Genomic DNA, 56,446 nt, shown 5'->3' on the forward strand with positions numbered 1-56,446 from the left:
TGTCTAGGGGTTGTTGCAGATTTGCAAGATGATAGTAGTATGTTTTCTACCAAGACAATAATCAATCTTATAGATTGTAATGATAACGTTGTTTTTAGTACCATGAAAGGTATTAGCAAGAAAAAACAATATAAAGAAGCGTATAGCGAAGCAATTAGAGAATCTATGCGCTCGTTTAATGGTATGAACTATACCTATAGTGCTAAAAATGAAAAAGAGGGGCCTGTGACCGTAAATTTTAGAAATGATGTCAAAAAATTAGACGAATCTAAAACAGCCGCTATTTTAAAAACAGAAAAAGCAAAGGAAGAAGAAACAGCGACTAAAAGGACAGCCGTAATTTCTGAACAAACCGAGCAAACTCAATATTTTAACGATCGTACACCCGTAACATCTAATATTAAGAAAGCTGCACCGGTGACACCTGTTTTAAAAAACGTAGAGGTTAATAAGCCGGTGGTGCAAGATATTTGGTATGCGCAAGCAACTGAAACAGGGTATCAATTGGTAGATAGCTCTCCAAAAATTAGAATGACCTTAATGAAAAGTTCTGCGGATAATGTTTTTATGGCTAAGACAGATACAAAAAATGGTATGGTCTACCAAAATGAGGGTAAATGGGTGTTTGAATATTATGAGAACGATAAACTGGTTCAAGAGGAACTGAATATCAAATTCTAAAAATCATATTTCGATTTCCATCTATTTTTTATAAAATCACTAAGCGCTTTTTCCCGGGCATTGTTTCCTGGTTTGTAAAATGTGGTCCCTTTAATTTCATCGGGTAAAAACTCGGCATCTACAAAGTTATTTTGGTAGTCGTGGGCATATTTATATTCTTGTCCGTAACCCAGGTCTTTCATTAATTTGGTAGGTGCATTTCTTAATGGAAGCGGTACCGTCAAATTCCCTGTTTGTTTTACTGCCTGCTGTGCTTTTCCTATCGCCATATAACTTGCATTGCTCTTTGCTGAGGTTGCTAGGTAAATTGCACATTGACTAAGTACAATTCGCGCTTCAGGATATCCTATTGAAGTTACTGCTTGAAATGTGGTGTTTGCCATTACCAATGCAGTAGGGTTTGCCAATCCAATATCCTCGGACGCAGAAATTAGCATTCTACGTGCAATGAATTTTACATCTTCACCACCTTCGATCATTCTTGCCAACCAATACACCGCTCCGTTAGGATCACTACCTCTTATTGATTTAATAAAGGCAGAAACAATGTCATAATGCTGTTCACCGGTTTTATCATAGAGAACTGTATTTTTTTGAACTTTAGAAAGCACTAACTCGTCTGTAATAACTATAGTATCACTCTCCTCAGAATTAACGACCAATTCAAAAACGTTCAATAATTTTCTGCCATCTCCTCCAGATATCCGTAATAATGCTTCGGTTTCTTTAAGTTCTATTGTTTTTGATCTTAGCAATGAGTCCTTTTCTATTGCCCTTTTAATCAAGTTTTCTAAATCTGCTTTTCCAAAGGCATTTAATATATAGACTTGACAACGGGATAGAAGTGCGGGGATTACTTCAAAGCTTGGGTTTTCCGTAGTTGCCCCAATTAAGGTTACCCACCCTTTTTCAACAGCGGCCAAAAGTGAATCTTGTTGAGATTTACTAAAGCGGTGTATTTCATCAATAAATAGTATAGGGTTTTTAGCCGTGAACAATCCGCCTGCTTGTTTTGCCTTATCTATTACTTCTCTAATATCTTTAACCCCACTATTAATTGCACTGAGCACGTAGAATGGTCTTTTACTTTGTTCTGCTATAATATTTGCCAAAGTTGTTTTTCCCGTTCCCGGTGGTCCCCAAAGAATTAATGAAGGAATAATGCCTTTTTTGATTTGATTTGTTAGCGAGCCCTTTTCACCCACTAAATGATGTTGACTAATATACTCGTCTAATGTTTTAGGACGTACACGTTCTGCTAAAGGTTCGTTCATAATACAAAAATATGATAATCTTAAATGAGAAGAGAAAAGTATGTTGCCAATTGAATGTTAAGTAAGTTTAGTAGTGACAATATGACCAATTTGTAAACGTTGGTAATATAATTGTTAGCTAGATATAAAAGTAAGTTCATGTCAGAAATTGGACATTTTAAGTTTTCTAATAAAGTGCTGGCTATTCCTCTATTTGCCATGATTACCATATGGTGCGTGTATTGGGTGGAATTGATTTTGGGCGTGAACTTTAATGAAATGGGGGTAATGCCAAGAACATTATTGGGATTGCGCGGCGTAGTGTTTAGCCCGTTTATTCACGGTTCTTTAAAACATTTATATAACAATACAATTCCTTTAGGCGTATTGCTTACGGCACTTTGGTACTTTTATAAGGATGTTGCCTGGAAAGTAGTTTTGTATGGTATACTATTATCAGGGTTAATGACTTGGCTAATTGGTAGAACATCTTACCATATTGGTGCAAGCGGACTCATTTATGTCTTGGCAAGTTTTATTTTTTTTAAAGGAATATTTAGTTCCCATTTTAGGCTAGTAGCACTTTCTTTAATTGTCGTCTTTATATATGGAAGCATGCTTTGGTATATATTTCCAGTTAAGGAAGGAATGTCTTGGGAGGGACATTTAGCTGGTTTTATTACGGGATTGTTACTTGCCAAAATGATTAAAGCTAGAATTCCGCCTGCCAAAAAATACGATTGGGAAAAGGAAGATTTTAGAGAAGAAGATGATTTATTCTTACGGCATTTTGATGAAAACGGAAATTTCAGGGAACTACCCATGGAAGAAGAATTTGAAGATGATGAAGGTTTTAAATACAACTATATCTTCAAGAAGAGCCCTAAAACTGATTCAGATAAATGATCTGTAGTTACATACGTTGGCGGACAGCTTCGTATAAGAATACGGCACAAGCAACGGAAACGTTTAACGATTGAATTTCTCCAAGTAAAGGAAGTTTAGCCCTATAATCAGATGCTTTTAAAATTGAAGGAGTAATACCACGATCCTCTGCGCCCATAACAATAGCTATGGAATCAGTGAAAGGAACATCATAAACTGAATCATCTGTTTTTTCAGTAGCGGATACAACTTTAATTCCTGAAGCCTGTAAATAGAAAACGGCATCTTTTAAATGGTCTACCTTTGCAATGGGAACTCTATAAGCGGCACCTGCGGAGGTTTTGATCGTATCTGCGGTTACAGGAGCGGCACCTTTCTTTTGAACAATAATACCATTCACGCCTGTACATTCGGCAGTTCTAATAATAGCACCAAAATTACGTACGTCGGATAGTTGGTCCAATAATAAAAATAAAGCAGGCCCTTCTTTTTCGTTAACCCTTTCTACCAAATCTTCAAGGGTATGAAATGCGATAGGGGAGATGTTGGCAACAGCGCCCTGGTGGTTGTTTTTTGTAAGTCTGTTCAACTTTTCAATAGGCACATAGACCATATTGATCTCATTACGGCGCAACAAACCTTCAAGTTCTTTCATAAGGTCGCCTTTAAGACCTTTTTGTAGAAATACCTTGTCTATCTCTTCATTTGAATTGACAGCTTCTATAATGGCTCTCAAGCCATAAATTTGAGTGGTTTTTTGCATGGGGCAAAGGTAAATAAAAACCGCCCAACTTTTGTTGGGCGGTTTTAAATAATAAGGTTAATTGTCTTAGTTGGTTGGTAGGTCTAGGTTTATTATGGCACTATCGGTATAGTCAAAGTGATAGCCTCTCCAGAAAAAACCGAGTGTATTGTAACGCCACAGTATTTCGCCATTGTTTGAAACTTCCCAAAAACCAAAATCTCCTTCAGTTATAAGTACGTTGCCGTTCGGTAAAATATCTGCACCAGATACCCTGCCGGCAAAAAGATCGGGATCCGTGAAGCTCCATACTACCTCCGGTTCATTATTTTGGTTTGATTCTAAATTAAGATTTTCTGGAATTTTAAGTTCATATACGGTAGATTGGTCTGTATTTATTCCATTAGAATAGATTAAAATATTTCCTTTTTTTTCTCCCTCTAATAAATTCGGATGGTGATTGCGGTTAAATAATCTTGTTCCATTTTGATTTTTATACGCACTAGGATTTCCAAATCTATAAATTAAGTCTCCGCCTAAATTATAGTTTCCTCCTCTGCTAGTTTTAGCTTGTGCCGTGGTTGTACTGTGGTCAATAATCCAAATTTCGCTATAGTAATTTACACTTAAAAATATTAGGTCTTTGTCGGCGTCGTAGTCTATGCCATTTGCATGACTTACATCGCCAAATTCATTTTTAACTTCTAAATAATTTATGTCAATTTTGTTTGGATTTGATTGTACGTCGCCAAAATTTAGTCTGGTTTCGTCAAAATCCTGAATAATATGGTCCCACATATGCCATTCCCAAACTATTTCATTCGTTTTGGGGTCAATCTCCAAAATAGCATCATATATAATTTCTGTTTCTTGTGAGAAACCAATTTCGTTTGCATCTTCAATAGATTTTTTTTCCCAAGATAAAAATAGAATGTTCCCATTTGGTAAAACTTCTGTATCATGATGTGCTATATGATTTTCATTGGAATATTCATAACTCCAGTCAACGTTACCATTTTTATCCAACATAGATATTAAGCCTCCAAATCCCCCTAGGGTAATTTCTGGATTAAGAGATTCAAACATACTTAATAGTCTTCCGTCATCCAATAATTTGGCATCGTTACCTAAACGTTTTCCGTTTAAGTTCCATTCGTGTTTAATATCGGTTCTTTTATCCATTAAATAAACCCTGTTGGCAGATGCATCGTTTACCAATACAAGACCGTCATATACCCCAGCGGCGTTGAATACTTCTAAGCCTTCCTTGGTTGGAAAATCAATGGTGCTTACAGGTACGTTATCATCACTATTGCATGAAATTAATGTTATGCTTATAAATGCTAAAAATAACTTGAGCTTAGAATAGTTTTTCATATCAGCTAAATTAATTTAATTAATCTTTAATATAAAAAAAAGGCTGTCTAAAAGACAGCCTTTAAAAAATATGTTTTTATAAATATTTAATCACATGTATTAAATTGTTCTCCTTCGGCAGGTCCATCGGCTCTATTACCGTCACCAATACCATCTTCAAGAAGTATTACACCGTTTGGATCAGCAAAAGTGTAAAGATTTTCACCTTCCCAATCACCAGCGGTATATGTGAATAAAAACCTTGAGGTACCTGCAGGTACTGTAATAGTTTCTACTTTTAAAGGACCAGATGTAGCATGTGTTGTTTCTACACCATCTATTGAAATAGTTATGAAACCACCGTTCCAACCATCACCGTAAACATCTTCCATTGTCAAAGTGTAATCACCAGGTTCCGGTGTTTTAAAACATACAACAACTGAGGAGTATCTAAATGGTGTTGAATGAGATGTAGTTCTAACATTTACACCTGTATCGGCAGCAGAAAATGATCTACCATCCGTAAGGTTTAAAACATATCTCAATATAAAAAGATCTCCACCGTCAATATCATCAGCTGTCAATCCAACTAAATCTAGCATTGTATCCCCAGATAAAGAATAGGTATGTTCTGGAAAACCAGAATCTCCTATGGCAAACGCTGAACCTGGTACGTTCTCTATGAATGCTTCGTCTACTGTTATAACTTCATTATTTACAGGGGTTGTATCTGCAAATAGAAGATATAAATCTATAGATTCTACAGTGTCATTTTCATCAAAATCGTTGAATAAAACTGTATTCTCCAAAGTCGATTGAGCTGGATCTAATTTGTTTATTGTACCGCCAACTGTGGATACGGTAGTAAGAACAGCACCTTCGTTGGCAGCCACGATATCCTCATCTAAAGGAGTTTCATTGTACTCACAAGAAGTGGTGAATACTAGTAGGCTCAATGAGCCGTAAAGTAATTTTCTTAAGTTTTTCATTTTTATTTTTTTTAGTTAATGAAACCTGTAGCTGGGTTAGTATCCCAAAATACTTGTTCCGTTACGTTATCTTTTTGATCAGAATTTGAGTTGTTAGAAACACTAACTGTTGGGTAGAAAAATGATCTAATAAAATTATCTACTGCACCAGCTCTAATTGGCTGTAAGTCATTTGGCGTACCTGTTCTTCTATACGTGTTGTAAGCCTCTACACCGTTACCATAAAGAGCAATATGATATTCTGTACCTATAATATTCATTCTTTCGGCATCTGACGTTGCGTTCATGTAGTTGGTAGTTATTTGATCAATATAGTCTGAAATTTCAGTCTCTGTTGGTTCAAAACCTGATCCAGCTGCTTGGTCGGCACCAAAGGCAATTACTTTATTGATTGACTGTGTAATACCTTGGGTCAAGTAGGTTAAAGCGTCTCCTGTAGTATTTAAAGTCAAAGCAGATTCTGCTAGCATGAAATTTACGTATGACGAAAGCATTATTGGAGAGATACCTTGTCCTTGTGTACCAATACTTCTACTTACTATTGGTTCAAATGAACTGTCATCAAATACTCCACCAACTGGGTAAACCCCAAAAGTAGCCCTTGATCCAGTATCTGGTGGTATACCAGAATTATCTCCATGATCTCTACCCCAGTAGCCAGGAAAATCTGTAGTACAAAATGGTATTGAAAATCCGTAGTGTGCAGGAGGTAGTGCACCAAAGCAATCCTGTTCTACCGTATTTTCTGCATTTCTATCTAGCTGTCTGTAAAAATAGTAGCGTAATCTTGGATCAACAACAGTTTTATCATTGACACCTGCATTTAATTCGTTCATTAAATGATTGGACATGTAATCTCCAATAATACCGGGAGAGTCAAACTCACCTGCAAAACTAGGATGTCTACTGTCTGGATTATTATCCGTAGATGACCAATTAAATTGAAAGTCATCTGCTGGAGAAGAAATATAATCTCCTGAAGCAATAATAGCATTTATACCACTTGTTGAAATAGTGCTATTTACAAATTCAGAATCGCCAGATGATAATAATCTAGATTGTAGATATAACTTTAATTTTAAAGTATTTGCAAGTTTTATCCATTTATCGCTATCACCTCCATAAAATAAGTCTGATGTGTAAGTTACAGCAGATGTTGCATTTAAATTTGCTATAGCTTCATCTAACAAGTCTAACATTGCCCCGTAGGTTTGATCTCCTGGGTCTCTGCTCGGATTTGAAACACCGGCAACAGCTTCAGAGTAAGGAATGTCTCCCATAAAGTCTACAAGCGTAGTTACGGCATAAGCTTCAATAATCTGAGCTATTCCTAAATGTTGAAAAGCTTCCTGTTCTATTGCTAAAGGTTCAAGGGCTCTGTTGTTTGAGATTATGGTTGAGTAAACCTGTTCCCACTCAAAATTAAATTCGTTCGCAGTATAGGAGTTTTGATAAACAAGACCGTTCATATGTCCAAGTCTTGTTACTTCCATACCTGGGTTAGACATTCCACCATTACCGCCACTGGCGCTAGTACCCTCAAAGAATTCTGCTAAGGTTACTTGGTTTGAATTAAGGAAAAAATTCAAATCGGCCTGTGATAAGGAAATTGCATTGGGATCATCTAATAGATCTAACTCTATAGTCTCGCATGCTGTGCCCAACAATAGTAGGCCAGTAGCGAATATTTTTAATAATGATTTATGATTTATTTTTTTCATTTTTATTTTTTTTAAAATTCAACCTTCAGACTAAAGCCATATCTAGCAGCACTTGGACCAGAAAAGAAATCTAGACCTTGGTTGTTACCAACACCAGTACTGTTAACATTAACATCAAAGTTAGCATCCTTAGGTGTATTGAATGATCTATACCATAGGTTAGACCCAAGTAGTGTAACATTGATTTTTGAGAAAGGTGTATTTTTCAACATTTTTTCAGTAAAATCATATGATAGGCTTACCTCATTTAAACGAAGCATACTACCATCATAAACCTTAAAATTAGAAGGTCCAAAAAGCCAGTTGCTAAAAGCAATATCAGTTGCATTGATTTGAACATTGTTTGGTTCACCTGTTGTTTGATTTACTCCTGGTAAGATATAAGTTCCTTCTCTAGAGAAAGGGAATTCAATCACACCTCTATTTTGTAATGTAGATATTGTTCTTGAATAAACATCACCGCCATGTCTGTAAGCCAAATCAACTCCTAATCTCAACGTTTTATAGCCAATATTAGTTCTAAAGTTAGCAGTGTAATCAGCATTTGGATCACCAATAACATTATCTATATCAGCTGTAGCAACATAGTTACCATCGTCACCAACTAAGAAGTTGCCGTCGTCATCGGTATCTACTGTTGAGCCTAAGAATACACCGTAAGGTTGCCCAACTACTGCAGCGTTTCTTGCATCAGCAGTTGTTGCTGAACCACCAATGGTAATATTGTCTACTCCGTCAGGTAGTTTTGTAATAACTGGCTCATCAGCATAAAAAGTAAGACCGAAATCTAAATTAAGACCTTCAGGGTTTCTTAATAAGTCTAATGTTAAACCAACTTCAATACCTTCGTTTTCTAAATCACCTGCATTAATATACGTTTCCGTGAAACCTTCACTAGGAGGTAAATCTCTAAACGTAATCAAATCTGTAGTTTTTCTTTTGAAAACACTGGCATTAAGACCAATTCTATTATCCCAAAGTTTTGAATCGATACCAAATTCAATTTCATTGATAAGTTCAGGTGTTAAATCTGCATTACCTAATAAACCATCTGTGTCATTACCAGAAAGGTTGGTTCCGTCTTGATTTACGAACAAGTTACCGTTCAAAGCCAATGTAGTTCTTGTAGTGTATACAGGAGGGAAACCAGCTGATGAACCATATCCGAATCTTAACTTTAAATAGTTGAGCGCTTTACCTTGTAAACCTTCAATAGCTGCAGTAGGTATAAAGGATAAACTTGCAGATGGATAGAATATAGTGTTATTACCCGTTTCTAATGTCGATGTCCAGTCATTACGACCCTGCGCGTTCAGGTATAAATAATCTTCATAGCTTAACGTTAAATCTGCAAAAGCACCAAATGTATTCTGTCTTGTTTGCCTTTGAATTGAATTTCCGCTGAATGAATTAATTGTAGACTGGTTTGTAAAGTTAAAGTGTCTTAATACACCAAATACTACTTGGTTTGTGCTCTCAACACCATCTCTGTCAAATTCTTGACGGTTAGAATTAAAACCTAAAATACCTTTAAAGTTTACCTTGTCTGAAATATCTTTATCATAATTTATAGAGAAGTTATGATCAAAATTTGAGCTTACAATACTTGTAGTCCTCAAAAGACCTAATGGATTACCGTCTATACCACCTTTGTTTTGTGCATAAAATCCGTTTTCAGTATATGTATTAAAACCAAATCTGTATGCTGCGGACAAATTATCGTTAAACTGGTATACCGAACTGAAACTTGTAAAAATGTTTGTAGTCTTTTGACCTGTTCTATTGTTTTTAACTGTCCAAAAAGGGTGTTGTATACCATTTGTTTCTCTGTAGTAAAGAGATCCTCCGTCTAATCTTTCAAAAGGAATATTTACTAAATCAACGTTTCTAGGCGTGTAAAATAAATCACTAAAGATAGATGCACCACCACCGATAACACCACTACCTCTTGAGGCTGCAATTGGAGGGGATTTGTAGTCGGTTACCGCTACGTTCATAGAGGCATTAACTCTTAATTTTCCTAAAGTACCGTTACCGCCTAAAGTATAACTGTTACGCGATAATTCATTACCAGGTGTAAACCCTTCATCGTCTAGTTTTGTATATCCTACATTGTATCCAAAATCACTATTTCCACCAGATAAATTAATATTGGTAGTTGTATTGAATCCTGTTCTGAAAAAATTCTTAACACTATCATATGGTTTCAACTCATATTCCGATGCTGCTAAATCTTCATAACCTTCAATGAACGCTTGGTTTACATTTGTTGCGAACGGGTGAGTTACAAATACTGTTCCGTCTTCTCCTGATCTTATGAAATAATCACCATAAGATGCTGTAGGGTCTTTGAATCTTGGTCCCCAGTTACTAAAAAACCATCCAAAACCATTGTTGAAACCTCCAGCATACTCATCTTGGTAGGTTGGTAAGTGTGGTGTACTTTGAAATACAGATTGGGTGATAGATAGTTTAGAGCTTCCTTGTTTGTTAGAGCCTGAACCAGATTTTGTTGTAATTAAGATTACACCATTTCTACCTCTGTTACCATATAGAGCTGTTGCACTTAAACCTTTAAGTATACTGATATCTTCAATATTGTTTGGGTCAATGTCTAACGAACGGTTAGACTCTGTAACGTTATCAAAGAAATCACTTTGTTGATTTGCACCACTATCAAAAGGTATACCGTCAATTACAAAAAGAGCTTGGTTGTTACCTGTAATAGAAGTATTACCTCTAATAACAATATTTGAAGAAGATCCGCTTAAACCATTAGATGCAGTAATGTTAACACCTGGTGCTTTACCTTGTAAAAGACGACCTAAATCACCTTCGGATTTTTGCTCCAATTCCTCTTTTCCAACTTTACTAACCGCATAACCAAGAGATTTTTGTTCTCTTTTAATACCAAGGGCCGTTACAACCACCTCATCAAGTGCTTGAGCGTCTTCTTCCATTGAAATGCTAATGGTTGAGCTTGAACCAACAGTGGCTCTTTGTGCTTTCTGCCCTATATAGGTAAAAAGTAATGTTTCCCCTTCTGAGGCCATAATTGAATAGTTACCATCGAAATCTGTTTGGGTACCTGTTGTGGTGCCCTCAACTACGATGTTAACCCCGGGCAAAGGAAGCCCTCCTTGATCGGTAACCGTACCGGATACCGTTTTTTGCTGTGCAAAAGAAATATGCACAACTAACGCCAATAGTAGCGTTAACAATCCATTTAGTTTTGTTCTCATTTTTAAATTATTTGAATTAGCTAGCGACAAACTTCACAATAATGTGTTAATAATGCAAGATAATTTTAATAAAACTTTAAGATTGTTATATAAAATCAGAAGTTACAGATAAAACACGATCCATATTTAAAGTTAAATAATTCGACACCCTTTATTTTATCATATTCGCAATTCTTCACAAAAACTCAAAATTTTCTGCATTTTATTCAAATCAAAATTTGTATGTGTTTAGATGCGTTTTGTTTTAATTTTTAAGATGGTTTTTGCAAGTATTTTTAGGTGCGAAAATCCAGACTTTGAAAAAAAATAAAAATAAATTCATAATGATTTGAATTTTACTGAAATATGACTACATTTGCCGACCCTTAAAGTAGGGGTAATTTTTATATATTATATAGTATGCCAACAATATCACAATTAGTACGAATAGGAAGAGAGACGATTACTAAGAAGAGTAAATCGGCTGCTTTGGATTCGTGTCCTCAGAGAAGGGGTGTTTGTACACGTGTTTATACTACCACGCCTAAGAAGCCAAATTCAGCTATGAGAAAAGTAGCTAGGGTTAGGTTGACGAATGGTAAGGAAGTGAATGCTTACATTCCGGGAGAGGGTCACAATCTTCAAGAGCACTCGATAGTATTAGTAAGAGGCGGAAGAGTTAAAGATTTACCAGGGGTAAGGTATCATATTGTACGTGGTGCATTGGACACAGCAGGTGTGGCCGGTAGAACACAACGTAGATCTAAGTATGGTGCAAAGCGACCTAAGAAGTAATTAAACTTGTTTAAAAAGAAGTAATGAGAAAAAGACAGGCAAAGAAAAGACCACTTTTACCGGATCCAAGATTTAATGATCAGTTGGTGACACGTTTCGTCAATATGATGATGTGGGATGGTAAAAAATCAGTTGCTTTTGGTGTTTTTTACGATGCAATTGATATCGTAGATGCTAAAAAGACCGATGATGAGAAGACAGCTTTAGAGCTTTGGAAAGATGCGTTAAGTAATGTAATGCCTCACGTAGAGGTTAGAAGTAGAAGAGTTGGTGGTGCAACATTTCAGATTCCAATGCAAATTAGACCAGACCGTAAGATATCAACAGCTATGAAGTGGTTGATTAGTTATGCTAGAAAGCGTAATGAAAAAGGTATGGCCCAAAAATTGGCTGGTGAAATTTTAGCTGCTGCAAAAGAAGAAGGTGCGGCGGTTAAGAAAAGAGTCGATACGCACAAGATGGCTGAGGCAAACAAAGCATTTTCGCACTTTAGATTCTAAATAGACATGGCAAGAGATTTAAAATATACAAGAAACATAGGTATTGCTGCGCATATTGATGCTGGTAAAACTACTACGACTGAACGTATACTTTTTTATACGGGTGTAAGTCATAAAATAGGTGAGGTTCATGATGGTGCTGCTACTATGGACTGGATGGAGCAAGAGCAGGAAAGAGGTATTACAATTACGTCTGCTGCAACTACTTGTACCTGGAAATTTCCTTTGGAGAATGCAAAAGAATTGCCTGACACCAAGGATTATCACTTTAATATAATAGATACTCCTGGTCACGTTGATTTTACCGTAGAGGTAAATCGTTCTTTACGTGTATTGGATGGTTTGGTCTTTTTGTTTAGTGCTGTTGATGGTGTTGAGCCTCAATCAGAGACTAACTGGAGATTGGCTGATAACTATAAGGTTCCTAGGATAGGTTTCGTGAACAAAATGGATCGTCAAGGTTCTAATTTCCTTATGGTTTGTAAGCAAGTTAAGGAGATGTTAGGTTCAAATGCTGTGCCAATTGTACTTCCTATCGGTGATGAAGCTGATTTTAGAGGTATTGTTGATTTGGCAAAGAATAGAGCAATTGTTTGGCATGATGAAGGATTCGGTTCTACATTTGATGTAATTGATATTCCTGAAGAAATGAAAGCTGAAGTTAAGGAGTACAGAGCTGCCTTGATTGAAGCTGTTGCTGAATATGATGAAGAGTTGATGGAGAAGTTCTTTGAGGACGAGGATTCTATCACAGAAGAAGAGGTGCATGCTGCATTAAGAGCTGCGGTTATGGATCGTGCAATCATTCCTATGATTTGTGGTTCTTCATTTAAGAATAAAGGTGTTCAGTTTTTATTGGATGCTGTTTGTAGATATTTGCCTTCTCCTGTGGATAAGGATGATATTGAAGGAACAAACCCTGATACAGGTGCTGTTGAAAAACGTAAGCCAAATGTGAAAGAGCCTTTTTCGGCTTTAGCATTTAAGATTGCTACCGATCCTTTTGTAGGTAGATTGGCATTTTTTAGAACATATTCTGGTCGTTTAGATGCCGGGTCTTATATATTGAATAACCGTTCAGGTAAAAAGGAGCGTATTTCACGTATTTATCAGATGCATTCAAATAAACAAAATGCTATCGATTTTATCGAAGCAGGTGATATTGGTGCTGCTGTAGGTTTCAAGGATATTAAGACTGGTGATACGATGTCTGATGAAAAGCATCCGATAGTATTGGAGAGTATGGACTTCCCAGAGCCGGTAATTGGTATTGCTGTGGAGCCAAAGACCAAAGCTGATGTTGATAAATTAGGTATGGCTTTAGGTAAGTTAGCTGAAGAAGATCCTACGTTTACCGTAAGAACTGATGAAGCTTCTGGACAAACGATTATATCTGGTATGGGTGAGCTTCACTTGGATATTATTGTTGACCGTTTAAAAAGAGAATTTAAAGTAGAGGTAAGTCAAGGTGAGCCTCAGGTAGAATACAAAGAGGCTTTAACTAAAACAGCTTCACACAGAGAGACTTATAAGAAACAATCTGGTGGACGTGGTAAATTTGGTGACATTGTATTTGAAATGGGTCCTGCGGATGAGGATTTTGATGGTGAAGGATTGCAATTCGTTGATGAAATCAAGGGTGGTCGTATTCCAAAAGAATTTATTCCATCTGTAGAAAAAGGATTTACTGTTGCTATGCAAAATGGTCCTTTGGCCGGTTATGAAATGGATTCAATGAAAGTTGTGCTTAAGGATGGTTCTTTTCACCCTGTAGATTCTGATGCGCTTTCTTTTGAACTGGCTGCAAAGATGGGTTACAAAGCTGCCGGTAAAGCAGCAGGTGCCGTTATTATGGAGCCAATCATGAAGTTAGAAGTTATTACCCCTGAAGAAAACATGGGTGATATCGTTGGAGATTTAAATAGACGTAGAGGTACCATTGGTGATATGAGTGATAGAGCTGGGGCAAAAGTGGTTAAAGGTACAGTTCCATTATCTGAAATGTTCGGATATGTAACTTCTTTGAGAACATTGTCTTCTGGTCGTGCAACTTCAACAATGGAATTTTCGCACTATGCAGAAACTCCTTCTAATATTTCGGAAGAAGTTATTAAAGCAGCAAAAGGTATAACAGCATAAATTTAGGACATGAGTCAGAAAATTAGAATAAAACTAAAATCTTACGATCACAATTTGGTAGATAAGTCTGCTGAAAAGATTGTAAAAACGGTAAAGACTACCGGTGCTGTTGTAACAGGACCAATTCCTTTGCCAACACACAAGAAGATATTTACAGTTTTGCGTTCACCGCACGTAAATAAAAAGTCTAGAGAGCAGTTCCAATTGAGTTCTTATAAGAGATTATTGGATATTTATAGTTCTTCGTCTAAAACTATTGATGCACTTATGAAGTTAGAGCTTCCTAGTGGTGTTGAAGTAGAGATTAAGGTGTAATGCAATACCTGACCTTGTAAAGGGTTGGGTGACATGTCCTAAGCTGCGTGCGAGGGAAAAACGGATAAAAATAATTTAGGGTTAAATTATTTTGACCCTATTTTTTTGAGTTGAATTTAATAAGTAATAATTAATATAAATAAGTATGTCTGGGTTAATAGGAAAGAAAGTAGGCATGACCAGTATTTTTGACGAGAATGGAAAAAACATTCCATGTACCGTTATTCAAGCTGGACCATGTGTAGTTACCCAAGTCAGAACCGAAGAGGTCGACGGGTATAGTGCCCTTCAACTTGGTTTCGATGACAAGGCAGAAAGTCGTGCTATTAAGGCTGAATTAGGCCATTTTAAAAAAGCAGGTGCTTCTCCTAAGAAAAAAGTCGTTGAGTTCCGAGATTTTGAAGGTGAATTTAAATTAGGTGACACCGTAGGTGTTGATGTTTTTGCTGAAGGACAGTTTGTAGATGTTATTGGTACGTCTAAAGGTAAAGGTTTTCAGGGTGTTGTAAAACGTCATGGATTCGGTGGTGTTGGTCAAGCAACACATGGTCAGCATAATAGACTTAGAGCTCCTGGTTCTATTGGTGCGGCATCATATCCGGCAAGAGTATTTAAAGGTATGAAAATGGCCGGTAGAATGGGTACTGATCGTGTAACAGTTCAGAACCTTAGAGTTTTAAAAGTAGTTCCTGAAAAAAATCTTTTAGTAGTAAAAGGTTGTGTTCCGGGCCATAAGAATGCTTATGTAACCATACAAAGGTAGATGTAATGAAGATAGCAGTTTTAGATATTAAAGGAAAAGACACAGGTAGAAAGGCAGACCTTTCTGATGATGTTTTTGCTATAGAGCCTAATGATCACGCGGTTTACCTAGATGTAAAGCAGTATTTAGCTCATCAAAGACAAGGTACTCACAAAGCAAAGGAAAGAGCTGAGATCGCTGGTAGTACAAGAAAAATTAAGAAACAAAAAGGTACAGGTACTGCAAGAGCAGGTAGTATTAAATCACCAGTTTTTAGAGGTGGTGGTAGAATATTTGGACCAAGACCTAGGGATTATAGTCAAAAGTTAAATAAAAACTTAAAGCGTTTGGCAAGAAAATCTGCATTGACTTTAAAGTCTAAAGAAAATGCGATTTTGGTAGTTGAGGACTTTGATTTTGATACTCCAAAAACTAAAGATTTTATTCAGGTTTTAAAGACTTTAGGTCTTGAGAATAAAAAGTCTTTAATAGTGTTGGGTGATTCAAATAAAGGTGTATATTTGTCTTCGCGTAATTTTAAGGGCTCAGAAGTTATAACTAACTCAGAATTAAGTACTTATAAAATTCTTCATGCAAATAGTGTGGTGTTGTTAGAAAGCTCTTTAGAAGGAATTGAATCGAATTTAAATAAACAATAATATCATGAGTGTGTTGATAAAGCCAATTATAACGGAAAAAATGACTGCTGATAGCGAGTTGAACAACCGTTATGGATTCGTAGTTGACCCTAAGGCTAATAAATTGCAGATTAAAGATGCGGTTGAAGCTACTTATGGTGTTTCTGTGAAGAAGGTTCGTACAATGAATTACGGTCCTTCAAGAAAATCCAGATATACAAAAACTGGTGTGCAACATGGTAAGACGAACGCTATTAAAAAAGCCATCGTTGATGTTGTAGAAGGTGATATTATCGATTTTTACAGTAATCTATAAAGACAAGAAATGTCAGTTAGAAAATTAAAACCAATCACTCCAGGACAGCGTTTTAGAGTAGTAAATGGATTTGACGCCATTACTGCTGATAAGCCGGAGAAGAGCTTGCTTGCTCCGTTAAAAAAGTCCGGAGGTAGAAACAGTCAAGGAAAAATGACTATACGCCAAAAAGGTGGTGGTCATAAGAGAAGGTATCGTGTAATAGATTTTAAAAGGGATAAGCAGGATGTTGCTGCAACCGTTAAAACTATAGAGTACGATCCAAATAGAACTGCATTTATTGCTCTTTTGGAATATGCGGACGGTGAAAAGCGTTATGTAATCGCTCAAAACGGTTTACAGGTTGATCAGCAGGTTTCTGCCGGTGCTACTGTAGCTCCTGAGATCGGTAATGCGTTGCCATTGAGTGAGATTCCATTGGGTACTATAATTTCGTGTATTGAGTTAAGACCTGGTCAAGGGGCTGTTATGGCTCGTAGTGCAGGTACCTTTGCTCAATTAATGGCAAAAGACGGTAAGTTCGTTACTGTTAAAATGCCGTCTGGTGAAACTAGATTAATTCTTTCAGGTTGTATGGCAACTATTGGTGCCGTATCTAACTCAGATCATCAATTATTGGTATCAGGTAAGGCTGGTAGAAGTAGGTGGTTGGGTAGAAGGCCTAGAACTAGACCGGTAGCTATGAACCCTGTCGATCATCCAATGGGTGGTGGTGAAGGTAGAGCTTCAGGTGGTCATCCAAGATCGAGAAACGGAATACCTGCTAAAGGATTCAGGACCCGTTCTAAGACCAAGAGTACCAACAAGTATATAATCGAACGTAGAAAGAAATAAAAAAGTAGAAAGAAATGGCACGTTCACTAAAAAAAGGACCTTACGTTCACTATAGTTTGGAAAAGAAAATCCAGCAAAGTGTATCATCCGGTAAGAAAGCGGTAATTAAAACTTGGTCTAGGGCATCTATGATCACTCCTGATTTTGTTGGGATGACTATAGCTGTGCACAACGGAAAACAATTTGTACCTGTTTTTGTAACAGAAAACATGGTAGGACATAAACTTGGGGAATTTTCACCAACTAGATCTTTTAGAGGTCATGCAGGTGCGAAAAACAAAGGAAAAAAGTAAGCTATGGGAGTTCGTAAAAAACAGATGGCCGAAAGAATAAAGGCTGAGAAAAAGATGGTAGCTTTCGCTAAGTTGAACAACTGTCCTACTTCACCTAGGAAAATGCGTTTGGTCGCAGATTTAATTCGCGGTGTAAAAGTAGAGCAAGCTTTGGCGATATTAAGATTCAATCCTAAGGAAGCATCTAGAAAGTTGGAGAAATTGTTGCTTTCTGCTTTGGCAAATTGGCAAGCGAAGAATGAAGAGGCTAGTTTAGAGGATGCTGATTTAATCGTAGCTGAGATTAGAGTAGATAGTGGTGCAATGTTAAAGAGATTGCGTCCTGCTCCACAAGGTAGAGCACATAGAATTAGAAAACGTTCAAACCATGTTACATTGGTTTTGGGGTCAAAAAACATAACAGAAAACTAGAATGGGACAGAAAACAAATCCAATAGGAAATCGTCTAGGAATCATTAGAGGTTGGGAATCTAACTGGTATGGTGGTAACGATTACGGAGATAAATTGGCTGAGGATGATAAAATACGTAAGTATATTCATGCAAGACTTTCTAAGGCTAGTGTTTCAAGAGTTATAATTGAACGTACTCTTAAGTTGATCACTGTTACTGTAACTACTGCAAGACCTGGTATTATTATCGGTAAAGGTGGTCAGGAAGTTGATAAGTTGAAAGAGGAGTTGAAAAAAATCACTAATAAGGAGGTTCAGATCAACATTTTTGAAATAAAGAGACCAGAGCTTGATGCTAATTTAGTAGCGGCAAGTGTTGCTCGTCAAATTGAAAGTAGAATTTCTTTTAGAAGAGCTATAAAAATGGCAATCGCTGCAGCAATGCGTATGAATGCCGAAGGAATAAAGATTCAAATCTCTGGTAGATTAAACGGTGCTGAAATGGCTCGTTCCGAATCTTATAAAGATGGTAGAATTCCATTATCTACCTTTAGAGCGGATATTGATTATGCTTTACAGGAAGCTCAAACTACGTATGGTAAACTTGGTATAAAAGTTTGGATTATGAAGGGTGAGGTATATGGTAAAAGAGATTTATCCCCGTTAGTAGGAATGCAAAAAGATTCTTCTAAGGGTGGTAAGCAAGAAGGTGGAAGAAAACAACGTCGTAGAAAGTAATTTTTTAAAGAACTAAAGTAATGTTACAACCGAAAAGAACGAAGTTCCGTAAGATGCAGAAAGGCCGTATGAAAGGTCTTGCTGGAAGAGGACACCAACTTTCAAATGGTATGTTCGGTATAAAAAATGTTGATGATGCTGCATTTTTAACTTCACGCCAAATAGAAGCTGCGCGTATCGCTGCTACTAGATTTATGAAAAGAGAAGGTCAATTGTGGATTAAAATATTTCCGGATAAGCCTATTACCAAAAAGCCATTAGAAGTACGTATGGGTAAAGGTAAAGGTGCTCCAGAATATTTTGTAGCTGTGGTTAAACCTGGTAGAATTATGTTCGAAGTGGCCGGAGTTCCTATGGAAGTAGCAAAAGAAGCTTTAAGATTAGCGGCTCAGAAACTTCCTGTAAAAACAAAATTCATTGTAGCTCGTGATTACGAGGCTGGAAATTAAACGTAAGTAATAATGAAAAAACAAGAGATTAAAGAAATGTCTGTGGAAGGACTTACGGAGAAATTGGCCGAGTACAAGAAGCAGCATGCAGATTTGAAAATGGCACATTTTGTAACTCCGTTAGAAAATCCGCTTCAGATTAGAAAAGTAAGGAGAACGGTAGCGAGATTAGCTACTGAATTAACTAATAGGGAGAACCAATAACTGGTGGGCTTTATGGAGAAAAGAAATTTAAGAAAGGAAAGAGTAGGAGTTGTCACTAGTAATAAAATGGAGAAATCTATTGTTATTGCGGAAGTGAAAAGAGTAAAACATCCTATGTACGGTAAATTCGTTTTGAAGACAAAGAAATATGTTGCGCATGACGAAAAGAACGATTGTAACATTGGTGATACTGTAAAGATCATGGAAACTAGACCTATGAGTAAAACCAAATGTTGGAGATTAGTAGAAATCTTAGAAAGAGCTAAATAAGTTATGTTACAGCAAGAATCTAGACTAAAAGTAGCGGATAACACAGGGGCAAAGGAAGTTTTAACTATCCGTGTTCTTGGTGGTACCAAAAGAAGGTATGCTTCAATAGGTGACAAAATTGTTGTTACTGTAAAAGAGGCAACTCCAAACGGAGGTATCAAGAAAGGTGCGGTTTCAACTGCTGTTGTAGTTCGTACAAAGAAAGAGGTTAGAAGACCAGATGGGTCTTATATCAGATTTGATGATAACGCTTGTGTGTTATTGAATCCTGCCGGAGAAATGAGAGGAACTCGTGTTTTTGGACCTGTAGCAAGAGAGCTTAGGGATAAGCAGTTCATGAAGATTGTATCATTGGCCCCAGAGGTATTATAATATAACGGACAAGATGAAAAAGTTAAAAATCAAAACAGGAGATACGGTAAGAATTACTGCTGGTGATCATAAAGGTACCGAAGGTAAAGTTTTACGCGTTAATCTTGAGAAAAATAAAGCCATCGTAGAAGGTGCCAATATGGTATCTAAACATGAGAAGCCAAGTGCTAAGAATCCTCAAGGTGGTATTGTAAAAAAAGAAGCTTTAATCCATATTTCTAACTTGGCCTTGATCGACAGTAAAACTGGCGAAGTAACAAGAGTAGGTTATGAGATGAGGGATGGTAAAAAAGTTAGGGTTTCCAAAAAATCCAATGAAGTAATTTAGTTATGGCATACGTTGCAAGATTAAAGAAAGAGTATAAGGAGCGAATTGTTGCTGCCCTTACCGAAGAGTTTGGTTACAGTAATGTAATGCAGGTTCCTAAGTTAGAAAAAATAGTAATGAGTAGAGGTGTAGGAGCTGCTGTTGCTGACAAAAAACTTATTGACCATGCAATTGATGAAATGACAATGATAACTGGTCAAAAGGCCGTTGCTACCATGTCAAAGAAAGATGTTGCTGCCTTTAAGTTAAGAAAAGGTATGCCTATTGGTGCAAAAGTTACACTAAGAGGTGAGCGCATGTATGAGTTTTTGGATCGTTTGGTTACTTCTGCTTTACCACGAGTTAGGGATTTTCAAGGTATCAAAGCTACCGGTTTTGATGGTCGTGGAAATTACAACCTAGGTGTAACAGAGCAAATTATATTTCCAGAAGTTAATATTGATAAGATCAATAGAATAAATGGTATGGATATTACATTTGTAACATCTGCAAATACGGATAAAGAAGCGAAATCATTATTAACAGAATTAGGTTTACCTTTTAAAAAGAATTAGTATGGCTAAGGAATCAATGAAAGCCCGTGAAAGAAAAAGGGAAAAGACTGTAGCAAATTTTGCTGAGAAACGTAAAGCTTTGAAAGAAGCTGGAGATTACGAAGCACTACAAAGATTACCTAAAAATGCATCTCCGGTACGTTTGCATAACAGATGTAAATTAACTGGAAGACCTAAAGGTTACATGAGAACTTTTGGTATTTCAAGAGTAAAATTCAGAGAGATGGCTAACGCTGGTTTAATACCAGGGGTTAAGAAAGCTAGCTGGTAAGTAAAGAATTATTAATGGATTCAGGTTTGGTGAAATTGCCAAAAACCGTTTCCGAATTATATTTATATGGTAACAGATACTATTGCAGATTACCTAACGAGAGTTAGAAACGCGAGTAGAGCGGGACATAGGGTTGTTGAAATCCCTGCGTCGAATCTAAAGAAAGAAATTACTAAAATATTATTCGATCAAGGATATATTTTAAGTTACAAGTTCGAAGAAAGTAAAGTTCAGGGTTCTATTAAAATAGCCTTGAAATATGATAAGCTTACAAAAGAACCTGTTATCAAGAAAATACAGCGTATTAGTAAGCCTGGTCTTAGAAAATATGCAGGAAGCGAAGATTTGCCTCGTGTATTGAATGGTTTAGGTATTGCAATCGTTTCTACATCTCATGGTGTAATGACTAGCAAGCAGGCAAAGGCAGAGAAAGTTGGTGGTGAAGTTTTATGCTACGTTTATTAATTGATAAAAGATTTAGAAAATGTCTAGAATAGGTAATAATCCAGTCGCAATTCCTGAAGGGGTTACAGTTGAAATCAACGACAACATCATTTCTGTGAAAGGAAAGTTAGGTGAGTTGACTCAAGAGTTCTCGGGAGTATCGATAAAAGTAGAAGACGGACAGGTTTTTGTAACAAGGCCTTCTGATTCGAAGGAGCATAAAGCAAAGCATGGTCTTTATAGATCACTTATCACCAATATGGTAGAAGGTGTTTCTAAAGGATGGACCAAAGAATTAGAACTAGTTGGTGTAGGTTATAGAGCAAGTAATCAAGGACAAAAACTTGATTTGGCTTTAGGTTTTTCACACAACATTGTTTTTGACTTGGCACCAGAGGTAAAAGTTGAGACTATATCAGAAAAGGGTAAGAATCCTATCGTAAAGCTGACTTCATATGATAAACAATTAGTTGGTCATATAGCAGCGAAAATCAGATCTTTTCGTAAGCCAGAGCCATACAAAGGGAAAGGTATCAAGTTTGTAGGTGAAATATTAAGAAGAAAAGCTGGTAAGTCAGCTTAATAATAGGATATTATGGGATTATCAAAAACACAAAGAAAATTAAGAATCCGTCGTAGAATTCGTAAGGTTTCTTCTGGAACTGCAGCTAGACCAAGGTTATCTGTATTCAGAAGTAATAGCGAAATTTACGCTCAAGTTATAGACGACGTTAAAGGAGTCACTTTGGTATCTGCTTCTTCAAGAGATAAGGATATTGCAAAAGTAAAAGGAAATAAAACCGAGATTGCTGCTTTGGTTGGTAAAACAATCGCTGAGAAATCTGTAAAAGCTGGTTTGGATAAAGTAGCTTTTGATAGAGGGGGTAATTTGTATCATGGTAGAGTTAAGTCTCTGGCTGAAGGTGCAAGAGAAGCAGGTCTAAAATTCTAATATACTAGTATGTTCCAAAAATATAAAAACGTAGAAACTGTTAAGCCAGGTGGTTTAGATTTAAAAGATAAATTAGTTGGTATTCAACGTGTAACTAAGGTAACAAAAGGTGGTAGAGCATTCGGTTTTTCTGCAATTGTTGTTGTAGGTGATGAAAATGGTGTTGTAGGTCACGGTTTAGGTAAATCTAAGGAAGTTGCTACTGCAATTGCTAAAGCAATTGAAGATGGTAAAAAGAATTTAGTACGTATACCTTTGAACAAGGGTACTTTGCCGCATGAGCAAAAAGGTAAATTCGGTGGGGCTAGAGTATATATTCAGCCTGCATCTCATGGTACCGGTGTAATTGCCGGTGGTGCCGTAAGATCGGTACTTGAATCGGTTGGTGTTCATGATGTATTGTCTAAGTCTCAAGGGTCTTCAAACCCGCATAATGTTGTGAAAGCTACTTTTGATGCTTTATTGCAACTTAGAGATGCAAAAACCATTGCAACACAAAGAGGTGTTTCTTTAGAAAAAGTATTTAAAGGCTAAGAGGAAAATTATGGCAAAGATTAAAGTTACACAGGTAAAAAGTGGAATTAAGAAACCTCAAAATCAAAAAAGAACTTTAGAGGCTCTTGGTTTAAAAAGAATTGGTCAGGTAGTAGAGCATGATGATACTCCTAACATTCTTGGAATGATAAATAAAGTTAAACATTTAGTTTCTACAGAGGAAGCTTAAATATAGGATAAAATGGGTTTACATAGTCTACAGCCTGCAGAAGGTTCAGTTAATAGAGACGGAAAACGCCTTGGAAGAGGTCAGGGTTCTGGTAAAGGAGGAACTGCTGCAAGAGGTCATAAAGGAGCAAAATCAAGATCTGGTTATTCTAAGAAAATTGGTTTTGAAGGTGGTCAAATGCCTTTGCAACGTCGTGTACCTAAGTTTGGTTTTACGAATATCAATCGTAAAAATTACCAAGGTATCAACTTAGAGAAGTTACAGGAGCTTGTTGATAATAAAGTTATTGCCAACGAGGTAACTTTGGACATTTTAATTGAGAATGGTTTAGTTGGTAAAAATGATTTAGTGAAAATTTTAGGAAATGGCGAGTTGAAGGCTACTCTTAAAGTTTCAGTACATAAATTTACAGCATCTGCCAAAGCAGCAATTGAAGCAGCAGGTGGTGAAGCAATAAGTTTGTAAGCATAAACGAGAGCATGAAGAATTTTATTGATACAATATCCAATATTTGGAAAATAGAAGAGCTAAGAAATAGAATTCTTATTACTTTAGGTCTTTTGTTGGTTTATCGTTTTGGTTGTCAAATCGTACTTCCAGGTATAGATTCAACGCAGCTAGGTGGTTTAACGGATAGTACTGACCAAGGTATATTTGGTCTTTTAAATGCATTTACAGGAGGAGCTTTTGCTAACGCTTCTGTTTTTGCATTAGGTATCATGCCATACATATCTGCATCTATCGTAGTCCAGTTGATGGGTATTGCAATTCCTTATCTTCAGAAGTTGCAAAAGGAAGGGGAGAGTGGTCGTAAGACCATTAATCAAATTACTAGATGGTTGACTATTGGTATTTGTATTGTTCAAGCTCCAGCCTATTTGTATGGTTTAGAGGCTTTCGGTGTTAGGGATAGTGCTTTTTTATTAGGGAAAGGACTTGATTTTATGGTGCCGGCCGTGATTATTTTGGTTACCGGTACTGTATTTGCCATGTGGTTAGGTGAGAAAATTACCGATAAAGGTATTGGTAACGGTATTTCGTTATTAATAATGATCGGTATTATTGCTACAATGCCACAGTCCTTTGTTCAAGAATTTATTTCAAGAACAACTAATAATAATGGTGGACTAATGTTTATATTGATTGAGGTGATTGTTTGGTTCTTGGTAATATTGGCCTGTATTCTTTTAGTTATGGCTACAAGACAAATTCCTGTTCAATATGCAAGAAGAACTGCTTCTGGCGGTTATGAGAAAAACATTATGGGTTCTAGACAGTACATACCTTTAAAGTTAAACGCTTCTGGAGTTATGCCAATAATTTTCGCACAGGCAATTATGTTTGTACCGGGAATGATAGGTGGAGCTTTTGATGATACTTCATTTGGACAATGGATGCAGGTTCAGTTCAGTGATATTTTTGGATGGGCTTATAATTTATTGTTTGCAATCTTGATTATAATATTTACATATTTCTATACTGCAATTACAGTCCCTACCAATAAGATGGCAGATGACCTAAAAAGAAGCGGTGGTTTTATTCCCGGAATACGTCCCGGAAAAGAAACTGGAGATTATTTAGATAAGATTATGTCTTTAATAACGTTACCTGGATCTATTTTCTTAGCTTTGCTGGCTATTTTACCGGCGATAGTGGTAAAATTGATGGATGTTCAAGCTGGATGGGCGTTATTTTATGGTGGTACCTCTCTTTTAATTATGGTTGGTGTCGCTATTGATACAGTGCAACAGGTAAATTCATATTTGTTGAATAGACATTATGATGGTTTAATGAAAACCGGTAAAAATAGAAAAGTAGCATAATTTATGGCTAAGCAGGCAGCAATAGAACAAGATGGATCTATTATCGAGGCATTATCAAATGCAATGTTTCGTGTAGAATTGGAAAATGGACATGTGGTAACAGCACATATATCAGGTAAGATGCGTATGCACTATATTAAGCTTTTACCTGGAGACAAGGTTAAATTGGAGATGAGTCCTTATGACCTTACTAAAGCAAGAATTACATATAGATACTAAGATACAAGATGAAAGTAAGAGCATCAGTTAAGAAGAGAAGTGCCGACTGCAAGATTGTTCGCAGAAAAGGCAGGTTGTACGTAATCAACAAAAAGAATCCTAGATTTAAACAAAGACAAGGGTAGTTATGGCAAGAATCGCAGGTATAGATATACCAAAACAAAAAAGAGGTGTAATCGCCTTAACCTATATTTTCGGAATTGGAAGAAGTAGGTCACAAGAAATATTAAGTAAAGCCCAAGTTAGCGAAGATACTAAGGTTTCTGATTGGAATGATGATGAAATAGGTCGTATCAGGGAAGCTGTTTCTGAATTTGTAATTGAAGGTGAATTACGTTCAGAGACTCAGTTGAACATTAAGCGTTTAATGGATATTGGCTGTTATAGAGGAATTCGTCACAGGTCAGGTTTGCCTTTAAGAGGTCAACGAACCAAGAATAATTCTAGAACTAGAAAAGGAAAGCGTAAAACAGTTGCTAACAAGAAGAAAGCAACTAAATAATAATTAGGTATGGCAAAGGCAAATACTAAAGTTACCAAGAAACGTAAAGTTATAGTAGATTCTGTTGGAGAGGCTCATATTAGTGCTTCTTTTAACAACATCATTATCTCTTTAACAAATAAAAAGGGAGATGTTATTTCTTGGTCATCTGCCGGTAAATTAGGTTTTAGAGGTTCTAAGAAAAATACACCTTATGCTGCACAGGTTGCTGCAGAAGATTGTTCTAAAGTTGCTCACGAAGCAGGTTTAAGAAAAGTTAAGGTATATGTAAAAGGTCCTGGTAATGGAAGAGAATCAGCAATAAGATCTTTACATAATGCCGGTATCGAAGTAACGGAAATCATTGATGTTACTCCAATGCCGCATAACGGATGTAGACCTCCAAAAAGAAGAAGAGTTTAATTAACTAGTAATATTTCACCGAAAGTGTAATTACGATTATCGAAGGATAAGCCTTAATTCATAATCTCACTTTCTAATTTAAAGAAAATGGCAAGATATACAGGACCAAAATCAAAAATCGCTCGTAAGTTTGGCGAAGCAATTTTCGGAGATGATAAATCTTTCGAAAAAAAGAATTACCCTCCAGGACAACACGGTAATAACAGAAGAAGAGGAAAGAAATCCGAATATTCTGTTCAGTTGATGGAAAAGCAAAAAGCTAAATATACCTATGGTATTTTAGAGAAGCAGTTTAGAAACCTTTTCCAGACTGCAAAGAGAAAAGAAGGTGTTGCAGGTGAAATTTTACTTCAATTATGTGAGTCTCGTTTAGATAACGTGGTTTATAGAATGGGTATTTCTCCAACAAGAAGTGGTGCAAGACAATTAGTATCTCATAGACACATTACGGTAAATGGAGAGTTGGTAAACATACCTTCTTATTCATTGAAAGCAGGAGATGTTGTTGGTGTTAGGGAGAAATCTAAATCATTACAAAGTATACAAGATTCATTAGCTGCCAGTAGTGCAGTCTATGAGTGGATTTCTTGGAACAGTGAAAAGAAAGAAGGTACTTATGTTACCGTTCCTGAAAGATTACAGATTCCAGAAAATATCAAAGAACAATTAATCGTGGAGTTATACTCTAAATAAACAATACCGATCCAATTATGGCATTATTTAATTTTCAGAAACCCGATAAAGTAATAATGATCGATTCCTCTGATTTCGAAGGTAAATTCGAATTTCGCCCTTTGGAACCTGGTTATGGATTAACTGTTGGGAATGCATTAAGACGAGTATTGCTTTCTTCTTTAGAAGGTCATGCAATTACTTCGGTTAGGATTGATAAGGTAGAGCATGAGTTTTCTACCATACCTGGCGTTGTTGAAGATGTAACAGAGATTATATTAAACTTGAAACAAGTTCGTTTCAAAAAGCAAATAGAAGATTCAGAAGCTGAAGTCGTTTCAATTTCTGTTAGCGGTAAGAACCAATTAACTGCCGGTGATTTTCAAAAGTTTATTTCTGGTTATCAAGTGTTGAATCCAGATTTAGTGCTTTGTAATATGGATGACAAAGTTAGCATCAATATGGAAATTACTATTGAAAAAGGCAGAGGTTATGTTCCTGCAGAGGAAAATAAAAAATCTGGCGCACCATTAGGTACTATTGCTGTAGATTCTATTTTTACACCTATTAAAAACGTAAAGTATAGTATAGAAAATTTTCGTGTAGAGCAAAAGACGGATTATGAAAAGTTAGTCTTTGAAATATCTTCTGATGGATCAATACATCCAAAAGATGCTTTAACGGAAGCTGCAAAAGTTCTTATTCATCACTTCATGTTATTCTCTGACGAGCGTATTACATTAGAAGCTGATGAAATTGCTCAAACTGAGACTTATGATGAAGAGTCTTTACACATGAGACAGTTATTAAAAACTAAATTAGTGGACATGGATCTTTCTGTTCGTGCTCTAAACTGTTTAAAAGCGGCTGAAGTTGATACTTTAGGTGATTTAGTTTCTTTTAATAAGAATGATTTAATGAAGTTCAGAAACTTCGGTAAGAAATCTTTGACTGAACTTGAAGAGCTTGTAATTAACAAGGGTTTAAGTTTTGGTATGGATTTATCAAAATATAAATTAGATAAAGATTAATTAATCATATTTTGCTCCTCGGTCTAACGAGTTTGGTAGCAAGATGATAAAATAAAAACATGAGACACGGTAAAAAAATTAACCACTTAGGTAGAAAAACTGCCCATAGAAAGGCAATGTTAGCTAACATGGCTTGTTCTTTGATCGAGCATAAAAGAATTAACACTACAGTTGCTAAAGCTAAAGCTTTAAAACAATTTGTAGAGCCTTTGATCACTAAGTCAAAAGCTGAAAATAATGTTAGTGCTGAGAAAGGTACGCACAACAGACGTATCGTTTTTAAAAACCTACGTGATAAGAACGCTGTTACAGAATTGTTCAGTGTAGTATCTGAAAAGGTTGCAGATAGACCAGGTGGTTATACTAGAATTATAAAATTAGGTAATCGTTTAGGTGATAACGCTGATATGGCAATGATAGAATTGGTTGATTTCAACGAATTGTACAACGCTGGCAAACCTAAGAAGAAATCTACAAGAAGAAGTAGAAGATCAAGTGGAAGCGATGCTGCTGCCGTTTCTTCTGAGAAAGAAACCAAAGTAGAAGAAGCTCAAACTGAAACAGAAGCTAAGACAGATGATTCTAAGGAATAAAATTGTCAATAAATATTAATAATGAAAAGGGATAAGCTTTCTGGCTTATCCCTTTTTTTATGTTTTTTTGTGAACGAATAAATTATAAGACTAAAATGAAATATCAGGCAAAGAGAAAAGCTATTATATTACTTGCAGATGGTACTATCTTTTATGGAAAATCTGTGGGAGATAAGGAAGGTACCGCTTTTGGAGAAGTATGTTTCAATACCGGAATGACAGGATATCAAGAGATATTTACCGACCCTTCTTATTTTGGGCAAATTATGGTTACCACTAATGCTCATATAGGTAATTATGGAGTTAATGCAGAGGAAGTAGAATCAGAATCCATAAAGATTTCTGGATTAGTTTGTAGAAATTTCAGTTATGAATATTCAAGGCCTTTGGCAGATGATAGTTTGCAAGGTTTTTTAGAAAAAAATGAGTTGTTTGCCATTTCTGATGTAGATACGCGTGCCTTAGTTAGCTACATAAGGGATAACGGGGCAATGAATGCCGTAATTTCTACTGACGTTGAGAATATTGAGGAATTGAAAAATCGCCTTAAGGAGGTGCCTAGTATGGAAGGTTTGGAGCTTGCATCTAAAGTTTCAACTAAAGAACCCTATTTTGTTGGTGATGAGAATGCAACTTTTAAAATTGCTGCACTGGATATAGGTATTAAGAAAAACATACTAAGAAACCTTGTGAAGCGTGGAGCATATGTTAAGGTGTTTCCTTACAATAGTAGCTTTGAAGAAATGTCTTCTTGGAATCCGGATGCTTTTTTTATTTCAAATGGACCTGGTGATCCGGAACCATTGGTGGATGCCATTGCCGCAGTTAAAAAAATGATTCAAACTGATAAACCTTTATTTGGTATTTGTCTAGGGCATCAAGTTTTGGCATTGGCAAACGGGGTCTCTACTTATAAAATGCATAATGGGCATAGGGGAATAAATCACCCTATTTTAAACCTACTAACAGGAAAAGGAGAAATTACTTCTCAAAATCATGGTTTTGCAATAAATAGGGAAGAAACGGAAGCCAACGATAATTTGGAAATTACGCATACACACCTTAATGATCAAACTGTAGCTGGTATTCGTATGAAAAATAAAGATGTGTTTTCAGTTCAATATCATCCAGAGGCAAGTCCAGGACCACATGATGCTGACTATCTTTTTGATGATTTTTTTAAATTAATTGAGAAAAGTGCAAAACATAACGAAATAGTTTAAATAAACATTAAATTATTGGGAAATCTAATGTGTAAATAAACCCATTGATTTTCCCGTTTCGTATCTTTACTTTTTCAAACAAACAACAAATAAAAAGATTAAAAATGAGTATTATTTTAAATGTTCACGCAAGACAGATATTGGATTCTAGAGGTAATCCTACTGTTGAAGTAGATGTAGTTACAGAAAATGGTGTAATGGGTAGAGCGGCGGTTCCTTCTGGTGCTTCTACTGGTGAGCATGAAGCTGTTGAGTTACGTGATGGAGGTGAAACTTTCATGGGCAAAGGTGTCATGAAAGCTGTAGATAATGTAAATAGTGTTATTGCTGAAGAAATTTTAGGAATGAGCGTGTTCGATCAAAACCTATTAGATCAAACTATGATAGATTTAGATGGTACGCCTAATAAATCTAAATTAGGAGCTAACGCAATATTAGGGGTTTCTCTTGCTGCTGCCAAGGCTGCTGCAAACGAATTGGGACTTTCACTTTTTAGATATATTGGTGGTGTTAGCGCAAATACGCTACCGGTACCAATGATGAACATTATAAACGGTGGTTCTCATTCAGATGCACCTATCGCATTCCAAGAATTTATGGTTATGCCTGTTAAGGCAAAAAGTTTTTCGCACGCCATGCAAATGGGGACGGAAATTTTCCATAATCTTAAAAAGGTTTTACATGACCGTGGACTTAGTACCGCAGTAGGTGATGAAGGTGGTTTTGCACCAAACCTTGCCGGTGGTACTGAAGATGCTTTGGATACTATTGCAAAAGCTGTCAAAAACGCGGGTTATACCTTAGGTGATGATGTTATGATCGCATTGGATTGTGCTGCGGCAGAATTTTTTGTGGATGGTAAATATGACTATACTAAATTTGAAGGTGAATCTGGTGTAATTAGAACATCTGAAGAGCAGGCACAGTATTTGGCCGATCTAAGCGCCAAGTATCCTATTATCTCTATTGAGGACGGTATGGATGAGAATGATTGGGATGGTTGGAAATCCTTGACTGACAAAATTGGTGATAAGGTTCAATTAGTTGGTGATGATTTATTCGTAACCAATGTAGAGCGTTTATCTACAGGTATAGAAAAAGGTATTGCAAATTCAATTTTGATAAAAGTAAATCAAATTGGTACCTTGACAGAGACAATTGCAGCTGTTAATATGGCAAAGAATGCGGGTTATACTTCAGTAATGTCACACCGTTCCGGTGAAACGGAAGATAATACTATAGCAGATTTAGCGGTTGCCTTAAATACAGGTCAAATAAAAACTGGTTCAGCTTCAAGATCTGACCGTATGGCCAAGTATAACCAACTACTTCGTATTGAGGAAGAATTAGGAAGTACGGCTTACTACCCTCAAGAAAAGGCTTTTAAATTAGGTTAATTTTTAAGAATAATAATTAATTAAGCCTTTCTTTCTAGAAAGGCTTTTTTTTTGGCATACTTCAAAACTTTAACTACCTTTTGAGAATAAATCAATATTAATCTCTCTTTGTTAGCGTATGAATAATTTTCTTTTTGTTTCCGCAGAGAATGACGCCATTCCTGATTGTAAAGCTGGTGGAATGGGTGACGTTGTCAGGGATGTTCCTAGGGAAATATCAAAGCGAGATGATAGGGTTCATGTAGTTGTGCCTTCTTATTCTAGACTACATAAAAACGGGATCTTTAAAACAAAACTTGAATTTAGTCTTAGGGGTGTACCATATTCTGCCGAATTATATGAAGTTATTCCAAAGAGAGTAGATAAGAATATAACACATTATGTTATACATCATCCTGAAATTACAGAAGGAGGTATAGCGCATATTTATCATGATGATCCAACAGAGCCTTTTTTTAATGATTTTATAAAGTTCATTATATTTTGTACCGCTACGGCCGAGGCTATTAAAATAAAGGCATTTGGTGATTTGGATATTGTGCATATGCACGATTGGCATTCTGCGGCGCTTTTGTTTATAAAAAGATATCATCCGCAGTACCAAGATTTGAAAAAGGTTAGATATGTATACACTATCCACAATTTAGCGATACAAGGGATACGTCCTTTTTATAACAATTACGCATCTGTCAACAATTGGTTTCCTGAAATTCAATTGGATCACAGGACTTTGATGGATCCTCGCTACCAAGATTGCATTAATTTAATGGCTGTTGGCATTCGTTTTGCCGATGCGGTACATACAGTTTCACCATCTTACAAAGAAGATGTTCTTTTGCCTAGTAGAAGACCGGAGTTTATAGGAGGAGAAAGTTTAGAACAGGATTTGATCAATGCAAACAATGAAGGTAGACTTTTTGGCATTTTAAATGCAAGTAACTATGGCAATATTAGAGAAGCGGAAAAGGGATTGTTATATAGAAATACGGTAAAGGCAATTTTTAGATGGCTTCAAGAAAACTCAAAAAAATATAAAGCTGATTTTCTTGCCCATACCGGTGAAAAAATTATGCAGTTGGTGGACAATAGACCAAAATTTATTGTGTCTAGTGTGGCTAGGCTTACGGAACAAAAATTTTATTTTTTAAAACGATCTCCGGAAGCTTTTGAGAAAATGCTCTCAAGATTAAATGATATAGATGGCATATTCATATTATTGGGTACAGGTGACCCAGATTACGAAGAGTTTTTTCGTCATATGAGTTATCATCATAAAAATTTCGTATTCACGAATGGGCAATCTGAAGATTTAATAGACTCTATGTATTTAGAGACAGATTTATATTTTATGCCTAGTTTGTTTGAGCCATGCGGTATTAGCCAAATGTTGGCAATGAGAAATGGTAATCCATGTTTGGTACATCATACAGGCGGTCTTAAAGATACCGTGGAACATTTAAAAACAGGCTTTGCTTTTAGCGGTGACACCTATGATGAGCAAATTACCAATATGGTTAAGAGTTTTGATGAAGCCTTGACTATTTGGGAAAATGATAAAACTACTTGGAAAAAAATTAAGGCCAACGCTAAAAAAGTTCGTTTCACTTGGGAAAAATCATTAGATGCCTATTACGAGTCATTATATCTGTTGTAATGAAAGCCTTTCATAGTACTTATTGTTAATTTTACCCAAAACAGATTTGTGAAATTGGTAGACCAATCCTGTTTTGTTAACTTTACGAGAAGTATATAAAACGTAAAAATAAAAATGTCAGACAAAGCTATTTTAGAATATAATGGTGAAAAATTCGAGTTTCCTATTATTAAAGGAACCGAAAATGAACTTGCAATAGATATCAAATCATTGCGTTCGGTAACCAAAGGAATTATAACTATTGATCCAGGTTATAAAAACACAGGATCGTGTGAAAGTGCAATTACTTTTTTAGATGGCGAGAAAGGTATTTTACGTTACAGAGGGTACTCAATAGAAGAATTAGCTGAGAAAGCGGATTTCTTGGAAGTTGCTTATGCATTAATATTTGGAAATTTACCAAATAAAGAAGAGCTGTCTAAATTTCATAAGGATATTAAAGACGAATCTCATGTAGATGAAGAAATGAAAAAGATATTGGATGGTTTTCCAAAATCTGCTCACCCAATGGGTGTTCTGTCATCGTTAACCAGTGCGTTGATTGCATTTAACCCATCTACGGTAGATGTAAGTTCAGATGAAGATATGTACCATGCCATTGTACGTATTTTAGCGAAATTCCCAGTTCTTGTAGCTTGGACTTTGCGTAAAAAGAAAGGACTTCCTTTAGATTATGGAGATGATAGTTTAGGCTATGTAGAGAACATTCATAAAATGATGTTCAAGCGTCCTAACCAAGATTATAAACAAAACAAGGTTGTCATAGAGGCATTGGACAAATTATTGATTTTGCATGCGGATCATGAGCAAAACTGTTCTACTAGTACAGTTCGTATCGTTGGGTCTTCACATGCCGGTTTGTTCGCATCTTTATCTGCCGGTATTTCTGCTCTTTGGGGACCATTGCACGGTGGTGCCAACCAAGCGGTATTAGAAATGCTTGAGGCTATTGAAGCTGATGGTGGCGATACTAAAAAGTATATGGCTAAAGCTAAGGATAAATCTGACCCGTTCAGATTAATGGGCTTCGGTCATAGAGTATACAAAAACTTTGATCCCCGTGCCAAAATTATTAAAGTTGCTGCAGATGAGGTGTTAGCTGATCTAGGAATAGATGATCCTATTTTGGATATTGCAAAAGGCCTGGAAAAAGAAGCGCTTGAAGATCAGTATTTTGTAGATAGAAAATTATACCCGAATGTGGATTTCTATTCAGGTATTATATATAGAGCTTTAGGTATACCAACAGAAATGTTTACGGTAATGTTCGCTCTTGGTAGATTGCCAGGGTGGATCGCTCAGTGGAGAGAAATGAGGTTGAACGGTGAACCTATCGGTAGGCCAAGACAAGTTTATGTTGGTGAAAATTTAAGACCTTTTGTCGAACTTGATAAAAGGTAGATTGCTACCGTTAATAAAAAAACAAAAAGCTCTTTTAATTTTTAAAGGGGCTTTTTTTTTGTGCCAGTTTTAATTCAGATTTAAATAAATACAAATGTTACAGTTAAATATTAACGACGAAATTTCACCTTTGAAAGCCGTTGTTTTAGGAATAGCCAAAAGTTCTGGACCAACACCAACTTTGGAAGAGGCTTATGATCCAAAATCTGCAGAACATATTAAAGCGGGTACATACCCCGTTGAAGCTGATATGATTGCAGAAATGGAAGCTTTTAGAAAGGTTTTTGAGAAGTATGATGTTAAGGTCTTTAGACCTGAAGTTCTTGAAGATTGTAATCAAATATTTACTAGGGATATAGCTTTTGTAATAGAAGATAAATTAATAAAAGCCAATATACTGCCTGATCGAGAACAAGAGGTTGAGGCAATATTACATGTTTTGGATAAAATTGATGACAATAATATATTAACTCCGCCAGAAGATGTTCATGTTGAAGGAGGTGATGTAATGCCTTGGAACGATTATATTTTTGTAGGTACCTATACCGCAAAAGATTATCGTTCTTTTATTACAGCAAGAACAAATAAGGCAGCTGTTGATTACTTGAAAAAACAATTTCCGCATAAAACGGTTAAATCATTCGAACTTAGAAAATCTAACACAGTAGCTAAAGAGAATGCGCTGCATTTAGATTGTTGTTTTCAGCCTTTGGGTAACGGAAAAGCTATTATACATAAAAACGGGTTCTTGATAGAGGAAGAGTACCAGTGGCTGGTTGATTTTTTTGGTAAGGAAAATATTTTTGAGATAGATGCAAATGAAATGTACCATATGTATAGTAATGTTTTTTCTATATCGCCAGATGTAGTCGTTTCTGAAAAAAACTTTACACGTTTAAACAATTGGTTGCGAGAGCAAGGCTTTACGGTAGAGGAAATACCGTACGCAGAAATATCAAAACAAGAAGGGTTGTTGCGTTGTAGTACATTACCCTTGATCAGATCATAATTCATAAAACAACAAACAATTTAATTAGTACCCCTATGCAAATAACAAATACAATATTGATGATCCGCCCGGTATCCTTTAGGATGAACGAGCAGACCGCTGTGAACAACTACTTCATGGAAGATATTGATATGAAGAATCAAGAAATAAACAAGAAAGCCCAAGAGGAGTTTGATGCTTTTGTATCCGTATTAAAAGATAAAGGAGTTAATGTTATAGTAGTTCAAGATACCAAAGAGCCAGATACACCAGATAGTATTTTTCCCAATAACTGGATTTCTTTCCATGCCAACGGTACGGTAGGTGTATACCCAATGTTTGCAGAAAATAGAAGAAATGAAAGAAGAGAAGATGTTTTTGAGATATTGGAAGAGAACGGTTTTAAAATTAATGATGTTATAGATTATACTTCTGCCGAAGATGAAGAACTGTATCTTGAGGGTACTGGTAGTATATTATTGGATAGGGTAAACAAAAAAGCATATTGCGCACTCTCTGAACGGGCGGATGAAGATTTGTTCATTGAATTTTGTGAAGATTTTGATTTCTTTCCGGTTATATTTACGGCTAACCAGTCTGTAGACGGTAAAAGATTGCCCATCTACCACACCAATGTAATGATGGCTCTGGCGGAAAATTTTGTAGTTATATGTGCAGATACCATTGATGACAAGAAAGAACGTAAAAATGTGTTGGACCATCTTAAAAAAGATGGAAAGGAAGTAATCGCTATTACCGAACAACAAATGCATCATTTTGCAGGAAATATGCTTCAAGTACTAGGTAGCGATGATAAAAGATATATGGTTATGAGTTCTGCTGCTTATCATAGTTTACGACCAGAGCAAGTTGCGCAAATTGAGAATCACTGTGGTATACTGCACAGTTCTTTACATACTATTGAAACTTGTGGAGGTGGTAGTGCCCGCTGTATGATGGCAGAAGTGTTTCTTCCAAAGAACTAAATTGAATAGTTACCCTGTTGAAATTATATATTTTAATGGGGTAACTTTTTTGTAAAGTATTCGCTATCTTCATAGGGGTTAGGTGTTTTACATATTTATATCACTATGAAGTCAAAACCATTTTGCGTTGTTTTAGTATTATCTGTCTTCGGCTATCTGTTCGTTTGGGCAAATACGCCCAAGATTTCTAAATACGGACCGGTAGAGCTAACATCTAAAAGTTCTAACCAAGATTATGATAAGATGATGGATGTACTTACCCATCAACGTTGTATGAATTGTCATCCTAGTGATGATATTCCTAAGCAGGGAGATGAAAGTCATCCTCATTATTTTGGTATGGCCAGGGGAGAAGATGATCATGGTTTTGAAGCTACTAATTGTAACACCTGTCATCAATCAGAAAATAATTTAAATTCTGGAGTTCCCGGTGCACCACATTGGGCATTGGCTCCGGCTTCCATGGCTTGGGAAGGACTGACAAGGAAGGAAATTGCAGAACGATTGTTGGATATGACCATGAATGGCAATAGAAGTCATGAAGATCTAGTTAAACACATGACAGAGGATGATCTTGTACTTTGGGCATGGGAACCAGGTATAGATGCCAATGGTAAGCAACGATCTTTACCACCTGTTTCTAAAGAAGAATTTAAGGAGGCGGTTGAAAATTGGTTTGCCAACGGGGCAATAATCCCATCTAAATAATAAATTTTATGGAAATTTCTATGACTGTTAACGGTATGCATAAAACCGTTTCTATAGCAGATGAAAACACCCCTTTACTATGGGTCGTAAGAGACACTTTAGGTTTAAAGGGAACTAAATTTGGCTGTGGAAAGGCAGCGTGTGGCGCTTGTACCTTGCATGTAGATGGTGAAGCGGTGCGTTCATGCTCTTATCCGGTAAAATTTGCGGAAGGTAAAGATGTGACTACTATTGAAGGTTTAGGAGATAGAGAAAATCCGCATCCAGTTCAACAAGCTTGGATAGATGAAGTTGTGCCTCAATGTGGCTATTGCCAGCCTGGTTTTATGATGGCTACAGCTGCCCTTTTAAATAAAGTGTCCAAACCTACCGATGAGGATATTGATAATAATATTATAAATGTATGTCGATGTGGTACCTATTATCGAATGCGAAAAGCTATACATAAAGCTGCAGAGTTGCATTCGAAGAAAGAAATTTATGAATCTAAAGAGTTATAATAGATGGCTGATAAAGGAAATGATTCAAAAAAAACTTCTAGACGTAAATTCTTGATTAAAGGTGGTTTGGGAACTGTTGGTGTAGTTGCAATTGGTGCATACATTTTTAGGAATCCAATTCGTAGAGAATTATTAGGATTTGCAAATTCACTTGAAGCTCCTTACACGGATAATACCGATAAACCCATGATGTGGTTTGAAGTGACCAAGATCAACGAAATTCTGTTGCATTCTCCTAAAATGGAAATGGGGCAGGGGACATTTACTGGAATTGCCCAAATGGCCGCAGATGAACTGTCGGTTTCCATGGATCAGATAAAGGTTGTCCATGCCGCTTCATCTACCGGTAATGTTGATAGCTTTGCAACAGGCGGTAGTACTTCAATTTCAGGATTATGGGAACCTTTAAGGGAACTCGCTGCCATGCTTAGGGTTATGCTTATAAAGGAAGCTGCTCGTAAGATGAATGTCGGTATTGATGAACTTTCAGTAGAAAACGGTATCATATCGGCTAAGGGAAAAAGTTTAACGTATGCACTTGCGGCAGAGGGTGTTGAAAATTGGGAGATACCTGATGTTCCTGCTTTGAAAGATATAAAAGATTATAAATTTATAGGTAAGCCGGTGCCGAGGGTAGATTTGGATGCTAAGGTATATGGCAATCCCATTTTTGGGATGGATGCAGAAATGCCGGGAATGCTCTACGGTGCAGTTGTAAGGCCTTCAAAAATTGGGTCAACTTTTGTAAGCGCGGATATCTCGGCAGCAGAGCACATGCCGGGTGTAGTAAAAATAATAGTTGAAGATGATTTTGTTGGCGTAGTCGCCAATTCTATGATGGAAGCTGAGCATGCCAAAAATGCCATAAACGTTACATGGGGAAACTATGGGGATTTAGATACTGCAGCCATTAAAAATATGATGACCGTTGGTAACGGTAATTCTACCACCATACAGAAAAATGGTAATGCTTTTGGTGAGGATGATGATTTTGAAATATTAGAATTTAGAAGTCCTATTGGGGCACATGCGCAAATTGAACCTAATGGTGTTGTGGCTTCTGTAGATGGTGACAGCGCTACCATAAAAATTTCAACACAAGTTGTAAGTATAACTAGAAAAGAAGTTGCAAAACGCTTAGGTTTAGATACCGAAAAAGTGAATATTGTGCCTACTTATCTAGGTGGTGGTTTTGGTAGAAGGTTGCATACGCCACATGCTGTACAGGCAGCTGTAATGTCTAAAGCTGTAGGTAAACCTGTGAAATATTTTTTTAGTAGAAAAGAGGAGTTTCAGCATGATATGTTTCGCCCGCCAACACATCATATTATTAAGGGGAAATTAAACAGTGAAGGTTTTTTAGATACGCTGGAACATGAGTTTGTAAGTGGTGATGTGGCTACAGATTCAGCTTTAATACCCAATTTTTTGACTAACTTTTTAGGGGCAGATGTAGGCGCTATTCGTGGCGGATTTATTCAATACACTGCTATTCCTAACTTTAGGGCGGTTTATTGGCATGTAGTTTTGCCTTTTGCAACTAGTTGGTGGCGTAGTTTAGGTTTATTGGCCAACACTTTTGCTATGGAAAGCTTTATAGATGAAATGGCAATTAAGGCAAAAAAGAATGCTGTAGAATTTAGAATAGGCCAAATTGGCGAGTCGCCTATTGATGTTAGGTTAAAAAATGTAATTAAAGCAGCAGCTAAAAAAGCAAATTATCATGAAGAAGTCATAAATGGCCGTGCAATGGGCTTTGCTGCTTCCATAGATGCTAATACACCTTGCGCCCAAGTAGCCGAGGTCTCTATTGTAGATAATGAAATAGTTGTACATAAGGTAACCGTAGCTATGGATCCAGGTTTGGCGGTAAATCCGGATCAAATACGTGCACAATGCGAAGGTTGTGTGATCATGGGGATAAGTGCAGTGCTCTATGAAGAAATGTTTGTAGAAAATGGAGAATTGACCCCGACCATTTACGGTCCATATCAAATGGCTTTAATGAAAAACGCCCCTAAAGAAATTGATGTGGTTCTACTACAGGGTAAAGATACGCCTGGTGCGGTAGGGGAGCCACCTCTAGGACCAATTGGTGCAGCAATAGCAAATGCTGTTAGACGCTTAACTGGAGAAAGATTAACGGAGTTGCCCTTAAAATTATCTAAGACGGTTTAAGGTAAGGGTGTTATATCAGTTGGCATTTTTTTGATTGGCAATATTCTTGATCATTCCGCCAAAGATAAAATAGTGAAAAGGTACTATACTGTACCAATATAATCTACCTCTTAATCCTCGTGGTCTAAATGTTGCGGTTTGATGAAGAATATTGTTTTCGTCAATCTTAAACTCTAGCCATGCTTCGCCGGGTAGTTTCATTTCGGCAAATAGTAATAATCGTTTGGCTTTTTTATCCGCTAGTAATACCCGCCAAAAATCCAATGAGTCACCTGCAAAAATTTTATGTGCATGTGTTCTGCCACGTCGTAGTCCAACTCCACCAGAAAGCTTGTCTATAAAGCCCCTTATTTTCCAGAGCCAATTTCCGTAGTACCATCCGGTTTCACCGCCAATACTCCAAATGCGCTCTAGAACCTCATCAGGATTTGAAATTTTAAGTTGTTTGTAATCTTTAAGAATGCCATATTTAGGCACCTGTATGTGTTTTTCCAAATTGTCCACAAAACGACCACTGATCATACTGTCTTTCCAACTACTGATCACTAAGTTCTGTTCTATTTTTTTAAAGGCCAAATCAATAGCATCTTTGTATGTATGAGGCGTAATGCCAAGTATGTCTTGCAAACGTGTGTCCTTTGCTACTACTTCTATCTTCATGCTGTCTACCAAGTTTAATGCAAGCTTGTATGATGTTGAGGTTACAAAGTATAGCCAATATGATGATAGTTTAGGTGTCATGACCGGTACTGTCCAAATCCAGTTTTTAAAACCTCTTACTTCTGCATACTTATGGAGCATTTCCTTATAGGTAAGAACGTTTGGTCCTGCAATGTCAAAAGACTCGTTGTAGGTTTTGTCATTACCCAATACTCCTGTTAAAAAGGTAATAACGTCACGTATGGCAATGGGTTGCGTTTTTGTCAATACCCATTTGGGAGTAATCATTACCGGTAATTTTTCACATAAATCCCGAATGATCTCAAAAGAGGAACTTCCGGAACCTACAATAATTCCGGCTCTTAAAACTGTTAGGTTAAAATTGCCTTGGTAAAGTATATCCTCCACATTTTTTCGTGACTGTAAATGTTTTGAAAGATTTTTATCATTGACAATTCCACTTAAATAAACTACTTGCTTAATTTGAGTTTTGGAAACATACTTGTTAAAATTCTCAGCAGTTTTCGCCTCCATTTCATCAAAGTCCTGTGTAGAAGAACTCATAGAGTGAATTAAAAAATAAGCGGCGTCTATATCTTTTGGGACTACATTTTCTTTAGGCTCCTCTAAAAAATCAATCTCAATGACTTCTATCAGATTTCTTGTTTCTTTGTCTACCGAAAGTCTAGTTTCATCACGTACCGCACAAACAATTTCATGTCCCATTTCTAAAAGCTGCGGTAGAAGTCGCATACCTATATAACCATTGGCACCGGTGAGTAGTATCTTCATTATTTAGGTATTTTGAACATCATAAAGATGTAATAAATTGGTAGTAAGGTCACAACTGCCACAATTATTAATGATAGGCTTGAGATTTTAAACCCTATGTCTATTTTATAAGCTTGCAATATGGTTTCTATAATTACAGGAGTAGCTATAATTGCTATTAACAAGTTCATTAATATCAACATTTGTAATGACATGTTGTAAACTTGTGGAGCATTCTTTTCTGTTACCTTAACCGGATAATTCATGTTCCAAGGTTTTACTTTTTTTATAATTAGATAAAGTAGTGTGTAAGTAAAACACATTATCAAAGGTAGTGTCCAAATAGTATTTTTCTTGCCATACCCGTCAACGTCTCCTCTGTAATTAAAATGTGAAGGAATAGTTTCGGGTAAATCAGCATAAAAAATTGCAATGACTAGTAAATTTAAAGCTAGTATTATCCACCCGGCGAAAATCAAGCTTTGTTGATTTTTTGTAAGATTTATAGCTATTTTAGGCAGATTTGCGAACATATTATAGGTCTTCTATTGATGTTGGTGCATTATCGGCCTTATAGTCCAATATTTTTTTGAAGAATTTCTGAACGGCTTTGGTATCAGATGCTACTTTTATAAAATGATGGTCTTTATAGATAGAATAAACAGATGCTTCACCTTTATATATAGAAAGTTTGTAATAAGGGACCACCAATGCATATGATTCTAACAATGATCGGAACCCTACTATGATTCCTTTTGGTCTCATTTCTATATTGCACGTATCTCTATTATTATCTAAAATCAATAAATTTCTAATTTCAATACTCGTTTCCGTAATTATTAATTTTGGAGAACCTATACCGTTCAAAGACCATCTTTCTTTCAAAGTAAAAGGTTTGCCCACTTCAGTGTCAATTTTTCTTGAAATCTCTTTGTTATTATAAGTTACGTTTACGAGCATGGTAAAATTGTTGCGCAGTTTTCATTAAAGTTAACGAAATGCCGAATCAATGCCGCATCTGTTCATCTTAAAGCATAAAAAATGTTTAATTTTGCAGCCTTAATTAAACGTTTTGGTGAATATTCAAGAGGTACTATCAGATAAAGTAAAAGAGGCGGTAAAATCTATTTTTGACAAAGAATTGCCAAATGTAGAGTTTCAGCCTACCCGTAAAGATTTTGAAGGAGATATCACAATTGTGGTTTTCCCAATGTTGCGTGTGGTAAAGGGAAACCCTGTTCAAATTGGTGAGCAAATTGGTGCTTATTTAGAAGAGCATGTTACTGCTGTTGCCGGCTTTAACGTGATTAAAGGATTTTTGAACATTGTTATCAATGATGGATTTTATCTAGATTTTTTCAATTCTATTATTGCTACCAAAAATTACGGATATGTAAAAGAATCTGATGATGCAGTGATGGTAGAATATTCTTCACCAAATACCAATAAGCCATTACACCTAGGGCATATTCGTAATAACTTATTAGGATATTCTGTTGCAGAAATTTTAAAGGCATCTGGTAAGAAGGTTTATAAAACTCAAATTATCAATGACCGTGGTATTCATATTTGCAAGAGTATGGTGGCATGGCAGAAGTTTGGAAATGGAGTAACGCCAGAGTCAACAGGGTTAAAAGGAGATAAGTTAGTTGGTAATTATTATGTGGCTTTTGATAAAGCCTACAAAGAGCAAATAGCGGAGTTGGTTGCTAAAGGTACGGAACAGAAAGTTGCGGAAAAAGAAGCGCCAATATTATTGGAAGCACAAGAAATGCTTTTAAAATGGGAGTCTGGAGACGAAGAAACCGTTGCACTTTGGAAAACCATGAACGGTTGGGTATATAAAGGTTTTGAGGTTACTTATAAAAATCTTGGAGTTGATTTTGATACCCTTTATTATGAAAGTGACACGTATCTTTTAGGAAAAGATGTTGTTGCCGAAGGATTAAAAAAAGGCGTATTCTTTAAAAAAGAAGACGGTAGTGTTTGGATAGATTTGACCGAAGATGGTTTGGATGAAAAAATTGTACTTCGTTCAGATGGAACAGCGGTATATATGACCCAAGATATTGGTACAGCAATACAACGTGTAAAAGATCACCCAGATGTAAATGGTATGGTGTATACCGTAGGTAATGAGCAAGATTACCACTTTAAGGTATTGTTTCTGATTTTACAAAAACTTGGTTTTTCTTGGTCTAACAAACTTCATCACTTAAGCTACGGAATGGTAGATCTACCTAGCGGAAAAATGAAAAGTAGGGAAGGTACTGTTGTAGATGCCGATGATCTTATGGCAGATATGACCCAAACTGCTGCAAATATTTCAGAAGAGTTAGGTAAGCTAGATGACTATAACGAAGAAGAAAAGCAAGCACTTTATAAAATGATCGGTTTAGGGGCTTTAAAATATTACATATTAAAAGTAGATCCTAAAAAACGTATTTTGTTTGATCCGGAAGAGTCGGTAGATTTTCAAGGAAATACGGGTCCGTTTATTCAATATACCTATGCACGTATTCAGTCTATTTTAAGAAAGGCAGAAAGTATGGGAATCGACACTGCTAACGAAGCTAAGGTTACAGCGCTTCATAGCAAGGAAAAGGAGTTGATCAAGCAATTACAATTGTTCCCTGTCACTATACAATTAGCTGCGGATAATTATAGTCCGGCTTTGATTGCAAACTATACATATGACTTGGTTAAAGAGTTTAATTCTTTCTATCAGCAAGTCTCTATTTTAGGTGAAACCGATGATGCTAAAAAGGCATTACGTGTTCAATTGTCCAAGAAGGTTTCGGAGGTTATACAAGATGCATTTGCTTTGTTGGGCGTATCGGTTCCGGAACGTATGTAATTAGTAGTAGGAGCTTCTATTTTATTTTTTAACCCGTATGTTCATGGCAAGGTACTATGGTATTGTATGCTCTAGTATCATTGCAATTTGTCGAATACTTAAGCTTTCAAAGTCTAAGAATCCCATTCTCCCGTATATATAATCAGAATTTCTTGAACGTTGCATTAATACCCGTACCAAATTGGTTTAATCGGGTAAATACTATTTAAAAGAAATCCGTTAAAAAAGTTTTAGGAAAAACATCTAAAAGTATTTCATTGGCAGTAAAGAGTTGGGCCTCGCCTATGATATTGATAGATGTTTTTGTGGAGGAGTTTATGAAAATAGAATTCCTTTTTTGCCCCACAAGCAACTTTAGAGCATCCATTTATAGTGGATGCTCTTTTGTTTTGTTTATTTTCTGGCACTTGCTACGAATTTTACATTGATATTATTAAATTTGTAACCCCTTAAAAAAGAAAAGAATGTTCGATAATTTAAGCGATAAGCTAGACAAGGCATTACATGTACTAAAAGGACATGGTCAGATTACAGAAATTAATGTTGCAGAGACTACCAAAGAAGTACGCCGAGCCTTATTGGATGCGGATGTTAACTTTAAAATAGCCAAAGAATTTACCAATAGGGTAAAAGAAAAGGCATTGGGGCAAGATGTATTGACCACCTTGCAGCCTGGCCAGTTAATGGTCAAGATTGTAAAAGATGAGCTAACCCAATTAATGGGCGGTGAGTCAGAAGGTATTAACCTTTCAGGTAATCCATCGGTTATTTTAATGTCTGGTTTACAGGGTTCTGGTAAAACTACCTTTTCTGGTAAACTTGCCAATTTCCTAAAAACAAAGAAAACTAAAAAGCCATTATTGGTGGCTTGTGATGTATACCGTCCTGCTGCAATTGATCAGTTGCACGTAGTTGGGGAACAGATAGGTGTTGAGGTATATTCAGATAGGGAAAATACAGACCCAGTAGCTATTTCTAAAGCTGGTATAGCACATGCAAAGGCAAACGGACATAATGTGGTCATCATTGATACCGCTGGTCGTTTAGCTGTTGATGAGGCTATGATGAATGAAATATCCAATATTCATAAAGCGATACAACCTCAAGAGACTTTGTTTGTAGTAGATTCTATGACTGGTCAAGATGCTGTAAATACGGCAAAGGCATTCAACGATATCTTGAATTTTGATGGTGTTATCTTAACCAAATTAGATGGTGATACCCGTGGTGGTGCTGCTATTTCTATTAAATCTGTGGTAGATAAGCCAATTAAATTTATTGGTACCGGTGAGAAGATGGAAGCTATAGATGTTTTCTATCCGTCACGTATGGCAGATCGTATCTTGGGTATGGGTGATGTAATATCACTTGTAGAAAGGGCTCAAGAACAGTTTGATGAAGAAGAGGCCAGAAAAATTCAAAAGAAGATTGCTAAAAATAAATTCGGATTCGATGATTTCCTGAGCCAAATTCAGCAAATTAAGAAGATGGGTAATATGAAAGATCTTATGGGGATGATACCTGGTGCAGGTAAAGCCCTAAAAGGTTTGGATATAGATGATGATGCTTTCAAACATATAGAAGCAATTATTTATTCAATGACACCAGATGAGCGTTCTACGCCATCTAAATTAAATGCAAGTAGAAAAAAACGCATTGCAAAAGGTTCAGGTAGGGAAGTTCAAGAAATCAATCAGCTATTAAAGCAGTTCGATCAAATGAGCAAGATGATGAAAATGATGCAAGGCGGTGGCGGTAAGAAGATGATGCAGATGATGGGTGCCATGAAAGGAATGAAATAAAGACCGAATAATACAACCTAACAAAACAACTTAAAGTAAAGCGGATATGGAATTATTGGATGGTAAAAAAGTATCCAACGAAATTAAAGAGGAAATCAAGGCAGAGGTTGCCAAGATGAAAGAGCGTGGTGAAAAAGTACCGCATTTGGCGGCAATTATTGTAGGTAGTGATGGTGCTAGTTTAACCTACGTAGGCAGTAAAGTTCGTTCTTGTGAACGTATTGGTTTTGAATCTACCTTAATTCAAATGCCAAGTACTACTTCTGAGCAAGAATTATTGAACAAGATCAAAGAATTGAACGTTGATGATGATATTGACGGTTTTATTGTTCAATTACCGTTGCCAGAGCAGATAGATACCCAAAAGGTAATTATGGCTGTAGATCCAGATAAGGATGTTGACGGTTTTCACCCTACCAATTTTGGTAAAATGGCTTTGGATATGAGTACGTTCATCCCTGCAACGCCGTTTGGTATTCTTGAATTATTGGAGCGTTATAAAGTAGATACAAAAGGTAAACATACCGTAGTTATTGGCCGTAGCCATATTGTGGGTAGGCCAATGAGTATTTTAATGGGTAGAAAAGGGTGGCCAGGTAACTCTACCGTAACACTTACCCATAGTCATACAAAGAATATTACTCAAATTATATCTCAAGCAGATATTGTAATTTCTGCTTTAGGAGTTCCTAAATTCTTAAAAGCGGAAATGGTAAAAGACGATGCTGTTGTCATTGATGTTGGTATCACCAGAGTACCAGATGATACAAAGGAAAAGGGTTATTATATTACGGGTGATGTTGATTTTGAGAATGTAAGTAAAAAAGCATCCTATATTACACCTGTACCTGGTGGGGTTGGTCCTATGACCATAGCAATGTTACTAAAAAACACATTGTTAGCTCGTGAAAGACATAGAAGTAGAAACTAGAACAGTATAAAATATATTAAAAGCCTTGCAAACTATTGTGGGGCTTTTTTTTATGCCGGTAGTTTCTTGACGGTTACACCGGTTTCGGTAGTGTCGTTAGGTACTAAGATGTCAATATCGTTACTATCATCATAATCGCAACTTGCCAATACGGTTATTGAAATGGTAATCAGTATGGTGTACAGAATTTTTTTCATAACATAGATTTAGGGAGTACTACTAAAATGTCATGTATTTAAAACGTTGAAAATTTAATCTTGGTATTTGATGTCAAAAGAGAATACTGTACCTTTTGTGAAACATTTGTCCTTATGAAAAAAAATCTTTTGTTGTTAGCTATTATCGCTTGTGTAACAAGTTGCACACAGCCACCTAAATTAGAGCGCAAATTTTCAATAAAGGTTAGTTATTCTGCTGAGGTAGATTCTTTGGCAAAAGATGGACGTTTGCTGCTAATGCTTTCTTCGGATGATAGTGATGAACCCCGTTTTCAAATTAATGACGGACTAAACACCCAGCTCATTTTTGGTATGAATGTGGAGAATTGGGCTAAGGATTCAGTGTTGACTTTCAATGAATCTGTGTTTGGTTACCCTTATGAAAGTTTAAAAGATGTACCGCCAGGGGAGTATAATGTGCAGGCACTTCTTAATGTGTATGAAACGTTTAACCTTTCTACCGGGCATACCGTAAAGTTGCCTATGGATAATGGCGAGGGACAACAATGGAATAAATCACCAGGTAATTTATATAGCAAGCCTTTTAAGATAAGGGTTGCTAGCAACGGGTTTGAGAATGTGTCTGTAGAACTAGATCAGGTGATTCCGCCCATTGAAGAACCAAAAGATACCGAGTGGATCAAGCATATAAAGGTGAAATCTGAAAAATTATCCGAATTCTGGGGGAGGGATATCTATTTAGGAGCTCATGTATTGTTGCCTAAGGGATTTAACGAGTATCCGGAGGCCAAATACCCTCTGATGGTTTTTCACGGTCATTTTCCTTCGGATTTTGGCGGATTTAGAACTACACCACCAGACCCTAATTTAAAGCCAGAGTATTCTGAGCGTTTTAGTTTAGAAGGGTATAATATTATTCAACAGCAAGAAGCCTACGATTTTTATAAACGATGGAACGAGCCCGATTTTCCTCGCTTTTTAATTATTGAAATTCAACATCCAACCCCATATTATGATGATTCATATGCAGTGAATTCTGCTAGTCAAGGTCCTTATGGAGATGCTATTACCTATGAGCTTATTCCGGAAATAGAAAAACAGTTCAGGGGCATGGGAGAGGGGTGGTCTCGTTTTCTTTACGGTGGCTCTACCGGCGGTTGGGAAGCTTTGGCGGTACAGGTCAAATATCCAGATGAATACAATGGTTGTTTTGCGGCATGCCCCGATCCTATTGATTTTAGAGCATATACGTTGACAAACATATACGAAGATGAAAATGCATATTATTATCCAAGCGCGCATAAAAAATTAGAAGTGCCCTCACATAGAAATTACTTAGGGCAAATTCAATCTACACTAAGACAAGGAAATCACTTAGAGTTGGTGTTAGGCGATAAATCTAGGTCAGGTCAACAATGGGATATTTGGGAAGCAACTTATTCCCCACAAGGCAAAGATGGCTATCCTGAAAGAATTTGGGATAAAATGACTGGAGATATAGACCATGAGGTTGCTGAGTATTGGAAAGAGAATTTCGATTTAAGACATATTCTTGAACGTGATTGGGATAAACTGGGCGATAACTTAAAAGGTAAAATTCATATTTATTGTGGTGATATGGATAATTACTACTTAAATAATGCTGTCTACCTAATGGAGGATTTTCTTGAAAGCACTACAGACCCGTATTATGAAGGCGAGGTAAAATACGGCGACCGAGATGAACATTGCTGGAACGGTGATCCTGATCAACCCAATGCCATAACACGCTTACGTTACAATAGTATGTATGTGCCAAAGATTATGGAGCGTATTGAGAAAAGTGCGCCAAAATATGCCGATTTAACAAGTTGGAGGTATAAGTAGATTTAATTGTTAAATCAAAATAAGGATGTTACTTCGAGTGAATTTTGAGGTACGAAAAATTAGTATCGAGAAGCGTTTCAATATACAAAGATGCTTGTCGCTATTTAAAATATGTATAATAACTATAGTGTAAAGATGTAATGAAATACAGAAGATTCGGAAGAACAGATTGGCAAGTAAGTGAAGTAGGATATGGAATGTGGGGAATGGCCGGTTGGACGGCCAGTGACGATGCCCAATCTGCAAAATCTTTGGATTTGGCAGTTGACAACGGTGTCAATTTCTTTGATACCGCTTGGGGATACGGGGAAGGTCATAGTGAGGAGCTGTTGGGCGAGTTGGTAAAAAGCCATCCTTCCAAGAAATTATACACGGCTAGTAAAATTCCACCTAAAAATTTTCAGTGGCCAGCAAAGCCAGAATATGCTTTTGAAGAATCTTATCCTACAGCGCATATAATGGAATACACCCATAAGACTTTAAGGAATTTAGGGTTGGAGCAAATAGACCTTATGCAATTTCATACCTGGGATGATGGTTGGAGCGGCAGAGAAGAATGGCAACGCGCTATTGAAGATTTAAAAACTTCAGGTAAGGTTGCAGCAATGGGTATTAGTATGAACCGTTGGGAGCCAGAAAATGGAATAAAAGCTTTAAAAACAGGATTATTAGACGCCGTACAGGTTATTTATAACATATTCGATCAAGCGCCAGTAGATAATTTATTTCCGCTATGTAAAGAGCTAGATATCGCAACCATTGCACGTGTGCCTTTTGATGAAGGTACATTGACAGGAACTATGACGAAAGAAACTACATTCCCTGAAGGGGATTGGCGTGGCACCTATTTTGTGCCAGAGAATTTAATTTCTTCGGTAGAGCATGCCGATGCTTTAAGACCGCTAATTCCTGAAGGTATGACCATGGCGGAAATGGCACTGCGTTTTATTTTGATGAATGATAATGTTGGTACTACCATACCAGGTATGCGTAAACAACGTAATGTCTTGGCGAATACTGCAACAAGTGATGGTAAATTGTTATCTAACGAATTGTACAAAGAATTATTAAAGCACCGTTGGGATAGAGTGCCTACTTCTTGGTCGCAGTAGTAATTTGTTTAGCAATCTAATGAAAGATATATTCTACTTCATATTAAACTTAACCATTATTAATATCGGATTTGCCCAAAACGGAAAATTGATTTCTAAAGAAGTTATTGATATTACCAATACGCCAGTTTGGAATAGGGTTTCTGAAAATAATGCTTTGAAACCTGATTTTATTCATTTAGAAAAATTAGATTTCTTCTCTATAACTTATCAAAGTGATTCTCTGAAAATACAAGGTATTCTGGTTGAACCTAAGATAGAAGGAGTCTATCCTGTTATAATTTTTAATCGTGGTGGAAATAGAGATTTTGCTCCGCTAAACTTATCAACTATAATTAATTATACTTCAAAATTGGCTGAACAAGGGTATGTTATAATAGGAAGTAATTATCGAGAAAAAGATGAGTTTGGTGGCAAAGAATTGAATGATGTTTTGAATTTGACGGAAACGGTTAAGGAAATTGAAAAAGCCGATGTAAATTGTATTGGTATGTTCGGGTGGTCAAGAGGAGGTATAATGACATACTTAAGCTTAAAAGAGTCATATAAAATTAAAACTGCTATTGTAGGTAATGGGGTTACGGACTTGTTTCAATTGATAAAAGATAGACCTAAAATGGAAACAGCGGTTTTAGCTGAATGTATTCCAAATTATTATCAGAATAAAGAAGTAGAATTACAAAAACGTTCCGCTTTATATTGGGCAGAAAAACTAAATAAACGTAGTAGTTTATTAATTATCTCCGGTAAAAATGATAAAAGAGCAAATCAAGATTCTACAACTAAATTCGCAGACAAATTATCAGACTTGAACTATGATTTTGAATATCAAGAATTTATAACAGATCACTTTTTCTCAAATAAAAGAAAAGAGCTGGATTATTTAGTCATATCCTGGTTTAATAAACGATTAAAAAACGCAGATTAAACTTGTTTCTTACTTTGCAAACAACTGCCCCATATCTTTAAAAGCTTTAAATTCTAAAGCATTGCCAGCTGGATCATAGAAAAACATGGTAGCCTGTTCACCTACTTTACCTGCAAAACGCACATAAGGCTCTATGACGAATTGTACACCTTTGGATTTTAGTTCTTCTGAAAAGCTCTGAAAAGTATCCCAAGGTAAAACTACTCCGTAATGCGGTACGGGTACGTCATGACCGTCAACGGGGTTGTGATGTACGGTTTCGGTTTCGGATTTAGGCTTGTAGTGTATCACCAATTGATGTCCAAATAAATTGAAATCTACCCAGTGGTCGCTACTACGGCCTTCTTCGCAATTCAATATTTCTCTATAAAAAGTTCTACATTCCGCTAAGTTGTGTACAGGAATGGCAATGTGGAAAGGTGTTACGTTTTGCATAATCAGTTATTTCTTAAGGCTGAAATTAACTCTTTTTTGCTCATTTTGGAACGTCCGTCAATACCAATTTCTTTAGCTTGGTCATAAAGTTCCTTTTTAGTTCTTTCTTCATAGGTAGAAGCTTTACCGCCTTTCTTTCCCGCATCTTTGGTATTAGCAATACGTGCAGCTTTTTCTTTACTGTAGCCCTTGTCTACCAATGCCTGGTATTGTTCTTCGTTCTCTATCTGAGGTATGTTGTTCGACTTTGCCATTTTTATTTAAAATTATATAAAAAGTGACTTTTGGGAGTGCTGTATAGAATAAGAAATTATCCTTCTAAAAAAGATATAATCTTTTCGTTTACCCCATCTTGGTGCATAGAATGCCCAAAACCTTCTGAACTAACTAATTCACTCCCTTTCCAATGTTTATGTACATTAACAGAGGCGTGATAAGGTGCGATCTTATCAAATTTGTCATGAAAAAGTAAACCTTTCTTTTGGTTGTTCTCCACAAACTTGGAGCTTGAAAATTCTTCTACTGTAAATTTAAATTTATTGTATACTAAGTTTTTCAATGCTTTTAAAACCTTGTCGTTGAAACCTAGTAAGTTCTTATAATGTGCAAGTATCTCATGAAACTCTGATGGAGAACCAATGGTAACTATTTTTTCAATCGTTTTATTGGGGTTTAAAGATTCATTATATAAAACAGTCATGCCGCCCATAGAATGCCCTATAACTGTTTTTGGTCTGTATTTGGTTAACATGTGTTGTACAGTATCTGCATATAAGGGAACATGAAGATTGCTTCCAGAAGAATATCCATGTGCAGGGGCGTCAAATGCTACAATGTTGTAGCCTACCTTTTGTAATTTGGCTATAAGTTTATGCCAACGCCAAGTGTTACTTTCCCAACCGTGTACCAGTAAAACGGTTTCTTTGTTTCCGTGCCAATTGTATACTTGAATATCATTTTTGTCCAACGATAACACCTCTAATTTGGCATTATCAAGAAATGTCTTTTGATTGGGCAGTACGCGTCCTTTTCTAACTTTTATAAAGACTAAAAAAGCTTTTTTAGCAGCTTTCTTTGGCGAAAGCCAAACAAGAACGTTGAGGTAAAAACCTATTAATTTAGGGATGAGTTTTTGTAGAAATACCGGCACCTGCTAAAATTTAAAATATATTACATTATTCTCCTTGAGGATATGAGAAGTGTGGAATTTTAATTGATCAATCCCAGCCTACCATCATATATTTCACTTTGGCCGCATCCGGTATCTGAACTTCTTCAATGTTATTATTAGCATTATATCTAAGACTTTCTGGAAGCTCCTTTTTGTCAATGGTAAAATAAATATCACTATCCTTTAGTAGCACCACTACATTATTTAAAGATGTAATAATCTTTTTTATCGGGTAGTTTTCCCGTATTTCTTTAAAAGTGCTCAGTTTTGAAATACCTTTAGAGGTCTTAAATCTTTCATCATTGATCAACACATTCTGTATGGTGGCAATACTATCGTTATTGGGGGTAAGGGTAAGCAACAATGCACCGGCACCTCTTTCAAAAATTTTGATTTTACTTGCTCCGCTGCCAATTTTAAGTTTAACGGTATCTTGAACGACGGAATCTTTCTCAAATATTAATTCAACATCACGTGCTAAACTTTCTTTTGATAATTTGCCTACTTGGTCACCGGATATTAAAAAATCAGTATTTGTTTCCCCTGCGCAATTAACAAGAATTCCGCAGCATAAAATTAATAAAAGGGTGTTTTTAAATCTCATATCCTATCTCATCACTTTTTTTAATACTCCAAGAACACCTCTAATAAATGTTGCGCTTGTTAATACCTTAATTACGGGGTTTTGTCTCGTGCTAGCTCTACTGGATGTTTTTCTGGCAGCCGGTTTGTTCTTTTCCTTTTTCGCTAATTTTTCTGCTTTCTCAATTTTTTCGTTCAAGATTTCATAGGCACTTTCACGATCAATTACCTCTCCATATTTTTTAACCAATGAAGAGCTGTCGATAACTTCTGCCAATTCTTTTTTGGTCAAAACATCCATACGGCTCATTGGCGCGCGCAATAATGTTGCAGCTAGTGGAGTTGGTCTACCTTTTTCATCCAAAGCAGAAATTAGAGCTTCACCTATACCTAATGAGGTAAGCACTTCTTTGGTGTCATAATACTCGGACTCAGGATAGTTTTCTGCAGTCAATTTAATTGCTTTTCTATCTCTGGCGGTAAAAGCCCTTAACGCATGTTGTACTTTTAAACCTAGTTGAGACAATACATCGTTTGGTACGTCGGTAGGGTTTTGGGTCACAAAATACAAACCGATTCCTTTTGAACGAATCAGTTTTACAATACTTTCAATTTGATCTAACAACGCTTTTGAAGCTTCTTTGAAAATTAAATGCGCCTCATCAATAAATAGAATCAATTCTGGCTTGTCGCTATCGCCCTGTTCTGGGAAGGTATCATATATTTCTGCCAGTAAGCTCAACATAAATGTCGAGAATAATTTAGGTCTATCTTGAATATCGGTCAATCTTAAGATGTTAATATAGCCTTTGCCTTCTTCGTTAATACGGGTAAGGTCGTTTACATCAAAAGATTTTTCGCCAAAGAACAATTCTGCTCCTTGCTGTTCTAGTTCAATAATTTTTCTAAGAATTGCACCGGTTGAACTTGTAGAGATTCTACCATATTCTTTGGTAAAATCAGCTTTACCTGCTCCGGTAGCATATTGTAGAACCTTTTTAAAATCTTTTAAATCTAACAACGGCATTTTTTGGTCGTCGCAGTATTTGAATACTACCGATACAATACCTGATTGCGTATCTGAAAGGTCAAGAATACGAGATAACAGTACAGGACCAAATTCAGAGACCGTAGCTCTCAATTTTACGCCATCTTGCTCAGATAATGAAAGAATTTCAACAGGAAAGCTACTTGCCTCAAAAGGGAAACCAATTTTGGCGTGGCGTTCATCAATTTTTGCATGACCGGGGCTTGGTTGTGCCAAACCACTTAAATCCCCCTTTAAATCCATCAGCATTACAGGAATACCTTTGTCAGATAAATTTTCTGCCAATACCTGCAGCGTTTTTGTTTTACCTGTACCTGTAGCACCTGCAATAAGTCCGTGTCTGTTTAATGTTTTCAACGGAATTTTTACAAAAGCGTCTTTTACAGCTTCGCCATTTAGCATTGCTGCACCCATATTTATATAGTCTCCTTTTGTGGAATATCCTTTTTCTATATGGTCAAAAAAATCTTCGGTACCGGCCATGTTATATATTTTCGATAAAAATAGGGGATTTTTAACCAAACCAAAAGACTAGACCAGCCTTAAATATCACTACTTTTTAACATTTGATGTGCGAACTGTACGTGCCTGAGTACAGAATTTACCGATGCCGACTTCTTATAGAATTAATGAACTAAAACGTATCTTTGCCGAATGAAAAATGCGGAGGTACTTGAGAAAGTGAATAAAGGGGTGTATTTACCATTAATGGAAGAGTTCTACACCATACAGGGCGAAGGTTTCCATAAAGGGACCGCGGCCTACTTTATTCGTGTAGGTGGGTGTGATGTTGGTTGCCATTGGTGCGATGTAAAAGAGAGCTGGAATGCAGAGACTCATCCGCCAACGGCTATAGAGCAAATTGTGGATAATGCCGCCAAATATTCAGATACTATTGTTATTACAGGTGGTGAGCCCTTAATGTGGGATATGAGCCCGATTACAAAAGCCTTAAAGGAAAAGGGCTTAAAAACCCATATAGAAACTTCTGGCGCCTATGAACTATCCGGTGATTGGGATTGGATCTGTCTTTCGCCCAAAAAGAATAAATTACCGGAAGGCCGTATCTATGATGAAGCACATGAGCTAAAAGTGATTGTCTATAACAAGCATGATTTAATTTTTGCAGAAGAACAGGCTGCTAAAACGAATGCCAATTGTATTTTGTACTTACAGCCAGAGTGGAGTGTACGTGATAAAGTAGTTCCTATGATTGTTGACTATGTAATGAACAACCCAAAATGGAAAGTGTCATTACAGACCCATAAGTATTTAAATATTCCTTAAAATAGGATTTACTCGTTAACGGCCTCCATTAGCTTGAATGTCCAATATACATTCAGCATCCAAGGCTACTGTGTTGGTGGTCTTTCCGGTATTTTGTTGTAGCAGGTCTAGAACCGAATGTCCAGTTAATCTACAACCAGATTTTACACCGGCTTCATATTGGGAAAGGGAATTTGCTGTTGAAGATTTTCCTGAAGATCTGCCAAATTGCAATTCGGCGCGCATTAAGCAACCGGCTTGGTTGCAATGGTTGTCAGGTACTAATTGCCCATCTTCATTTTCGGATTCAGATTGGTGGTCGTTGACCATTTTAGTTCCTAGGTCTACCAAACCGAATAGATGTCCAAATTCATGGTTCAAGGTCGTGGTCTCTACATCTGCTTCGCTAATGGAAGTACTTAGGGCGGCCAAATCCCTAACCGTTACTTCATGAATAATCATTGAAGTGTTACGGTAAACAGAACCTAACGTTACCAAACCACCATCAAGGTCATCACCTTCAGCAGGGGAATCTGCAAAGTAAATATAGATAGCCAAAGTTCTGCCAGTGTTAAAAGCCGTTCTATTGGAAATTTCTAAATCTGCAATTTCTTGTAAAGTAAGTTCATCTTCTGACGGACTGGATAATTCATTATATACCAGTTCAATATCCTCCTTAAAAGTGTGTTCTTTAAGGTATTCGGTAAAATCTGCCATTGCCTCATCGGTAGGTTTAAAACCGGTAACATAGGCTATTTCAATTAAGAGTTTATCAAAGTTTTCGTTAGAAAGAATATCTTTTGCTGAATCTCCCGTTGCCAATAAATTAGCACTTTTGTCAACTCTGGTTTCTTGACTTTCATCGTCAGATGAGTTTTTGGAGCATGATATGGCAACTGCCAAAATACCTAAAAACAAAATTCTTCTTAACTTATACATGCCAATTATTTTCTCTACATAGCATAACGATAAAATAGGTAACCTATTACTTCATATGCGTTAATCTAGCTAAATAGTCGTAATGTTCACCTTCCATTACAAGTTCGCATGTTAAATTATTATAATTTGCCGCTCTTTGCAGGGTATTATAGTCTACATATAGCCATGGAAACAATTCGCTTTTTTCGTTTTTATATTCCATACTAAAGTTTACCTCGCCGTAATAATTAACATTATCGGGAATCCAATAGCCGCCATCCTCATCATTTTCAAACATGTAGATAATATCGCTGGAATCGAGAAGAATTTGTCCGTTGTCTTTTAAGAGGGATTTTAATTTTGTAAAAAATTGGTCAAGTCCTGCCAATGTGCCTGCCAAGCCTACGCCGTTCATTAAGATTAAAATAGTATCGAATTTATCACCTTCGTAATTAAGAAGTTCAGTGTGTGCAATATTTTTGAGTCCGCGTATAGCACTAACTTCGGTAGCACCTTTAGAAGCATC

67 protein-coding genes (2 of these 67 cut by a window edge) are annotated in these 56,446 nt (G+C 36.5%); 50 read left to right on the plus strand and 17 right to left on the minus strand.

Annotated elements, in window-relative coordinates; translation table 11 throughout:
* On the plus strand, positions 1–681 hold the 3' portion of the coding sequence (locus PXC01_RS07315; RefSeq protein ID WP_276471654.1) for a hypothetical protein. 222 nt of this gene lie to the left of the window's left edge; the window shows 681 of its 903 coding nt (coding positions 223–903); the start codon falls outside the window, past its left edge; its stop codon occupies positions 679–681.
* Here the strand turns inward: PXC01_RS07315 and PXC01_RS07320 are convergent.
* Positions 678–1,955 (minus strand): replication-associated recombination protein A, encoded by a 1,278-nt coding sequence (locus PXC01_RS07320; RefSeq protein ID WP_276471655.1) that lies wholly within the window; start codon positions 1,953–1,955, stop codon positions 678–680. The two genes, PXC01_RS07315 and PXC01_RS07320, sit on opposite strands and share 4 nt — an antisense overlap.
* Before the next feature lie 138 nt (positions 1,956–2,093).
* On the opposite strand from PXC01_RS07320, the gene PXC01_RS07325 reads away from it, so the two are divergent.
* Positions 2,094–2,840, plus strand: coding sequence for a rhomboid family intramembrane serine protease (locus PXC01_RS07325; protein WP_276471656.1), 747 nt, complete (start codon positions 2,094–2,096; stop codon positions 2,838–2,840).
* 7 nt (positions 2,841–2,847) lie between these two features.
* On the opposite strand, the gene rlmB is transcribed toward PXC01_RS07325, so the two are convergent.
* The 5 genes from rlmB to PXC01_RS07350 all read right to left on the minus strand — a co-directional run bounded on the left by rlmB (position 2,848) and on the right by PXC01_RS07350 (position 10,869).
* Positions 2,848–3,582, minus strand: coding sequence for a 23S rRNA (guanosine(2251)-2'-O)-methyltransferase RlmB (gene rlmB / locus PXC01_RS07330; RefSeq protein ID WP_276471657.1), 735 nt, complete (start codon positions 3,580–3,582; stop codon positions 2,848–2,850).
* A 66-nt stretch (positions 3,583–3,648) separates the two neighbouring features.
* Positions 3,649–4,938, minus strand: a complete 1,290-nt coding sequence (locus PXC01_RS07335) for an arylsulfotransferase family protein (protein ID WP_276471658.1) — start codon at positions 4,936–4,938, stop codon at positions 3,649–3,651.
* Positions 4,939–5,024: 86 nt separating this feature from the next.
* Complete coding sequence (locus tag PXC01_RS07340; protein WP_276471659.1) at positions 5,025–5,906, minus strand: hypothetical protein; 882 nt, start codon at positions 5,904–5,906, stop codon at positions 5,025–5,027.
* Between the two features lie 11 nt (positions 5,907–5,917).
* Complete coding sequence (locus PXC01_RS07345; RefSeq protein WP_276471660.1) at positions 5,918–7,627, minus strand: SusD/RagB family nutrient-binding outer membrane lipoprotein; 1,710 nt, start codon at positions 7,625–7,627, stop codon at positions 5,918–5,920.
* A gap of 11 nt (positions 7,628–7,638) precedes the next feature.
* Positions 7,639–10,869 carry a SusC/RagA family TonB-linked outer membrane protein gene (locus PXC01_RS07350; protein ID WP_276471661.1) on the minus strand — a complete coding sequence of 1,077 codons (3,231 nt, stop codon included), beginning with the start codon at positions 10,867–10,869 and terminating at the stop codon, positions 7,639–7,641.
* 399 nt (positions 10,870–11,268) lie between these two features.
* Here PXC01_RS07350 and rpsL point away from each other — a divergent pair, with 399 nt between their 5' ends.
* From rpsL to PXC01_RS07555, 41 genes are all read left to right on the plus strand, one after another.
* On the plus strand, positions 11,269–11,643 hold the full coding sequence (gene rpsL, locus PXC01_RS07355) for a 30S ribosomal protein S12 (RefSeq protein ID WP_036152127.1): 375 nt from the start codon (positions 11,269–11,271) through the stop codon (positions 11,641–11,643).
* Positions 11,644–11,666: 23 nt separating this feature from the next.
* The gene (rpsG, locus tag PXC01_RS07360; protein ID WP_116770427.1) at positions 11,667–12,143 is read left to right on the plus strand and encodes a 30S ribosomal protein S7; all 477 of its coding nucleotides are present in this window, start codon (positions 11,667–11,669) and stop codon (positions 12,141–12,143) included.
* Positions 12,144–12,149: 6 nt separating this feature from the next.
* The gene (gene fusA, locus PXC01_RS07365; protein WP_276471662.1) at positions 12,150–14,282 is read left to right on the plus strand and encodes an elongation factor G; all 2,133 of its coding nucleotides are present in this window, start codon (positions 12,150–12,152) and stop codon (positions 14,280–14,282) included.
* A 9-nt stretch (positions 14,283–14,291) separates the two neighbouring features.
* The gene (gene rpsJ / locus PXC01_RS07370; RefSeq protein WP_007094989.1) at positions 14,292–14,597 is read left to right on the plus strand and encodes a 30S ribosomal protein S10; all 306 of its coding nucleotides are present in this window, start codon (positions 14,292–14,294) and stop codon (positions 14,595–14,597) included.
* Between the two features lie 145 nt (positions 14,598–14,742).
* Positions 14,743–15,360 carry a 50S ribosomal protein L3 gene (rplC, locus tag PXC01_RS07375; RefSeq protein ID WP_036152131.1) on the plus strand — a complete coding sequence of 206 codons (618 nt, stop codon included), beginning with the start codon at positions 14,743–14,745 and terminating at the stop codon, positions 15,358–15,360.
* Between the two features lie 5 nt (positions 15,361–15,365).
* The gene (gene rplD, locus PXC01_RS07380) at positions 15,366–15,998 is read left to right on the plus strand and encodes a 50S ribosomal protein L4 (protein ID WP_276471663.1); all 633 of its coding nucleotides are present in this window, start codon (positions 15,366–15,368) and stop codon (positions 15,996–15,998) included.
* Positions 15,999–16,002: 4 nt separating this feature from the next.
* Positions 16,003–16,293, plus strand: a complete 291-nt coding sequence (gene rplW, locus PXC01_RS07385) for a 50S ribosomal protein L23 (RefSeq protein WP_036152136.1) — start codon at positions 16,003–16,005, stop codon at positions 16,291–16,293.
* A gap of 9 nt (positions 16,294–16,302) precedes the next feature.
* Positions 16,303–17,127, plus strand: a complete 825-nt coding sequence (gene rplB / locus PXC01_RS07390; protein ID WP_276471664.1) for a 50S ribosomal protein L2 — start codon at positions 16,303–16,305, stop codon at positions 17,125–17,127.
* A gap of 14 nt (positions 17,128–17,141) precedes the next feature.
* On the plus strand, positions 17,142–17,420 hold the full coding sequence (rpsS, locus tag PXC01_RS07395; RefSeq protein ID WP_027064825.1) for a 30S ribosomal protein S19: 279 nt from the start codon (positions 17,142–17,144) through the stop codon (positions 17,418–17,420).
* A 3-nt stretch (positions 17,421–17,423) separates the two neighbouring features.
* Positions 17,424–17,831 (plus strand): 50S ribosomal protein L22, encoded by a 408-nt coding sequence (gene rplV / locus PXC01_RS07400; RefSeq protein ID WP_073242600.1) that lies wholly within the window; start codon positions 17,424–17,426, stop codon positions 17,829–17,831.
* A 1-nt stretch (position 17,832) separates the two neighbouring features.
* A complete protein-coding gene (gene rpsC, locus PXC01_RS07405; RefSeq protein ID WP_027064823.1) occupies positions 17,833–18,549 on the plus strand; it encodes a 30S ribosomal protein S3 in 717 nt (238 codons plus the stop codon).
* 20 nt (positions 18,550–18,569) lie between these two features.
* A complete protein-coding gene (gene rplP, locus PXC01_RS07410) occupies positions 18,570–18,998 on the plus strand; it encodes a 50S ribosomal protein L16 (RefSeq protein ID WP_036152144.1) in 429 nt (142 codons plus the stop codon).
* A 12-nt stretch (positions 18,999–19,010) separates the two neighbouring features.
* Positions 19,011–19,202, plus strand: a complete 192-nt coding sequence (gene rpmC, locus PXC01_RS07415; protein ID WP_036152146.1) for a 50S ribosomal protein L29 — start codon at positions 19,011–19,013, stop codon at positions 19,200–19,202.
* A 12-nt stretch (positions 19,203–19,214) separates the two neighbouring features.
* A complete protein-coding gene (gene rpsQ / locus PXC01_RS07420; RefSeq protein ID WP_027064820.1) occupies positions 19,215–19,472 on the plus strand; it encodes a 30S ribosomal protein S17 in 258 nt (85 codons plus the stop codon).
* A gap of 3 nt (positions 19,473–19,475) precedes the next feature.
* Complete coding sequence (gene rplN, locus PXC01_RS07425) at positions 19,476–19,844, plus strand: 50S ribosomal protein L14 (RefSeq protein ID WP_027064819.1); 369 nt, start codon at positions 19,476–19,478, stop codon at positions 19,842–19,844.
* A gap of 13 nt (positions 19,845–19,857) precedes the next feature.
* Positions 19,858–20,172 (plus strand): 50S ribosomal protein L24, encoded by a 315-nt coding sequence (gene rplX / locus PXC01_RS07430; RefSeq protein WP_276471665.1) that lies wholly within the window; start codon positions 19,858–19,860, stop codon positions 20,170–20,172.
* A 2-nt stretch (positions 20,173–20,174) separates the two neighbouring features.
* Positions 20,175–20,726: a 50S ribosomal protein L5 gene (rplE, locus tag PXC01_RS07435; RefSeq protein WP_276471666.1), complete on the plus strand. Its 552-nt coding sequence runs from the start codon at positions 20,175–20,177 to the stop codon at positions 20,724–20,726.
* 1 nt (position 20,727) lies between these two features.
* Positions 20,728–20,997: a 30S ribosomal protein S14 gene (rpsN, locus tag PXC01_RS07440; protein WP_276471667.1), complete on the plus strand. Its 270-nt coding sequence runs from the start codon at positions 20,728–20,730 to the stop codon at positions 20,995–20,997.
* A 66-nt stretch (positions 20,998–21,063) separates the two neighbouring features.
* Positions 21,064–21,462, plus strand: coding sequence for a 30S ribosomal protein S8 (gene rpsH, locus PXC01_RS07445; protein ID WP_076547392.1), 399 nt, complete (start codon positions 21,064–21,066; stop codon positions 21,460–21,462).
* A gap of 19 nt (positions 21,463–21,481) precedes the next feature.
* On the plus strand, positions 21,482–22,024 hold the full coding sequence (gene rplF / locus PXC01_RS07450; RefSeq protein ID WP_276471668.1) for a 50S ribosomal protein L6: 543 nt from the start codon (positions 21,482–21,484) through the stop codon (positions 22,022–22,024).
* Positions 22,025–22,036: 12 nt separating this feature from the next.
* A complete protein-coding gene (rplR, locus tag PXC01_RS07455) occupies positions 22,037–22,393 on the plus strand; it encodes a 50S ribosomal protein L18 (RefSeq protein WP_058103818.1) in 357 nt (118 codons plus the stop codon).
* A 9-nt stretch (positions 22,394–22,402) separates the two neighbouring features.
* Positions 22,403–22,927 (plus strand): 30S ribosomal protein S5, encoded by a 525-nt coding sequence (rpsE, locus tag PXC01_RS07460; protein WP_058103817.1) that lies wholly within the window; start codon positions 22,403–22,405, stop codon positions 22,925–22,927.
* 10 nt (positions 22,928–22,937) lie between these two features.
* The gene (rpmD, locus tag PXC01_RS07465) at positions 22,938–23,117 is read left to right on the plus strand and encodes a 50S ribosomal protein L30 (protein ID WP_027064811.1); all 180 of its coding nucleotides are present in this window, start codon (positions 22,938–22,940) and stop codon (positions 23,115–23,117) included.
* A 12-nt stretch (positions 23,118–23,129) separates the two neighbouring features.
* Positions 23,130–23,582, plus strand: coding sequence for a 50S ribosomal protein L15 (gene rplO, locus PXC01_RS07470; protein ID WP_276471669.1), 453 nt, complete (start codon positions 23,130–23,132; stop codon positions 23,580–23,582).
* A gap of 14 nt (positions 23,583–23,596) precedes the next feature.
* On the plus strand, positions 23,597–24,940 hold the full coding sequence (secY, locus tag PXC01_RS07475; RefSeq protein WP_036152165.1) for a preprotein translocase subunit SecY: 1,344 nt from the start codon (positions 23,597–23,599) through the stop codon (positions 24,938–24,940).
* A gap of 3 nt (positions 24,941–24,943) precedes the next feature.
* Complete coding sequence (gene infA, locus PXC01_RS07480) at positions 24,944–25,159, plus strand: translation initiation factor IF-1 (protein WP_013305172.1); 216 nt, start codon at positions 24,944–24,946, stop codon at positions 25,157–25,159.
* A gap of 8 nt (positions 25,160–25,167) precedes the next feature.
* Entirely contained in the window at positions 25,168–25,284 is a 117-nt protein-coding gene (gene ykgO, locus PXC01_RS07485) for a type B 50S ribosomal protein L36 (RefSeq protein WP_013305171.1), read from the plus strand.
* A 2-nt stretch (positions 25,285–25,286) separates the two neighbouring features.
* Positions 25,287–25,661, plus strand: coding sequence for a 30S ribosomal protein S13 (gene rpsM, locus PXC01_RS07490; RefSeq protein WP_133672059.1), 375 nt, complete (start codon positions 25,287–25,289; stop codon positions 25,659–25,661).
* Between the two features lie 9 nt (positions 25,662–25,670).
* A complete protein-coding gene (rpsK, locus tag PXC01_RS07495; protein ID WP_036152169.1) occupies positions 25,671–26,063 on the plus strand; it encodes a 30S ribosomal protein S11 in 393 nt (130 codons plus the stop codon).
* Positions 26,064–26,150: 87 nt separating this feature from the next.
* A complete protein-coding gene (gene rpsD / locus PXC01_RS07500; protein WP_276471670.1) occupies positions 26,151–26,756 on the plus strand; it encodes a 30S ribosomal protein S4 in 606 nt (201 codons plus the stop codon).
* A 17-nt stretch (positions 26,757–26,773) separates the two neighbouring features.
* On the plus strand, positions 26,774–27,766 hold the full coding sequence (locus tag PXC01_RS07505) for a DNA-directed RNA polymerase subunit alpha (protein WP_276471671.1): 993 nt from the start codon (positions 26,774–26,776) through the stop codon (positions 27,764–27,766).
* 59 nt (positions 27,767–27,825) lie between these two features.
* Complete coding sequence (rplQ, locus tag PXC01_RS07510) at positions 27,826–28,359, plus strand: 50S ribosomal protein L17 (protein WP_276471672.1); 534 nt, start codon at positions 27,826–27,828, stop codon at positions 28,357–28,359.
* Positions 28,360–28,454: 95 nt separating this feature from the next.
* Positions 28,455–29,582, plus strand: a complete 1,128-nt coding sequence (gene carA, locus PXC01_RS07515) for a glutamine-hydrolyzing carbamoyl-phosphate synthase small subunit (RefSeq protein WP_276471673.1) — start codon at positions 28,455–28,457, stop codon at positions 29,580–29,582.
* A gap of 104 nt (positions 29,583–29,686) precedes the next feature.
* Positions 29,687–30,979, plus strand: a complete 1,293-nt coding sequence (gene eno / locus PXC01_RS07520; RefSeq protein WP_276471674.1) for a phosphopyruvate hydratase — start codon at positions 29,687–29,689, stop codon at positions 30,977–30,979.
* Between the two features lie 118 nt (positions 30,980–31,097).
* A complete protein-coding gene (locus PXC01_RS07525) occupies positions 31,098–32,633 on the plus strand; it encodes a glycogen synthase (protein WP_276471675.1) in 1,536 nt (511 codons plus the stop codon).
* Between the two features lie 114 nt (positions 32,634–32,747).
* Positions 32,748–34,034, plus strand: a complete 1,287-nt coding sequence (locus PXC01_RS07530) for a citrate synthase (protein ID WP_276471676.1) — start codon at positions 32,748–32,750, stop codon at positions 34,032–34,034.
* A gap of 94 nt (positions 34,035–34,128) precedes the next feature.
* Positions 34,129–35,043: a dimethylarginine dimethylaminohydrolase family protein gene (locus PXC01_RS07535; RefSeq protein WP_276471677.1), complete on the plus strand. Its 915-nt coding sequence runs from the start codon at positions 34,129–34,131 to the stop codon at positions 35,041–35,043.
* Positions 35,044–35,078: 35 nt separating this feature from the next.
* A complete protein-coding gene (ctlX, locus tag PXC01_RS07540; RefSeq protein ID WP_276471678.1) occupies positions 35,079–36,008 on the plus strand; it encodes a citrulline utilization hydrolase CtlX in 930 nt (309 codons plus the stop codon).
* Positions 36,009–36,113: 105 nt separating this feature from the next.
* Positions 36,114–36,716, plus strand: a complete 603-nt coding sequence (locus PXC01_RS07545) for a hypothetical protein (RefSeq protein ID WP_276471679.1) — start codon at positions 36,114–36,116, stop codon at positions 36,714–36,716.
* A gap of 8 nt (positions 36,717–36,724) precedes the next feature.
* Positions 36,725–37,216, plus strand: coding sequence for a (2Fe-2S)-binding protein (locus PXC01_RS07550; protein WP_276471680.1), 492 nt, complete (start codon positions 36,725–36,727; stop codon positions 37,214–37,216).
* Positions 37,217–37,219: 3 nt separating this feature from the next.
* A complete protein-coding gene (locus tag PXC01_RS07555) occupies positions 37,220–39,394 on the plus strand; it encodes a xanthine dehydrogenase family protein molybdopterin-binding subunit (protein ID WP_276471681.1) in 2,175 nt (724 codons plus the stop codon).
* A gap of 15 nt (positions 39,395–39,409) precedes the next feature.
* Here PXC01_RS07555 and PXC01_RS07560 read toward each other — a convergent pair whose 3' ends face one another.
* The 3 genes from PXC01_RS07560 to PXC01_RS07570 are packed head-to-tail and all read right to left on the minus strand — an operon-like array spanning position 39,410 to position 41,785.
* A complete protein-coding gene (locus PXC01_RS07560) occupies positions 39,410–40,846 on the minus strand; it encodes an SDR family oxidoreductase (protein ID WP_276471682.1) in 1,437 nt (478 codons plus the stop codon).
* Positions 40,846–41,358 (minus strand): DUF1648 domain-containing protein, encoded by a 513-nt coding sequence (locus PXC01_RS07565; protein WP_276471683.1) that lies wholly within the window; start codon positions 41,356–41,358, stop codon positions 40,846–40,848. Before PXC01_RS07565 ends, PXC01_RS07560 begins: the two co-directional genes overlap by 1 nt.
* Position 41,359: 1 nt before the next feature.
* On the minus strand, positions 41,360–41,785 hold the full coding sequence (locus PXC01_RS07570) for a hypothetical protein (RefSeq protein ID WP_276471684.1): 426 nt from the start codon (positions 41,783–41,785) through the stop codon (positions 41,360–41,362).
* Between the two features lie 115 nt (positions 41,786–41,900).
* Here PXC01_RS07570 and argS point away from each other — a divergent pair, with 115 nt between their 5' ends.
* From argS to PXC01_RS07585, 3 genes are all read left to right on the plus strand, one after another.
* A complete protein-coding gene (gene argS, locus PXC01_RS07575) occupies positions 41,901–43,682 on the plus strand; it encodes an arginine--tRNA ligase (RefSeq protein ID WP_276471685.1) in 1,782 nt (593 codons plus the stop codon).
* A 464-nt stretch (positions 43,683–44,146) separates the two neighbouring features.
* The gene (gene ffh, locus PXC01_RS07580; protein WP_276471686.1) at positions 44,147–45,484 is read left to right on the plus strand and encodes a signal recognition particle protein; all 1,338 of its coding nucleotides are present in this window, start codon (positions 44,147–44,149) and stop codon (positions 45,482–45,484) included.
* Positions 45,485–45,530: 46 nt separating this feature from the next.
* Positions 45,531–46,415, plus strand: a complete 885-nt coding sequence (locus PXC01_RS07585; protein ID WP_276471687.1) for a bifunctional 5,10-methylenetetrahydrofolate dehydrogenase/5,10-methenyltetrahydrofolate cyclohydrolase — start codon at positions 45,531–45,533, stop codon at positions 46,413–46,415.
* A 50-nt stretch (positions 46,416–46,465) separates the two neighbouring features.
* Here the strand turns inward: PXC01_RS07585 and PXC01_RS07590 are convergent, their stop codons facing one another.
* Positions 46,466–46,612 (minus strand): hypothetical protein, encoded by a 147-nt coding sequence (locus PXC01_RS07590; protein ID WP_276471688.1) that lies wholly within the window; start codon positions 46,610–46,612, stop codon positions 46,466–46,468.
* 114 nt (positions 46,613–46,726) lie between these two features.
* On the opposite strand from PXC01_RS07590, the gene PXC01_RS07595 reads away from it, so the two are divergent.
* The 3 genes from PXC01_RS07595 to PXC01_RS07605 all read left to right on the plus strand — a co-directional run bounded on the left by PXC01_RS07595 (position 46,727) and on the right by PXC01_RS07605 (position 50,500).
* Complete coding sequence (locus PXC01_RS07595; RefSeq protein ID WP_276471689.1) at positions 46,727–48,460, plus strand: alpha/beta hydrolase-fold protein; 1,734 nt, start codon at positions 46,727–46,729, stop codon at positions 48,458–48,460.
* A 140-nt stretch (positions 48,461–48,600) separates the two neighbouring features.
* A complete protein-coding gene (locus PXC01_RS07600) occupies positions 48,601–49,572 on the plus strand; it encodes an aldo/keto reductase (protein WP_276471690.1) in 972 nt (323 codons plus the stop codon).
* 19 nt (positions 49,573–49,591) lie between these two features.
* Positions 49,592–50,500, plus strand: coding sequence for an alpha/beta hydrolase family protein (locus PXC01_RS07605; RefSeq protein WP_276471691.1), 909 nt, complete (start codon positions 49,592–49,594; stop codon positions 50,498–50,500).
* Positions 50,501–50,509: 9 nt separating this feature from the next.
* On the opposite strand, the gene PXC01_RS07610 is transcribed toward PXC01_RS07605, so the two are convergent.
* From PXC01_RS07610 to PXC01_RS07630, 5 genes are all read right to left on the minus strand, one after another.
* A complete protein-coding gene (locus PXC01_RS07610) occupies positions 50,510–50,935 on the minus strand; it encodes a VOC family protein (RefSeq protein WP_099189600.1) in 426 nt (141 codons plus the stop codon).
* Positions 50,936–50,937: 2 nt separating this feature from the next.
* The gene (locus PXC01_RS07615) at positions 50,938–51,189 is read right to left on the minus strand and encodes a DUF7218 family protein (RefSeq protein ID WP_276471692.1); all 252 of its coding nucleotides are present in this window, start codon (positions 51,187–51,189) and stop codon (positions 50,938–50,940) included.
* Between the two features lie 56 nt (positions 51,190–51,245).
* Positions 51,246–52,085 carry an alpha/beta fold hydrolase gene (locus PXC01_RS07620; protein WP_276471693.1) on the minus strand — a complete coding sequence of 280 codons (840 nt, stop codon included), beginning with the start codon at positions 52,083–52,085 and terminating at the stop codon, positions 51,246–51,248.
* 67 nt (positions 52,086–52,152) lie between these two features.
* The gene (locus tag PXC01_RS07625) at positions 52,153–52,710 is read right to left on the minus strand and encodes a hypothetical protein (RefSeq protein ID WP_276471694.1); all 558 of its coding nucleotides are present in this window, start codon (positions 52,708–52,710) and stop codon (positions 52,153–52,155) included.
* A gap of 3 nt (positions 52,711–52,713) precedes the next feature.
* On the minus strand, positions 52,714–54,219 hold the full coding sequence (locus PXC01_RS07630) for a helicase HerA-like domain-containing protein (protein ID WP_276471695.1): 1,506 nt from the start codon (positions 54,217–54,219) through the stop codon (positions 52,714–52,716).
* 171 nt (positions 54,220–54,390) lie between these two features.
* On the opposite strand from PXC01_RS07630, the gene PXC01_RS07635 reads away from it, so the two are divergent.
* Positions 54,391–55,023, plus strand: coding sequence for a 7-carboxy-7-deazaguanine synthase QueE (locus tag PXC01_RS07635; protein WP_276471696.1), 633 nt, complete (start codon positions 54,391–54,393; stop codon positions 55,021–55,023).
* A 15-nt stretch (positions 55,024–55,038) separates the two neighbouring features.
* On the opposite strand, the gene PXC01_RS07640 is transcribed toward PXC01_RS07635, so the two are convergent.
* Positions 55,039–55,941 (minus strand): hypothetical protein, encoded by a 903-nt coding sequence (locus PXC01_RS07640; RefSeq protein WP_276471697.1) that lies wholly within the window; start codon positions 55,939–55,941, stop codon positions 55,039–55,041.
* Between the two features lie 46 nt (positions 55,942–55,987).
* Positions 55,988–56,446: the 3' portion of a class I SAM-dependent methyltransferase gene (locus tag PXC01_RS07645; protein WP_276471698.1), read on the minus strand. It continues 255 nt past the right edge of the window; 459 of the gene's 714 nt are visible here — the last part of the coding sequence; the start codon falls outside the window, past its right edge; the stop codon is at positions 55,988–55,990.

The sequence above is a fragment of the Maribacter huludaoensis genome (assembly GCF_029350945.1).
Taxonomy (GTDB): Bacteria; Bacteroidota; Bacteroidia; order Flavobacteriales; family Flavobacteriaceae; genus Maribacter; species Maribacter huludaoensis.

Coding starts and splice junctions, on each gene's coding strand:
- rpmC (WP_036152146.1), top strand. CDS start 19,011: ATGAAAAAACAAGAGATTAAAGAAATGTCTGTGGAAGGACTTACGGAG.
- rplR (WP_058103818.1), top strand. CDS start 22,037: ATGGGATTATCAAAAACACAAAGAAAATTAAGAATCCGTCGTAGAATT.
- PXC01_RS07555 (WP_276471681.1), top strand. CDS start 37,220: ATGGCTGATAAAGGAAATGATTCAAAAAAAACTTCTAGACGTAAATTC.
- rpsQ (WP_027064820.1), top strand. CDS start 19,215: ATGGAGAAAAGAAATTTAAGAAAGGAAAGAGTAGGAGTTGTCACTAGT.
- rpsE (WP_058103817.1), top strand. CDS start 22,403: ATGTTCCAAAAATATAAAAACGTAGAAACTGTTAAGCCAGGTGGTTTA.
- rpsS (WP_027064825.1), top strand. CDS start 17,142: ATGGCACGTTCACTAAAAAAAGGACCTTACGTTCACTATAGTTTGGAA.
- ykgO (WP_013305171.1), top strand. CDS start 25,168: ATGAAAGTAAGAGCATCAGTTAAGAAGAGAAGTGCCGACTGCAAGATT.
- rplD (WP_276471663.1), top strand. CDS start 15,366: ATGAAGATAGCAGTTTTAGATATTAAAGGAAAAGACACAGGTAGAAAG.
- PXC01_RS07585 (WP_276471687.1), top strand. CDS start 45,531: ATGGAATTATTGGATGGTAAAAAAGTATCCAACGAAATTAAAGAGGAA.
- rplB (WP_276471664.1), top strand. CDS start 16,303: ATGTCAGTTAGAAAATTAAAACCAATCACTCCAGGACAGCGTTTTAGA.
- PXC01_RS07530 (WP_276471676.1), top strand. CDS start 32,748: ATGTCAGACAAAGCTATTTTAGAATATAATGGTGAAAAATTCGAGTTT.
- PXC01_RS07350 (WP_276471661.1), bottom strand. CDS start 10,869: ATGAGAACAAAACTAAATGGATTGTTAACGCTACTATTGGCGTTAGTT.
- PXC01_RS07545 (WP_276471679.1), top strand. CDS start 36,114: ATGAAGTCAAAACCATTTTGCGTTGTTTTAGTATTATCTGTCTTCGGC.
- PXC01_RS07335 (WP_276471658.1), bottom strand. CDS start 4,938: ATGAAAAACTATTCTAAGCTCAAGTTATTTTTAGCATTTATAAGCATA.
- PXC01_RS07605 (WP_276471691.1), top strand. CDS start 49,592: ATGAAAGATATATTCTACTTCATATTAAACTTAACCATTATTAATATC.
- rpsH (WP_076547392.1), top strand. CDS start 21,064: ATGGTAACAGATACTATTGCAGATTACCTAACGAGAGTTAGAAACGCG.
- PXC01_RS07640 (WP_276471697.1), bottom strand. CDS start 55,941: ATGTATAAGTTAAGAAGAATTTTGTTTTTAGGTATTTTGGCAGTTGCC.
- rpsD (WP_276471670.1), top strand. CDS start 26,151: ATGGCAAGATATACAGGACCAAAATCAAAAATCGCTCGTAAGTTTGGC.
- PXC01_RS07600 (WP_276471690.1), top strand. CDS start 48,601: ATGAAATACAGAAGATTCGGAAGAACAGATTGGCAAGTAAGTGAAGTA.
- rpsK (WP_036152169.1), top strand. CDS start 25,671: ATGGCAAAGGCAAATACTAAAGTTACCAAGAAACGTAAAGTTATAGTA.
- PXC01_RS07565 (WP_276471683.1), bottom strand. CDS start 41,358: ATGTTCGCAAATCTGCCTAAAATAGCTATAAATCTTACAAAAAATCAA.
- rplQ (WP_276471672.1), top strand. CDS start 27,826: ATGAGACACGGTAAAAAAATTAACCACTTAGGTAGAAAAACTGCCCAT.
- rpsM (WP_133672059.1), top strand. CDS start 25,287: ATGGCAAGAATCGCAGGTATAGATATACCAAAACAAAAAAGAGGTGTA.
- rplV (WP_073242600.1), top strand. CDS start 17,424: ATGGGAGTTCGTAAAAAACAGATGGCCGAAAGAATAAAGGCTGAGAAA.
- rpsJ (WP_007094989.1), top strand. CDS start 14,292: ATGAGTCAGAAAATTAGAATAAAACTAAAATCTTACGATCACAATTTG.
- PXC01_RS07570 (WP_276471684.1), bottom strand. CDS start 41,785: ATGCTCGTAAACGTAACTTATAATAACAAAGAGATTTCAAGAAAAATT.
- rlmB (WP_276471657.1), bottom strand. CDS start 3,582: ATGCAAAAAACCACTCAAATTTATGGCTTGAGAGCCATTATAGAAGCT.
- ctlX (WP_276471678.1), top strand. CDS start 35,079: ATGCAAATAACAAATACAATATTGATGATCCGCCCGGTATCCTTTAGG.
- rplP (WP_036152144.1), top strand. CDS start 18,570: ATGTTACAACCGAAAAGAACGAAGTTCCGTAAGATGCAGAAAGGCCGT.
- secY (WP_036152165.1), top strand. CDS start 23,597: ATGAAGAATTTTATTGATACAATATCCAATATTTGGAAAATAGAAGAG.
- fusA (WP_276471662.1), top strand. CDS start 12,150: ATGGCAAGAGATTTAAAATATACAAGAAACATAGGTATTGCTGCGCAT.
- eno (WP_276471674.1), top strand. CDS start 29,687: ATGAGTATTATTTTAAATGTTCACGCAAGACAGATATTGGATTCTAGA.
- rplW (WP_036152136.1), top strand. CDS start 16,003: ATGAGTGTGTTGATAAAGCCAATTATAACGGAAAAAATGACTGCTGAT.
- PXC01_RS07630 (WP_276471695.1), bottom strand. CDS start 54,219: ATGGCCGGTACCGAAGATTTTTTTGACCATATAGAAAAAGGATATTCC.
- PXC01_RS07595 (WP_276471689.1), top strand. CDS start 46,727: ATGAAAAAAAATCTTTTGTTGTTAGCTATTATCGCTTGTGTAACAAGT.
- PXC01_RS07550 (WP_276471680.1), top strand. CDS start 36,725: ATGGAAATTTCTATGACTGTTAACGGTATGCATAAAACCGTTTCTATA.
- rpsG (WP_116770427.1), top strand. CDS start 11,667: ATGAGAAAAAGACAGGCAAAGAAAAGACCACTTTTACCGGATCCAAGA.
- PXC01_RS07340 (WP_276471659.1), bottom strand. CDS start 5,906: ATGAAAAACTTAAGAAAATTACTTTACGGCTCATTGAGCCTACTAGTA.
- rpsN (WP_276471667.1), top strand. CDS start 20,728: ATGGCTAAGGAATCAATGAAAGCCCGTGAAAGAAAAAGGGAAAAGACT.
- PXC01_RS07610 (WP_099189600.1), bottom strand. CDS start 50,935: ATGCAAAACGTAACACCTTTCCACATTGCCATTCCTGTACACAACTTA.
- PXC01_RS07590 (WP_276471688.1), bottom strand. CDS start 46,612: ATGAAAAAAATTCTGTACACCATACTGATTACCATTTCAATAACCGTA.
- PXC01_RS07505 (WP_276471671.1), top strand. CDS start 26,774: ATGGCATTATTTAATTTTCAGAAACCCGATAAAGTAATAATGATCGAT.
- PXC01_RS07345 (WP_276471660.1), bottom strand. CDS start 7,627: ATGAAAAAAATAAATCATAAATCATTATTAAAAATATTCGCTACTGGC.
- PXC01_RS07535 (WP_276471677.1), top strand. CDS start 34,129: ATGTTACAGTTAAATATTAACGACGAAATTTCACCTTTGAAAGCCGTT.
- ffh (WP_276471686.1), top strand. CDS start 44,147: ATGTTCGATAATTTAAGCGATAAGCTAGACAAGGCATTACATGTACTA.
- rplF (WP_276471668.1), top strand. CDS start 21,482: ATGTCTAGAATAGGTAATAATCCAGTCGCAATTCCTGAAGGGGTTACA.
- PXC01_RS07635 (WP_276471696.1), top strand. CDS start 54,391: ATGAAAAATGCGGAGGTACTTGAGAAAGTGAATAAAGGGGTGTATTTA.
- PXC01_RS07560 (WP_276471682.1), bottom strand. CDS start 40,846: ATGAAGATACTACTCACCGGTGCCAATGGTTATATAGGTATGCGACTT.
- rpmD (WP_027064811.1), top strand. CDS start 22,938: ATGGCAAAGATTAAAGTTACACAGGTAAAAAGTGGAATTAAGAAACCT.
- rplC (WP_036152131.1), top strand. CDS start 14,743: ATGTCTGGGTTAATAGGAAAGAAAGTAGGCATGACCAGTATTTTTGAC.
- PXC01_RS07325 (WP_276471656.1), top strand. CDS start 2,094: ATGTCAGAAATTGGACATTTTAAGTTTTCTAATAAAGTGCTGGCTATT.
- rplO (WP_276471669.1), top strand. CDS start 23,130: ATGGGTTTACATAGTCTACAGCCTGCAGAAGGTTCAGTTAATAGAGAC.
- PXC01_RS07525 (WP_276471675.1), top strand. CDS start 31,098: ATGAATAATTTTCTTTTTGTTTCCGCAGAGAATGACGCCATTCCTGAT.
- PXC01_RS07320 (WP_276471655.1), bottom strand. CDS start 1,955: ATGAACGAACCTTTAGCAGAACGTGTACGTCCTAAAACATTAGACGAG.
- rpsC (WP_027064823.1), top strand. CDS start 17,833: ATGGGACAGAAAACAAATCCAATAGGAAATCGTCTAGGAATCATTAGA.
- PXC01_RS07615 (WP_276471692.1), bottom strand. CDS start 51,189: ATGGCAAAGTCGAACAACATACCTCAGATAGAGAACGAAGAACAATAC.
- infA (WP_013305172.1), top strand. CDS start 24,944: ATGGCTAAGCAGGCAGCAATAGAACAAGATGGATCTATTATCGAGGCA.
- PXC01_RS07625 (WP_276471694.1), bottom strand. CDS start 52,710: ATGAGATTTAAAAACACCCTTTTATTAATTTTATGCTGCGGAATTCTT.
- rplX (WP_276471665.1), top strand. CDS start 19,858: ATGAAAAAGTTAAAAATCAAAACAGGAGATACGGTAAGAATTACTGCT.
- rplN (WP_027064819.1), top strand. CDS start 19,476: ATGTTACAGCAAGAATCTAGACTAAAAGTAGCGGATAACACAGGGGCA.
- rplE (WP_276471666.1), top strand. CDS start 20,175: ATGGCATACGTTGCAAGATTAAAGAAAGAGTATAAGGAGCGAATTGTT.
- rpsL (WP_036152127.1), top strand. CDS start 11,269: ATGCCAACAATATCACAATTAGTACGAATAGGAAGAGAGACGATTACT.
- carA (WP_276471673.1), top strand. CDS start 28,455: ATGAAATATCAGGCAAAGAGAAAAGCTATTATATTACTTGCAGATGGT.